Genomic DNA, 55881 nt, shown 5'->3' with positions numbered 1-55881 from the left:
CGCATCGCCGTTTGCGGCGGGAGTCTGATCCGATGCGCCAGCGCCTGCTTCATTAACGCCACCATCGGCCGCCGAACCGGTCTGCCCTGCATCATCACTTTCGGTCGGCGAGGCCGAGCTGCCATCGGTATGTACGGTCGTCTGCTGATTGCGATCGTCTGCCATTGAGGTTGGCACATCGGTGGCAGGCGCGCTTCGGAGTGATCGAGCCAGGGTCGTTCGAACATGGGGCTTGGGCGCAGCTCTCTTCGATGGATCGGTCAACACAAAAATTCGTCCTGTTCGGTCCCGAACCTTGAGGTGACCGTTGTTGTCGTAGGCTACAATCACGCCAACACCACCCGAAATGCGGCTATCGACGACAACCCGCATGCCCCCAACACTTTCGACGTGCAGGCCGGGCCATCCGTACGCCGGCTTAGCCTGTTTGGGCTTGGGCGTGTCCGAGCGGTTGGTGTCGGTACGAGAGTCATTATGGCGGCAGGACGCATAGGCCATGTTACAGGCGTTTGCGGCGACCGGCAGCATGATCGCCAAGATTGCCGCTGCGAAGGTTTTGTGCATCGAATTTCCTCTAATGATTGAGGAAATCAGTAGCGGAAATCGATTTGTAGGCTATAGCTAAATCTTACGATTGCTATCGCTCGTCGCTCCATCCGCACCCAAACTCGAAGGGCGCAACCTACTTCTCCCTACGCTTGCTGATTTCTCCCAGGGTGCCGAGCATCAGTGCGGCAAGGAAGCCATAAACGCCTCGATCTATGATTGCTCCGGAGCTCGCCGCCGTGCCGCCGTATCGGCGCAGCGCTTCCTCGTACGGGCCCAGGAACTCGGTCGCGATGCCGAGGCCGGTGATGATTCTCAGGACGCTGCCAACGAGGACGATCCACGCCGCAATGGTGATTAGCTTGGTGAAGATCATTCGGCGCTCAACTCTTTTTGGCCGATGGCTTTGACGGCTTTTCTTCAAGGTTCTTCGGTAGCGGCGTGCTTGAACAATGCAGGTGCATCTCTCGGGCGAATGCCTTACGCTTTTCCTCCTGGCTGGCATCCGCCGCAGCGGCGAGAGGAAGGCCGAACGGCCCTAACAAGATACCAGATGCCAAGCCGATAGCCATGCGGCCGCCGACCTTGTCGTCGTAGTTAAGCGCTTGCAGGCGGATCTCTTTGCACTCCGCGCTGTTGAATTTCGGATCGGTGACCGTCAGCGTGCCAGCGTATTTTTGCGGCGTAGGCGTGCACGACGACAGGACGGCAAGGCTTGCCGCTATTACAACCAGTTTCTTCATGATGTTCCCCAATTCCTGCTTGTGATCTAGCAGCAACTTGAGGACGTGTTTAGCGGCGCGATAAACAACCCACCGATTTTTTTGGGTGTTCGGCCGGTAACGCAGAAAGCCGGCCGAGTTGGTTGCTCAGCGGGCTTTCTGGTCCCTCAGTTGGTGGGCGTGGCGACACACCGGTGTCTGCGGCGCGCGTTTGCCCAGGGCCGTCCGCCACCTACACAGATATCAGCGCCAATAGCGGCGATAATCGTAGTCCGATGCCGCAGAATTGCGGCCGAGAATGTAGCCGATGCACAGGCCGATTGCGCCGACCGTCAGCGCGAGGCCAGTTGCTGTGTGCGGATGTTCGGCTGCGCCGGCAGCCACTGCGCTCGTCTCGCGGCGGACAGCGTCCACAGCGTCAGATGCCACTTTGCGAACGCCTGTCGGCGGCTCAGTGGGGGTTCCGGTGAAGCCGGTTGTCAGATCGTCCTTAGCCATTGTCTTCCTCCAGGAGTTTGAGTTGGTGGAAGAACTGGGGAAGGGCAGGGATGGTTCCGTAACTGTTTCAACCATGTTGCCTTATCGTGTCTGTGTCGAGAAGGTGAGATGTCCCGACACGAAGACCAAAGGCATGATACCCTAGAAGCCCGTTGCCACCCCCGGCGGCGGGCTTTTTATTCCGAGCGACATCCAGCGTACTGCTGCGCTTCACGATACAGACGCAATCGTGTGAGGGATGCCTCATTCCGCAATGAGAGCAGCCAGCACGGCCAGATCCTTCCGCTTTATCTCGTCGTCGACGTCGTCGTTCTTGTTGGCGTGGAACCAGTCTGCAACGGCCTTGACCCGTGCGCCTTGCGGCTCGGGATATAAGCCGAGGCGGCTTGCCCACTCGCGGACCGTCTCGCGCTCCATGCGGCCGACTAGATACCGGTCGTGGACAGTCTTGGCGGATGCTAGGAGGTCAGTGGTGGCTTTGGGTGTGTGGTTCATCCGCCGGCACCGGGATGCGCGTCGTTCTCAAACATGTCCTTGTATTGGATAGTCTCGTCTTCGTTGGTGTCGATAGAGGCACCGGCCGGCGCGAAAAGACGGACACCAGGCCCGCCGCTTCCGCTGTAAGTACCGTCAATGAAGGTGACGCCAGCAGCTTGAAGGGCGCGCGCTATAGCAGCGAGGTTATTTGCGCCAGGCGTCCGCCGGCCTTTCTCGAAATCGATAATCACGCCACGCGATACGGAAGCGCGAGCTGCGAGCTCGTTTTGGTCTAATTCCAATAGGGCACGAGCGGCTCTGCACTGCGACGGAGAAATCGACATAAAGTCCAACGTTGGATCTAGTGCTGACAGAAAGGCTGATATCTGACATAAAGTCTTACATTGAACTTCCGCACTTGGCAACGAGGAGCCGCCAGGACGGCCTAGTCGAAGTACGCTTCTATTTCGGTGTCAAAGGAAGGAAGAAGGTCCAGCTTCGCGAGAAGCAGGGCACGGCCGCGTTTCTGCGCGAATATGCATGCGCCGAAAAGGGCATCCCCTATAGCGACGCTTCAGTCATCGCGGACTCGGCCAAGCCCGTTGTCGCGCGGTCGTTCCGTTGGCTCTGCCAGCAGTATTTCAAGCGAGCCGATGAGTCGCCGGCGCCATTTGCATCAAGCATGGCGACAAGCCTTTCGAACTCCTCGAGAGAAAGCATGTGACTGCTATTCGAGACACGCGGATCGACAGTCCGGAGGCTGCCAACAACATCGTCACGGCGATCAGCGCTCTCTATGCGTGGGCCATCGAGGTGGGCGAGGCGAAGGTCGATCCGTGCAACGGCATCAAGCGGCTCAAGTCAGGCGAGGGATGGCATTTGCTACCTAATTGCGGACCTTATCATGAAGGACGTCGGACCTGCTGGGCGAACAGGATTATCGGCTGATTTGTTTGGACGGGTGCCTGACGAACCGCGTCGGTGCTGATGAAATACAAGTAGGGCGCTCAACCCGAAGACGGGGAGCGCCCACACGTGTTGCTCGAAAACGCGAAAGCCGCGCGATGCAGCAGGCGTCTCGAAGGGCCTGCTCATTATAGGCTCGCCTCAGGTGGAGAAAGATAAGCTGGCGCATAGCAGCTATGCGCCTTCCATCGCTAAGTACTCATGCGAGGCGATGGAATTTGCATGAGGGACGTCAGGTGATGGGCTGCATCATAAGGGTCGCGAAAGACCTGTCGTGCTGATCCTACGGTCCTGGTGGAGCCACTTCGCACCGCGAAGTCTCTGTAGAGACGCCCGGTGCCTGGTTCTTGCTTCAGCCAAGCATGCGGAACCGGTTCGCCATCTGCCCGGCGGCAAACAACGAGCGCCGGTTCGGGACCTTTCAACGTCTTGACGACGTGGTGCTCCAAGAAGCCCGTCAAGGCTTCGAGGAGGCACGTGATCTCTGCGAAGACATCGACATCAGAGGCGCCATCGTCTGAGTGTGGGATGTGCCGGCCTGTAGAGCGGTAAGTGGTCATGTCCATCTTCGCGAATTGTGGGTCTGCTCCATGTCGCTGCACACAGCATTAGTCAATGCTCGCATAGCCCGCCGAGCGCGGGTTTCAACGACCCAAGACGAATCCGATGTTGGAAGCTCCGGCGGCCTCGCTGTTGTTCAGTGCATTCTGGCATCAATGGAGCTGGTGACTGGAATTGCTGGCTGAGCGATGTCTGGAACCGGGTCTTGTACGCTATCGGACGAGACTGTTGCCTTGTCCTCGATCCGACGCAGTTATGCGCGCATGAGTGAGCAAGACGATCCACCCAAAATCCGTCACCGAAATGCGATAACAAGGGCCGAGCGGCGATCGCGCGAAGAAGAGACGCATCGCGTTGCCATTGCGGCGATAGAGGCCGAAGCAGAGGCCCGTCGCCGTAAGACCGAGCGACTCAAAGCGGCGCGCGAGGCAACGAAGCCTTTCGGCTGAGGTCGTCCGCACCGTTCAGGGGAGGGTTCTCGAATGGCCCCTGGATCCGACATCAACCGGCCCAAACCGTGGCAAAGCGGCCACGCAAGAATCACCGTAGAAAATCCTTCGAAGATCACGTGCCGATTCAAGACGCCCGGCGCGTGAGATCGCCTCACTCATGCGGCGGGTTAGGCCTTGGACTTGTGAGGCGATCTCTGTGCGGCGGAGCAGTGACGAGCCGCCGGACCTGGATTTCGGCGAGGTCATTGCCAGAGAGTGATGGGAGAAGCAATGACCTCTAGGCGGGAAAGTGTCTGATGCTTTGACGCCTGAGGACCAGCATGCACGGAAACGACAGCAATGTCGAACGTTGTGCGAAACACTGCGAACTGAGGCAGGGTCGAGTGCCGGGCGCCGGTGCCCTTCGCTTTACATAAGCGTTCGCTTCTCCCTCCGTCGAGAGCCTAGGCTTTGAACGGCGTGGGCTGATGGAGACGATGGTGGCGAATTTGTTCTCGTCGCGCCGGATAGCGGGATTTTCACTGAGAACGCTGAACGCAATGCTGCTTTCGCCGACGCCGCCCAGCTGCTTTATCTTGAGGCGCAAGACATTCGCTTGAATACCGATAGAGAAATTCCTGGACCGCGTTGACCGAGAGGATAGGCCGGAGCCAGAGAAAATGCTGTGCGCTACTATCGTCGTTGCGATTCCTCAGCAAAATACCGATCGTGTGAAAAACAGTCCGGGAGAGTAGCGGACGGTGGCAGCATTCTGTCGTGCGTTGCGAACTCCTGGAGGGTCACCTGCGCTGTGTTCTGGCTCGTGCCGGCGAGTGAGGAGAGTAGCGCCGGTACGCCAGCCAATCGAACCTCGCAGACGGCGACGTAGTGCGGCCGCCGCGTCCCGACAGGAGACTGCGGGAGGGGGGTGCGGCGGCCATAACCTTTCGATCACGATCGAACTACGTCTCGGCAGCCCAGAAAGTTTTAGCCAATGCCTCCGCCCTGAAGAGACAGGCTTCCCGTTCGACAATGGCCTGCGCATTCTGCAATGGGAAACCTGTCGCCACTATTCGGCCGATGCTGCACCGATGATGCCGACGTCGGCTTCGTGGAACTGCAACGCGTAACCCGAGTTATTCGCAGGAAATGACTTTGGAGGCTGCAATGCAAGTGCGAGACACCCGGATCACGCCGGAGGGGAGGATGCTGACCGTCGAGTTTGTGGGACAGGGTGGCGAGCTTGTATCCATTGCTATGGATAACTCCGATAACAACATTGATGCACAAAATGCGGTGGAGCACGCGAAAGCAATCATGGTTGAGCTCGTGTCGTCGGGAGGCGAGGGTGAAGATCCTGGCGTCAATCGAAATGACGCCCTCAGCGACGGCAACTTCGACGAGGGCGGCTTGGGGTTGCAAACACCATCGAGCGTGCGTCACGGGCAAGATCACGAGACCCTAAAGGGAGAGGTCGACGAAGGTTTCCAAGCCTGGCCAGCAAGCGAGGCGGTGTCTGCCACAGCCACAAGCGTTTCCCAAAGGCCGAAGAAGTAGCCGGCCTTTCAAGCGACTTGGCGATCATTCGCAATTCCTTTCCACTTAGGCGTTATCAGAACGTCTGGTTTTAAAATACGGCACAGTAACAATGACAGTTGAACATCGCCTCGCGACCTATGGCAGCCTTGCACCTGGAAAGCTCAACAATAACCAACTTGACGGACTTGCAGGCTTCTGGCGGTCTGGCAAGATTTTCGGGCGCCTCGTGGACGCTGGCTGGGGCTCGGACTTGGGCTTTCCCGGTCTTGTGCTCGATGACCAGGCCTACGCGATCCCGGTGTCGGTCTTCGAATCCTCCGATCTTCCACATCACTGGCAGCGGCTGGATTCGTTCGAAGGCGAGGGTTATCGTAGGGCGCCGGTCTCCGTCACCATCGATGGCGAACAGGTTGAGGCTCACGTTTACACCTTGGCTAAGATTGCAAGGCTGTGAGATCCAACGTTCCAGCGATCCGGTTTGGGTATAGATCGGTTCGTTCGAGGCTACACCTACCTGCATGCGGCAGGCCGTGTGAGTTGCGCGCCGGCCGGAACAGACGTGCAAAAACCTGCGAACACCGGCATCCGCGTGTCCTCGGCAAATACCCGCTTTACCTACACAACGAAGAAGCCACATCAACTACGGGGGTTGGGCTTCGCACCGGAGTTGAACGCATGCTCTTCAGCGTCGCGTTGAAGCGGCTGGCCTCATGGACAAGCGTTGATGATCACCGCCGTCAATACTGATAGGGCCGAATGCTGGCTTCGTCGTGGTCTTTGCTGAAGAGCGAGAGCCCGCTCGCCTCTTCCGCTTCACCGCGATAAAGCACCGTCGCCGAGACGTGCTGATGAGAAAGTACGTGATCCAGCGCGCGCAACGATAGCCATCGGAACTGGACTTGTCGCTCCGGTCGGCCGGGAAAGGGCGTACGACGCGATGGAGAAGCCGACTTCAAACGGCTGTCGGGTGACGCTTGATCTGCCTCTGAGCCGTGACGCCCTTCGAGGTCAAACTGCATTTCAGCGATGTTTTAAAACCGGTCTGGATTTCGATATACCCCGCCTGCTTGGCTGCCAGCGCGGTTTTCAAACCGATGTTATGCGGCGGATAGGTGAAATGCTTGTCCGTCAAGCTGGCGATAAGCCTTTGCATCCTCATCCCTATATCGGTGGTCATGCCTTCCTCTCGCATTCTGCAGCTTCCGCGTGGCCTAACGTGCGTTTTAAAGCCGAGATTTAGCGATCGCAATCCTCCTGGTGGCGCGCCCAGAAGAATTGGGGCCCATCGAAGAAGCCGGCAAAACGCGCAGCCGCGGGTGAGGATTTGACCTTGCGGAAAGTTGGGGATAGCAGAACAAAACAGGAATTCGAACTGGCATTTTGAACCCAGAAAGGCTAACGAGGCTGACACGGACAAGGGCAGACCATGGCATTCCGATTCGTCCACACCGCCGACATCCATCTCGACTCGCCGCTGAAGTCCCTTGCGCTTCTCAACGGCGAGCTGGCAGATCTCATCGGGCTTGCTACCAGGCAATCGTTCATCCAGACGATCGAGCTGTGCCTCGAAGAGCAGGTCGACGCTCTGATCATCGCTGGCGACCTCTACGACGGTGAGCAGACGTCGATGAAAACGGCGCGGTTCCTTGCCGAACAACTCGGGCGCTTGCATCAGGGCGGTATTCGGACCTACATCATCCGCGGCAACCACGATGCCCTCTCAAAGATCACCGCACAGCTTGTGATGCCGGACACGGTCAAGGTGTTCGGTGAGGTCGCTGAACTGGTCACCATCGAGCGGTCCGCCGGGGATTTCGACGTTGCGATCCACGGAATGAGTTTTGCTAAGCCGCATGCGCCAGAATCTCTCCTCCGACACTTCGCCGCCCCACTGCCCGGCGCGGTCAATATCGGGATCATGCATACCAGCCTTGGTGGCTCAGCAGGACACGATCTTTACGCGCCCTGCAGTGTTGCCGAGCTCAGACAGGCAGGGTTTCAGTACTGGGCGCTCGGCCACATTCACAAACGATCCGCTCTGCAAGACCAAAGCTGCGCTGTCGTGATGCCCGGAATACCGCAGGGGCGTGACATCAATGAGGACGGATCGAAGACGGTGTCACTGGTGACCGTGCGTGATGACCGCTCGATCCTCGTCGAAGAACGAAGAACTGCCGTCGCCCAATTCGAGCGGCTCCAAATCGACGTCTCAATGGCCGCTGACTGGGACGACTTGGTGGCACTGTGCAAACTTCAGCTTGGCGAACTGGCCTCGGCGATACCGAAAGGCCAGATCGTGGCACGGGTGGAGGTGATAGGGACGAGTGAGCTTGCTTGGCGCGCTCGCAGGGACATCGATCTTCTGAGGACGGAGTTCGAAACACATGGGTCGTTGATCGGAAATATCTGGATCGAAAAAGTGAAAGTCTCGTCGTCGCGGCCGCGGCAAAACGGCGGGAATCCGGGAGCGCTGGGCGAGCTTGCGACTATCATTGCGCGAGAGATCCATGGCTCGATCGATTTCAATTCGGAGGTCAAGGCGATTGCCGACGAATTGCGCGGCCAGTTGCCGGCGGAGCTCAGGGACATCATCGGAAAAGATCAGGCGGCGTATGACGGTTTGATGGCGAAGTTTGCAAAAGAGGGGACAGCGCATGTGCTCGCGCTTCTCCAGGGGGCCGAGGGAGAGTGACGTGCGGATCAATCGTCTCGACCTGACGCGCTACGGCAAATTCACGGACGCTGTTGTTGATTTTGGGCAACGTCCGGTCGGATCGCCCGACCTGCATGTCGTTTACGGCCCTAACGAGGCAGGCAAGTCGACCACTTTCAATGCGATCCTCGATCTCGTCTTCGGGATCGGACACAGCACCAAATACGGATTTTTACATCCTTATTCAGCAATGAGATTAGGCGGCAACCTGCTTGTCGCTGGACGGGATCGTGAGTTCGTCCGGGTCAAGCGCCTGCAAAATAGCCTGCTGGACGGCGATGAGCGCACTGTTGCGGAAACCGAGATCATGGCTGATCTCGGTGGGATCGATCGCTCTGCGTTCTCGACGATGTTCTCGCTCGACGAAGAAACCCTCAAGAGCGGCGGCGAGAGCATCCTGGCCAGCAAAGGCGATCTCGGGCAGCTGCTTTTTTCTGCAAGCGCGGGTCTTTCAGATCTCAGTCGACGGCTCGGCGAAATCCGGGGCGAAGCCGATCGGTTTTATAAGCTACGGGCTCGCAACACGGAACTCGGAGAGCTCAGGTCGCGTCTCGCGGACCTTAAGGTGAAGCGTGACGAACTCGATCTGCTGGCAACTGATTTCGCGCGGATGAGGATTGAACTTGCGGCGCATGAGGAACGATACCAGAAGGCGGTTGATCAACAGTCGGCGATTCAACGGCGGTCAAACGAGATTAACCGCATCCTGCGAGCTCTTCCAACGATGGCGCGGCTGTCACTCTACCGGGAAGAACTGCGGGCGACGATTGCCGTACCGGAGCCCCCAGGCTCATGGAAGAATGAACTCTCGGCCATTCGCAAGGAAAGCATCGAACTGCGGGTTAAGATTGACGCCGTTGCGCATTCGATCGCCACCATCGAGAGCGAGATCGAGAGAGTTGCCGATCCATCGGAGGTTCTGGCCTTCGCAGGTAGGGGGGAGGAGCTCCTAAAGACACTGGAGCCACGCTATGTCACGGCGGTGGTCGACATTCCGAAATTGAAAGGGCGGATCGCAGACCTTTCAGTTGACGCGCTGCTTCTCCAGCTTGGGCAGCCGGGAGAGAAGAACCCGGCTCGCCTGATTCTTGACGCGACCACAGTCGGCAGACTGAGGGGCCTCATCAACGCGAGGTCAGGCGTTGATGCGCGGTTGGAAGCCGCCAGCAAAGAGCTCGCCCGAACCAATCGCGCTCTTGCAGAGGAGGGCGGAGCCTACGAGCGCCTAGTTGAATACAGGCAGCCAGAACGCCGCAGAGCGTTCGAGGCTTTAGCCGCGACTGTCAACGCGATCGAGACGCTCGACGACGAAACATCGCTTCGGCTTCTGACGCGGCGCAGACAAGCCGCTGAGGCCAGCGTGCTGGAAAGCATGGCCCAGCTCGTGCCGTGGCGAGGCACGTCGGCTGAGCTGGCTGCGATCCCGGTTCCGTTGACGACCACCGTCGAAAAATGGAAAGCCACATATGCAAACTGCCGCGATTCTGAAAAGTCCGCGGCCTCGGACAGAGATAGATTGCAATCCGAACTCGACCGTGTGGATGCCGAAATCGCGGATATTCGGGGACGTTCCGGAAAAATCGACGAGACGTCGGCGATCGCCAGCCGTGCTGCGCGCGATGAAGCATGGCTATTGCATCGACAGACGTTAACGATCGAGACCGCGCTCGACTTCGAACGCACCATGAGGGCAGACGACCAGGCCGTGTCGGCGCGTCTTCTGCATTTCGCCGATAGCGGAATGCTGGCGCAACTCAGCCTCACGCGCGCCGTTGCCATCGCAGAGCTTCAGTCCGCGGACCAGCGCCTTTCAGACGCGCGCTCTGCGCTGGCAGCGTTGACTTCGGAGATGCTCACCAGTTTCTCGGGCGTGGCGGCGGCCCAGCTCCTCGTGCGTGACCCAAACGAACTTCAAGAATGGCTCCGTCGCCGGACAACGGCTCTGGCGGCCCGCGACGACTTGGGTTCGATCGACCAGGAGATTGCGGATGTCCGAGATCGATCTGTCTCGGCGAAGCTGCGCATAACAGCAGCGCTCAAAGCCGCCGGCATCAAGGCCGTCGATGTTGACGATACCGTCTCACTCATCGCGCTGGCCGAACGTGAGCTCGATCGGTTCAATTCGGCGATGGATCAAGCCGACCGGCTTGAACGCCTCAATGCTGACCGCAACGAGCGGACAAAGCTTCTGGCCGAAGCGCAAAGCGACGATGCCGAGTGGAACGCTAGGTGGGCGGAGCTATGCGCTGGTTGCTGGCTCGAGGATCAACAATCTGTTCCGGATGTCGACGCCGTCAATGTGATCATACCGATCCTTGAAAAGCTGTCGTCGGCGGTCGAAATGAAAGAGAGCCTGGTAGACCGCGTTCAGAAGATGGAGCAGGACGCCATTATCTTCGAGCAGACGGTCTTTGCTCTGTGTTCGGGCCTCGGTATGGACCGGTCGGGATCGCTCGGCGATATGACGCGGGCAATCGGAGAAAAGATCAAAATCGCCGAGCGGGACCGGGATCGGGTCGAGAAGCTTGAAGAAGCACTCGATCAGGCGCGGGAGCAGGAGAAAGAGCTGTTGGTGACCCGACAGGTTCTTTCCGCTCGCACTGACGAGATGACGGCATTCTTCGGCTGCACCACCATTGATGAGGTGGAAGCGCAAATTGATCTTTGCTTGAAGCGGCAGGCAGTCCGCGCGGCCATTGATGACCTTGAGCGCGAACTCCTGGAGATCACCGGCGTCCAGGACATTCTCGAGGTTGAACACCGACTTTCGCTTGCCGACAGGAATGCGCTTGAGGTCGAGCTGGAGGGCATGAAGCCGCTTCTTGCACACCACGAGCAGGCGTGCCGAGATGCGTTTCACGAGCTCTCCACCATCCGCAAGGCATTGGACGCGGTCGGAGGCGACGCAGCGGCCGCTCAGATCGAGGAACGGCGTCGGACCACGCTGCTGGACATTGAAGAGCGGGCAGAGAGATATCTCGAGCTGAGGATCGGTATCGTTGCTGCCGAACAGGCGCTCAGGCTTTACAGGGATCGTCATCGGAGCGGGATGATGTCCAGAGCGTCGGAAGCGTTCCGGACCATCAGCCGCGGCGCCTATTCCGGGGTAGCCGCGCAGCCCGGCAAAGATGGGGAAGTGTTGATGGCTCTATCAGCGAGCGGCGGATCTCTATCGGCAGACGCGCTGTCGCGGGGAGCACGGTTTCAGCTTTACCTGGCATTGCGAGTGGCGGGATACCACGAATTCGTGACCGAGCGGCCCGGCGTCCCGTTCATCGCCGATGACATCATGGAGACGTTCGACGACTTTCGGGCGGAAGAAGCCTTCAGGCTGTTTGCCGGGATGGCGCAACATGGCCAGGTGATCTACCTCACGCATCACAGACACCTAATCGATATTGCGAAAAAGGTGTGTCCATCGGTACGGGTACATGATTTCGACCACTTCCAGCGGCAGGCAACAGTGAGCGGAATAGCGGCGGAATAAGATATAAACGCAGCTATCCCTTTTGCTCGTGCGGTACGATGACCTTTTCGGTCTGTTCCCGATCACGCCTCTGTCTCGGCGGCTGTAAGGCTGGTTTTAATTGGCTCTCTTGAATTGGGGAGATCATGCCATCCGCACGGAGGCTGCATTGCGGACTGGCGAGCCGTCCTGGTTATGAAGAGTACGCTTGGACCCGATTGTCGGCCGGCTCGTTGCAGGCCTGGGATTGACGCCACGTGGGTGACAAGGAAGCGGACATGCGCGATTGGCCGTGTGTTCGTCCCCTGTCGGTTTCGATCCCACAGGCTTCCTGCCGCGGGCTAGCTGTTCGGATTAACAACCTCGGACACAGGCTCCTTCGCGGCCTCACCTGGTTTTGCGATAACGACATAGGTCCCCGCTAATGCGAGCGCTGCTGCGAAAATAATCGCCACGAAGATGTACATATGGTGGCGAGCTTTGCTACCCGAGGACATGTGATCTCTCTCTAAAGACGACGGAGAAAACGCACACACGACGACTTGAGTTCCCGGTGCGCGAAAGATATCAACCGGGGATCCCTGGTCGCATGCCCTCGGAGTTGAAGACGCGACCATCAACTTGAACGGTGGTGGTTCAGATATGGTGGGGGCTCTTCACGCCCAAACATCTTCAGTCTGCTGCTCTAACGGGGCTTTCCGCGGTTCGGGTTCGAGCGGTCTGCCGAAGCAAAAGGATCGCCTCACCATATATCTCCCGGCGGCGCGCTTCGCGCATTGCCACCAATCGAGTCCGGGTCGCAGGCGAACGATGATCGTCCGGTCTCCGCACTGCCAGTTCCTCGTTTTCGACGAGATCGGCCAAGATATTGCGCATCACACCATTGAGTTCACGCAGTTCGCGCATCTCGGACAGCACCGGAGACGTATGGAGCCTCCGGGCGATTGCGGCGTCGATCGACTTTTCCGTCAGCCGCGTTTTCGCGAGCAGATATCGAGCGGCCAGAGTGGCAACGAGCGTGATGACCGCGGCTGAGATGATGACAAGCATGACGTGGCTCCTGACCCCACTTACATCGTGCTCGCACGGGCATTGTTCAATGCCTGATCGGCATAGAACTGGAAGTGGATTGGATGGCGGCTGCTGCCCCAAATTTCGCGGCCGAAGGACTATGTGCCGCCGAGCTACCGCTCGCAGAAGAATCCGATATGGGAAGGGGTTTGCTGCAGTGCTGCGATCAGACGCTAAACTCTCCGCGAGGTGTGCCAAATGGCGTGCATGTCGGGGGAGCTCAGGCTTCAATGCAGTTATCGGAGATTGCCGCGGCGGGCACAATCGCCGATTTTGAAGACATCGGCCATCCTGTCTGCCTCCTCGGCCTCGAGCGTATTAAGCAGCACGCCGTCAAAATCGAGCGGCCAGCCCGTAAAGATGTCGATGATCGACCAGCACTGGTGGTAAACATTCTTGAAGACCCAATATTGTAGGTGCGACATACGCGAAAGGTAGCGCTCGCAACATCGTGGGAGGCGCGCACTGCGATCGGGTCATTGCGATCTTTGGCGGACCGCAGCCTCGTTCTGAGCAAGTTGACCCTTGGGAGAAGTCGGAACATCCTCGCTCGCCCATATCAAAACGGCCAAAGCCGCGACCGACAGATAGCCAAGCTTGTGTGTCAGGACGCTGCGCGCGGCTTGCGAGCGCGTGCAGCAAGTTCTCGTAACTGAGTTCATTCGTCTCGCCCATTGGTGGTTTCCGCGGAGCCTAAGGCCTTGGTTGAGCCGAGCCAATCCCCAGAAATGGGCTACCGAGCTCTGCATTTGCGTGGCGTTGCCAGCAGCCGCCCCGCGTAAGCGACCGGATCGCGACAGGCTGTCGTCAAGCTAGAACCCCGGCAGATCCCTGTATTGCGCAGGCGCCTCCAAGATACAGTGGGCAGCTACAGCGGCCTGGATTGGCGTTCGATGCGGGCAGGGGAAGAGACGTAATGTACGACAATGGCGGCAAACGCTCGAACGCTTTGGTCGACGGCCCGGCGGGATTAGGGCGGGAGTGGCATCAACAGCAAAACGAATGTGGCATGTCCATTGGATTTCAGTGATGTAGCTCATTGGCTCCCTCACGACATGGGAGTGAGCCCCTTGATCGCCCGCAAGGGTTGGTGCAATACCGTCGACGTTGGATAGCTTAGGAGTTTCGGAATGCCCGATGAACCCTTCGAAAAGCTCAAGGACTATATGTACACCCTGATAATCGTTGCAGTTATCTTCTTGGTGATTGCGGCCGCAGGTGGAACACCCATAGGGTTTGGGCCGCGATAAGGCTGAAGGGTCATTGCCAATGCCATAGGCTTCTTGATTATGGCCTTGGCCTCGATGATCGCGTGCGCGTTTGGCCACCAAGTTGTGTGTGAGTCCCTCCTGCAGGCCACTATGACGGATCTATATTGAGCCACCTTGAGGCTATCGCGGGATTGCCGCGACATGGAGAGCACGATAGCGTCGCGGCTATGTAAACCCGGCCGCCATTATCCCGTCGGATATCCGCGTTCGCGACGATATGATGCGCCTGCTTGGGTTAGCTTGCAGCGGGGACGTAGCCCAAGCGAACCCTCCCGCTGAATGAGGCCTGCCTTCTCGGCGAGGATGACCGTTTTGATGCCGACGTTATGCGGGAGGGGGCGAAACGCTACGTCACTCATCGAATTCAACAGCAACATAAGACGAACAGAGGAGTTGATCTGTATTCCCGGCATGCGAGGCTCCAATTCACCTCGCTGAAACGACACCGCTGAAAAGTTGTTCGGGAGGGATTGTTCAAAACCGTACAGAAGCCGATTTGCCCTTATATCGCGAATAGGAGGAAGATCTGCATTCCCATCATTACGAAGTTGGAAAGCTTTGTGCGGCAGTGGACAGGAAAATTGCGATCAAGTAGCAACTGCCACCAACAGCGACGTTTTGGAAAGATGGGCTACACGACAGACCTCACATGGCCATTGTGTATGCCGGGTCCGTTTCTTCGTCTACAGGTTCAGTCAGCACGACCTCCTCTGGAAGCGGTGTCATACCCGTGCGGATCTCTTCCGCATGCCACCACATCGCGTCGCGGGGCATGCGCGCCCGACGAAGAGGCTCCATTTCCGTGAAAATGAATCGGCGCCTGTAAGCGCTGGGGCTTTCGGCAATGTAAAACGGCTTCATGCGCTCTTGTCCAAGGAACCATGGCTTCTTTAGGAAGCGTTCCGGCGCGTCGGTCCAAAGCGGAGCCGGTCCTAGCCTCCACCTACGGCAGAGGTGTTCCCCAATAGCTCTCACCAGCGCGTCAAAACGCTGGTCAACCGTTAAATCGGGTGTATCAACGAGCCGCTCTCGTCTCCGGCGACTTGAGGGATCAATGTAAAAACCGTCAAGAAAACTGGCAAGGTGGTATCGAAACTCGCTACCCGTCTCAAGGTGCGAGTGGACGGCCGCGGCCAGCGATCCAGGTCGGACTCGCTTGCATTGGCGCCATTGTATTCATCTACCAAACCCTTGATCTTCGTGCTCAATTGCTAGGAGACGGGGGGAACGACGATTCCCGGAATGTTAGGATAGCACTGCTCCATGAGTTCAACAATCTTCTCGTAGGTGTTGATCCCGGTGAGTTCCATCAGCGCCACAGCATCTGTCGCGTCTAGCGATCGCACGGCCGAGATCGTCTGCTGAGTCTCGCGCTTAAAATTCCCAAGTGACGGTCATCGTTGCTGGCTATCTCGGCAAAGGTAACTTGCATCGGAGCTTGTCGCCACTAGTTCCGACTTCAATATCATAAAGGCAAATGTTAATGTCAAAAATCGCTGTGATCGGAATGGGAGCTATGGGTAGCGCTGTCGCGGAAGCCCTTATGTCCTCCGGAGCGGAAATCAGTACCACCTTGGAAGGACGCAGTTCAGCGACACGGGATCGGGCTGCGGTTGCTGGCATCCGTGAGGAAGACCTGATGTCGTTGGTCGACGCCGATATCATCTTGTCGATTGTCCCGCCGTCTCAGGCTTTAGCGGTGGCCGACAAGGTCGCGACGGCGGTTCGCTCATCCAAATCTTCTACGACATTCGTTGACTGCAATGCCGTTTCTCCACAAACGATGGAAAAGGTCTCTGAAGTCTTTAAGGACACTGCTGCGACAGTTCTCGACGCCTGCATTATCGGTGGTCCGCCACAGGCAGGCAAACCCGGCCCCCGCTTCTATATCAGCGGAGATGCAAGAGAGACCGTAGCGGTTCTCACCGAATTCGGCTTGGATGCGCGTCTTCTTGAGCGCGATGTCGGTGCCGCATCGGCACTCAAGATGTGCTACGCCGGTATCAACAAAGGCCTGATTGGCCTCGGCACCGCGATGCTGTTGGCAGCCGCTCGGAATGGAGCTGACAAAGCCCTGATGGCGGAGCTATCCGAAAGTCAGCGGCAGCTGGTCGAGAAGCTCGGCCACGGCATTCCTGACATGTATCCCAAAGCGTACCGTTGGGTTGCGGAAATGAACGAAATTGGCGCGTTTCTGGGAGCGGATGAGCCAGCTGTCGAAATATTCGCTGGAATGGCAGGTGTCTTCCAGCAAGTTGCGGACGACCAGGCCGGCAACAACGGTCTAACGGCCGTTTTGAGCGGCATGTTAGCCCAGCGACCGGAAGGAAGCCTCAACCGATACGATGCCTTGAGCAATGGCAACTTTGATGAAGGCAGTAGAGGTCTGGAGCCGGTCCCAAGCGCTCGCGAAAGTCACGACGAAGTCGAATTGGAGGCCGAACTGGAGGAGGGGCTCGAGGATAGCTTCCCTGCCAGTGATCCGGTATCGGCGATCGTGACGAGCATACCGGGGACGACGAAGAGATAGAGGCTGCAGCTTTCGCCGGGCTGCGCCAGCTTGGTGCGTGTCCTGCTTCTAAGAACGCGGTTGGAACAAAGTAGTGGTCGGTAGATTTAACCTGCGCGGCTGCTGCGGGGGTCGCGTCCATGAAGTGGAGGGAATTTCGGAATGCATCTGGTGCGGACAAATGTTGCCAGGACGACAGAGGCGACTGTCACGGTGGAGTTTCATGGGGAGGGCAACGAGCTTGTGGCTGTCCGCATGTCAGCCGACAGCGTTTCCAGCGATGACGACGCTATAGCGTTCGCTGCGCAGATGTTGGAAGACTTGCGTATTGCTGCGACCACGCCCGGACCAGCAACGACCCGCGAGGGAGCAAGCATCGCTGAAATGCTTGCTGCCGAGGAAGCGATGAAGTCCAGCTGATTGCAGCGATGGAAGATCGCTCATCAGCATTTCACAATTTGTCCAGGAACCATGCTGCTGCAAGTGAGGGCCGCACCTCCGACAAAGCGGGGGCCTCAAAGTCTGCCTGCATGTGTTCTGAAGATATCTGCCTGTCTGCTACACGCTGTGGGTTCCCTGGCATGGGCTTACGAAGACGGGGGTCAGGACGGAGATCTGGCACTAGAATCTAGGGAAGCGCGGCTATGAGAGCCGGCCCGCTGGGGTAGCACTACCAGCGGACCACCATGTCCTGCCGAAGGCGTTATGCCTTATCGACGACCTTCTTTACTGCGTCCTTAGCCTGGCCTTTCGCCTGCTGAGCATCGCCCTTGGCTTCTTGCGCCATGCCCTTTGCCTTCATATCACGGTTATCGGTTGCATCGCCCACGCTTTGGCGGGCTTTGCCAGCCAGTTCATTGGCTTTACCGGAAACCTTGTCAGCTGTGCTTCCCATCGGAAAACTCCTCTCAAGAGACTTGATTGCCTCGAAGGGGTGAACCTCTGTCCGAAAAGTTCGTTCCGCCGCGACCGCCTGATTGCGCCTTGAGCGATATCGCTATCGGCGTCACGATTGGCAGGCCTGGCTTGACCTTTCGCAACCGGAGGCCGAGCTTATCAGACCGCTGCCGGCGGGCAGCCTCGCTGTAGAGCTGGTTCGTCAATGCCGTGACATGTTGGGGGCCACACACCTAGAGGCGCGGGCGCACAGCAAGCGTGTGCCCTCCCCAGATCCTCGAAGGACATTGCGCCACTTTACTGGGAATTGCCAAAGCGTCGAACCGCGCGATCAGGCATTGGCAAAGGAAAAAATCATCGCCAAAACTCTTTCAAGCCACCGGTCGCGCCAACGACCGGATCGTTGCCTGGTATTGAAAGCGACGAAATGATCGCAAGCAGCTCGGCGCTCGGTGCCTGCGTCTGGATATCTGCCTGCTGGCGCGGAGGGTAAGCTCCGACGATCTCGAAGTCGCTTGATGCCTCTATTTTCTTGTGGCCCGTTCCTGCTGGTAGGAGAAGGCAATCTCCCGTCGCGAGTTCGATGATTTCGCCACCAGGTCCGCCGAGTTGAAGCTTGGCTGTACCGCGCCCCACGCCCAACGCCTCATGCGCTCCCGAGTGGTAATGATGATAATCGAACACGCCATCGCGCCAGATACCGGTCCAGCCGTTCTCCTCGAATGCCTCCTCGAAATCCGACGAGGTGGCATGGAAAATTGCCTGGCGGTAGATCAGGACTGGCAACCGAGTGTTGTTTGGGACCCAGTCACTTGGTCTAAAAGATTTGTGCTCGATGTTCATAGGAGTTGGCCCGTTGAGGATAGGGCGGCGGCAACGGCCGTAGCCCGCATTCGACCAACCACCGAAAGCAGAAACAGTTCCGAAATTAAGTGCCCTTTCTGCGCTGCTCGGGAACAACTTCCTATCACGGAGCTTTTGATCTCTCCTTCATGAAAAAGGTTAGATGATCAATGGCTTCCGCCGACCAGTTTAATATGCAGAACCCGCTCACGCAGTATCCTCAGCCGAAATTTCCTGAGCAACCACAGCCAGTACCCGGCTTGGCGAGCAAGATGCAGCCTGTGCCCGATCACGGTGAAACATCCTATAAGGGTACCGGTCGACTGAACGGTCGCAAAGCACTCGTGACTGGTGGCGACTCCGGGATCGGCCGGGCAGCCGCGATTGCCTTCGCCCGTGAGGGAGCCGACGTCGTCATAAACTATCTGCCTGAAGAACAGAGCGACGCGGAGGAGGTGATCAAGCTCATTGAGGCGGAAGGCCGAAAGGCAGTCGCGATCCCTGGCGATCTCAAACGCGAAGCGTTCTGCAAAAAGCTTGTTGAGACAGCGAATGACGAGCTGGGCGGTCTCGATCTCCTGGTCAATGTGGCTGGTCGCCAGAAAGCCATCGCCGACATTTCGCAGCTGACAACCGAACAATTCGATGAAACCTTCAAGACGAATGTCTACGCCCTGTTCTGGATATGCAAGGCGGCTGTCCCGCTCATGCCTGAAGGCTCATCGATCATCAATACCGCTTCCATTCAAGCTTACCAGCCGTCTGCGACACTTCTCGACTACGCGCCGACGAAGTCGGCAATCGTCGCGTTCAGCAAGGCACTGTCCAAGCAGGTTCTGCCAAAGGGGATCCGCGTGAACATCGTGGCACCTGGTCCATTCTGGACGCCGCTGCAGACATCCGGAGGCCAAACGCAGGACGTCATCACGGCGTTCGGCAGCGAGGTCCCGATGAAACGTCCCGGTCAGCCAGCCGAATGTGCGCCAATCTACGTTTTCCTGGCCTCCCAGGAATCGAGCTACATCACGGGCGAGAGCTTTGGCGTGACCGGCGGCAATACGCTACCCTGATGCTGGGAACCCTCGTTCCAGTCAGGATTGACGGCTATCTCCCACTGGAGCACTACGCTGCAGTGGGAGATGGTCGCTCAGTTGCCCTTGTCGGCGCTGACGGCGCCATTGACTGGTGGTGCGCCCCCGACATGGACTGCCCGCCGCTGTTCAACCGTCTGCATGATCCAGCGGGCGGTCAATTCACCATCACGCCGACCGCAGAGTTTCACATCGAGCGGCAATACCGGCAAGACAGCAATGTTCTGGAAACGATCTTCATCACCGACACCGGGTCTGCCCGGTTGACCGAGTCCCTGAACAGCGGTGTCGCTGGACGGCTGCCGTGGTGCGAACTGGCTCGTCGAATTGAAGGTTTGAGGGGTTCTGTCGAATTCAAAATTACGCTGGAGCCGACATGCGCTGAGCGGCAGGTAAGGCGCGCCGATCATCCGAACGCAGCAATACGGTATATCGGGGATTTGACAACAACCTTCTGTCACGATGATAAGGTTGGTATCATCGTCGATGAGGATCAGCGAACACTTGCCTGCCACACGACGTCAGCCGGTTCATCGACATGTGTTGCTTTTCTCGTGGCCGATCAAGCTCCTCTTGCCATACCAAACCTCAAGGATATCGACCGTCGGATTGACCTCAGCGATGACGAGTGGCGAAGGTGGTCCAGCGAGTTGGCCTATGACGGCCCATTCAAAGGCGACCTTGTGCGCTGTGCGCTATCCCTGAAATTTCTCGTCTATTCCAAGACTGGGGCTATCGCTGCAGCCGCGACGTCTGGACTTCCTGAGCGGTTTGGCGGCGTCAAAAACTATGATTACCGATATGCGTGGGTGCGGGATGCTGCCTATACGATCAAGGCTTTGCTGCGTGCGGGATCACTTGAGGAGCCCATCGGTGCTTTTGGCTGGTTGGTCCGTACCATATCTGACGATGGGCCGGTACCGAAGGTCGTCTACACATTGACAGGCGAGGCAGTGCCTGACGAGCGAACGGTCGCCGTCCCCGGGTACAAGGCGTCATCGCCTGTCAGGGTGGGCAATAGGGCCAGAACACAGACACAGCTCAGCTGTTACGGCGATGTCCTGGAAACCGCAGCCCTGTTTGCAAAATGTGGCCATGTCCTTGATCCGCAGGCAGCCGGGCTTATGGCAGGCTTGGCGGATCAATGCCTGACACGGTGGCGCGAGCAGGACTGCGGTATTTGGGAGCTTGAGGACCAGCAACACTACACCTTTTCCAAAATTGGCTGCTGGCTGGCGCTGAAGAACGCGGCCTGGCTTGCCAGGGAAGGACATATCAGGGGCGACGCTGATCGCTGGCTTGGCGTGAGCGATCAAATACGCAAATGGATCGACGAGAACTGCTGGTCCAGCGAGAAGCAGGCATACACATTTTTTGCCGGGACCGATCGGCTCGACGCGGCGCTCTTGCTGACAACCCGCTTCGGTTTCGAGCACGACGACCGCCTCAAGAGTACGCGGGCCGCAATCGAACGAGAGCTGGCTGTCGGTCCGCTGGTTTACCGCTACAGCGGCGCTGCGAAGGAGGAGGGGACTTTTGTTGCCTGCTCATGCTGGCTTGTCGAAGCATATGCCTTCTTAGGTGAGGTCGATCATGCCGAGCAATTGCTCAAGCGCTTGCTCGAAAGGCTTGGAAATAATTTCGGCATTCTGAACGAAGAGATCGATCCGGCGACCGGCTCGGGGCTTGGAAACCTGCCTCAGGGCCTCAGCCACCTTGCACTGCTACATGCCATCTATTCCATTGAGGAAAATCGATGACCAATGGCAAGCCGGCTTTGCGGCGGAAAACTGTTGACTGCGGATCTGCTAGCATCAATGCTTCGATGACAGCCCGGGTTGTGGGCGACGCATCGAGCTTGCCACCGTTGATTTCCTCAACAGCCTGGTAAAAGCCACCAACCCATTTACCCGACAGGATAGCAAAGATCCGAAAAACACCTCGGATCTTCTGGGTCCTACCGCATCCGCAGGGGTCGCGTAACGTTCCTTGCCCTCAGCATGCACACCTTTCCACCGTGAAAATTGTTCCATTGGTGGCTTAAGCCAAAGGGCCTATGTGATTTCGCGCGCCTTCAATTGGATATTGACGGCGCACCAGGCGGCACTTGGGCAGCCTGGCAAGCGGAAGGTAACGGACCGGGTAGCTCATGGCATAGTCAGCAGAGCAGCGAGCAAACACCGGCTATCCCGCCTTGTTTAGCCGACGAGTTACATCATCGCGGCGGCAGGTATTCCTAAACGGTACACTATTTATGCCGCCTTAAGCCTGTCGTCGTCCGAGTGTGGAAGGGAAGGTTCCGGTTTTGAACGACTCATCAACTAGCTGCTTATTGGTTTGGCCGCATTGCGGTAGGAGCCCGCTGAACCCCCGCTTTCGAGCGCGGCGGGCTCCGCAACTGAAGCGCTTGTTCGGCGCAGATTACTGCCTGGGTCTGCCGGTGTCGCTCATCGCGACATATTCCCCAGGTAAAGGCTCGCGCCTTTCTTTCCGCACTTGCAGCGCATGGCTTTCGCGAGCGCTCCCATGGTGACATCCTTCCCGAACCTTCGCTGGATCTCCCAGCGGCTCACCGGCTTGCGGCGTTTGCATGCCAAGCACTGAGCAAAAATGGTGTTGTACTCTGCCAGCTCGCCGATCGTCCTATCATCATCGGCCTTCGGCTCTTCCTTCAGCAGGACTGTGCCGGCTCCAGCATACGAGAGCTTGCAGGTCTCATTGATCGGCGCGTTCGGTCCGCGCGTGCAGCCGAACCGCGAAGCCAGATGGTAACGAAGGCTCGGCATGCTCTGATCACCGGATTCGGCCAGAAGATCGTCTGCCGATGCCGCGCCGGCCCTTTCGCATTTGATGCAAAGGAACTCGACGGTCCGGCCGGCATATTCAGACAGCCAGTAGGCGCCATTACGAGGCACCGAGCCGCTCCAGGCGCCAGCCGCCGGCAGGGGGCTTTCCACCTCTCATCGCAACACGGTAGTCAGCTTCGATGATCGCTTCCTCTTTGGCTGCGGTAACGCTTTCGGCCCAGCGAGTGATCCGGAATTTGCCGACCCGGAATATGTACCGCTTCAGGTTTTTGCGTTTGCCAGCCGTGTAGCCCGCCTGGAAGATGGTCCAGGCTGCGTGGACGTCCGTGCGTTCCCTGAATTCGGGTGTCTGGGCGTTCCACCATTCGTCGAAAGCCTTGCGAAACTGCGTCTTAGGTTGCGGTTTGTCGAGCACGTCAATCCCCGTGCTCGCAGGCAGGCCCAGACAAGCGAGCAAAGCCCTTGCCCGTTGCGGCCCCCGCAAGGGTCGATTGAATGCGCAGATGCCAACAGTTATCGAGCAGCGCCTGGATAGCTGCTATTGCGTCGCCGTCAAGCCAAGCGTGAGCCGCGGCGGACTCGTCGGAAGCGGACGGCCTTGGCGGATTTTTTATAACATGAGACATCAAATAGGTTCCTGGTTGGCCTGATGCGCTCTGATCCGAACGTAGGCGCCGCCGATAGCGTCATCGATGTCGCCTTGCCACGGAAACCAAGCTGCCTTCGAGAACCGGTCCGGGTTATAAAGCCGGTGGCCGCCGCAAGCCTGCTTAGCCGCTTCGTCGATCGCCACTTCTATTTCGCCATACGGCCCAGCGTCGGGCATCGCATAGGCGCAAGCCACGGCAAAACGCAGACTGCTGATCGCACGCGTGCCAACCATCCGAATGAGGTCGGGGTGGACATCGGCTGCGCTCACCTCGCCAGCGGGTGTCATATACATATCGACACCGTTATCCTGTGCAGCGGCATGGTCTATCGATCGCGCAAACATGCTCGTTCTCCGTGGTTCGAATTGTGAGGTAGGCGGCCGCATCGCCAAGATTGTTCCTATTATGTTCCGATGGCGTCGAGAGTCAATATCGATCTCGTGCTCGACCTAAACAAAGCTTTGGCTGGCGATCTTGTGAGCCGAGACAACGGTTAAACTTTTGTCGAGGGTAGCAGGTGCGCTGCGCGAGCTTGACCTGGCGGTGTGGCACTTCGGGCAGGGAAGCCACGCAGATCGTCAGTTGGGATCGGGAAGGGTCACAGATTATCTGGGAGGATCGAAAGGCGATGTGGCAGTTCAGCAAGCGGGTGAACTCGATAGCAGGAGTGCGGCGCATCCCTGCCTCCTCACGCATATTGGCAGGGTGGCTGCCAGAACTCCGTGTCAAAGAGGATGAAAGACAGCGGGCCGAACAAAGTTCAACGGTTCGCGATGATGATCAAGCTACCTGCCTCGTCTCGATGAAGTAGTAAGTCCGGCTGTCGATGCCGACATGGCGTTCCCCGCTGAGGCACGCGAGGCCAGCCCTGCCGGTCTCCGCGGCAAGCATGCGGCATCGCGGTCGATCACACACCCTGAATTTGCACTTCCTCCTGCTCCAATCGCGGTTGTCACATCTAACCGCGGGTGTCGCTGGCCGTCGTCAGCGTAGGCTGCCGCATAGAGAGGAAGCTCTGGGTCACTTGCGCTTATCGTTTTGTGACGGGGATCTTCGCGGGCCGCGATCCAACTGAAAAGTAGACAACAAAAAGGCGCGCCGACTTGGCGCGCCTCTAAACGCTTCGAGCCTTCAAAATCAGGCGCGATCGACGATGTTCTTCACAGCATCCTTCGCCTGACCCTTCGCCTGCTGCGCATCGCCGTTGGCTTCCTGCGCAAGACCCTTGGCCTGCATTTCCCTGTCGTTGATGGCTTTTCCAACAGCCTGCTTGGCCTGGCCTGCCAGTTCGTTTGCCTTGCCAGAAATCTTGTCGCTGGTGCTACCCATTTGAAATTCTCCTCAGAGACATAAGCGTCTCGGCCAAGAAACGGCGCATGCGGTGTTTGGTTCCACGCTGCCAGAAACGCCACCAAACCCGCAAGCGCGCCGCAAGTTGCATTGGATCGGCTGATTGCTTGAGCCTTGAGGCGCCAGCGGTTGCCGGCAGTCGTTCGGAGCGTCACTGCGGCTGCGCTCCAGCAGGCGAAATGCAGCTATTTCGCTGCATTTCGACAGGCCGACCCCCAATCAGCTCTCAATGCATGGCTGCCAGCGATGTTGCCGTCTCACGATAGCCGTGCAGCGGTCGCCCGAGCATCGTTATCAGCCGCTCCACGTCACCTTGTTCAGGGATCATGCCGTGGCTCACGTAGCGTTCGGCCATAAGCCGCATTTCATAGGCGGTCCATTTCGGCATGAATGTTGCCATGGTCTGCTCGAAGCCGCTCGGGTCGTCGCCGCCGTAGACGATAGGCCGGCCGAGAACGTCGGACCAGATATCGGCAACACTTTGGCCGGTGAGCGTGTCCGGTCCGACCAGATTGATCGTCACCAGTGGAAGTTTGCCGGTGGCCATGTCGCGACGGATGAGTTCGATGGCTGCCACCTCGGCGATATCGCGCGCGTCGACCATCGCAACGCCCTTTGACCCGATCGGCATTGGATAGACGCTGTGGTTGATGACAACGTCCTTGATCATGATCTCATTGTCGATGAAGTAGCTCGGGCGCAGGATCGTCGCGCTGAAACCCATCTCTTTCAACATTTGCTCGGCGCCGGCCTTCACCGCGAAGTGCGGGACATTGACGGCGCGATGCGCGTCGAAGACCGACAAATAGACGACGCGTTCGACACCGGCTTCTCTGGCGATGTTCAGTGTGATGATCGCCTGGGTGAATTCGTCGCCTGTGACCGCGTTCAGGAGGAACAACGTTCGCACGCCCTTAAAAGCGTTGCGAAGAGCGTCGAGGTCGAGAATCTCGCCTTCTGCGACTTCGACCTCCATTGGAAAGTCGGCCTTTGACGCGTCACGGGTGAGAATCCTGACGGTGGCTTTGCGAGCCACGAGCTGATTGACGACATGCCGACCGACACGACCCGTTGCACCGATTACGAGGATTGTCATGGAAGTTCTCCTTGCGTTGTTGACAACCCGAATATGAATGGATCACTGATGACCCACTAGACGGGAATTTTGGACCAAATGTCTCGCAGGTGGAACAGCTGATGGATCTTCTCGGGCTTGCCGATTTCGTTCTTGTTGCCAGGCATGGCGGTTTTGGTCGCGCAGCGCGCGCGACCGGACGCCCCAAAGCAACGCTCTCGCGACGCGTCAGCGACCTCGAAGCCAGCCTCGGACTGCGCCTTGTTGAACGCGGTGCAAGGACGCTGAAGCTCACGGAGGAGGGGAGGGCACTGCACCACCGTGCCGGGGCACTTCTCATGGAATTGGACGAGACGGCGTCGGCAATTGCAGCTGGGGGCGAGCGACCGCGCGGGAGGCTGCGGATCAGCGCTCCGTTGCTGTTTTCCCAGATGGCGATGGGAAAGCTGGCATCGAGTTTTGCGCTGCAATATCCCGATGTGCGGCTCGACGTCACGACTGAAGACCGGGCAGTGGACATGGTTGAGGAGGGCTATGATCTGGTCATTCGGGTAAACCCGGACGCGGACAACGCCCTCGTCGGCAGGGCCTTCCTTCGCGACCGGCTTGTCATCGTCGCGCCGTTGTCGCTGCAAGCGCCACCGGAAGGCACCAACGTGCCTGTGGTCGTGCGCGGCCCGCCGGGGCCGCCTGATACTTGGCACGTGAACCGCAACGGTTCGGCATTTACGATAGGTGCGGAGCCGATCCTTGGACTGACGTCTTTGTTGAATGTGCGCGATGCTGTGCGAATGGGCGTGGGTGCTGCCCGCCTGCCGATTTCGCTGGTAAGTGGCGATATTGCCGCTGGGAGGCTCTCGTTATGGGGCGATGTGCAAGGATCGGATATCAGGCTTTGGGCTCTTTATCCTTCGAGACGACTGCTTAGCGCGCGCGTCTCAGCGTTCCTCGATCACCTGAGGGAAGCGTTTCCGGACGGATCACCGGAAGCGCTTTCGGCTTACATCGACTGCTGATCGACAAGGGTAAAGAGCGTTTCAGGAGCTCGGCGACCACCATATTGGCGAAAACGATGCGCGGCTCGTCTCGGTCGCAGAAGCCAGCCGGCTATCGCTATTGCGCCGAGCGGCTTTAACATTGGTCCGCGCCGGCGTATCCGACGAGGAAGAAGCGCGCCGATTTCCGGTTCGGGGAGATGGGCATGACGTAAACCCGTTCGGGATCGATCCGGACAGGCGGTACCACCAGTGCCCGAGCCGGCGGCTAGCGCTGCCGGCTCGGAGCTTTGCCCTATACAGCTTGGTCTGCTTCCATGGCCGCAGCCATGAGCTGATCGCGCTCGCGAAGTCCTTTGTTGAAAAGTCGGGCGACGGCAACCGTTAGCTTTGCAACGGCACCCGGGTCATTTGCGATGCCCTTTGCACGGACGACCTCCCTGACCACCCCGGCGCATAGACGTGCATCGTCTCTTGAAATCGGTTCTATCATGACAACCGCTCGCTAGTACCCGCCCCTGGGAAGGGGCGGGCTGGCCTTTGGAGACTAGAAATCCATGCCGCCACCGGCGGGCAGAGCAGGCGCGGCTTCCTTTCTGGGCTTTTCAGCGATCATCGCTTCTGTTGTTACCAGAAGTCCTGCAACCGAAGCCGCATCCTGGAGTGCGGTGCGAACAACCTTGGCGGGGTCGATGACACCTTGCGCGTAAAGGTCGCCATATTCGCCGGTTTGAGCGTTCCAACCGAACGACGGCTCGTTCTTTTCACGCAGCTTGCCAACCACGATCGAGCCTTCGGCACCGGCGTTTTCGGCTATCTGCCGTACGGGGGCCTCGATCGCCCGGCGAACGATGTCAATCCCGACCCGCTGATCGTCGTTGGCCGTGGGCAGACCCTCAAGCGCCTTTGCCGCGCGCAGCAGCGCAACGCCGCCGCCGGGCAGAATGCCTTCCTCGACCGCCGCGCGCGTTGCATGTAAGGCATCGTCCACTCGGTCCTTCTTTTCCTTCACCTCGACCTCCGTCGAGCCTCCGACACGGATGACAGCGACGCCACCCGCGAGTTTTGCCAGGCGCTCCTGCAGCTTTTCGCGGTCGTAATCGGATGTCGTCTCCTCGATCTGCGCGCGGATCTGGGCGACGCGGCCATCGATCTCGGACTTCGAGCCGACGCCATCGATGATGGTCGTGTTTTCCTTCTCGATCGCCACCTTCTTGGCTCGGCCGAGCATGTCGAGCGTGACGTTTTCAAGCTTGATGCCGAGGTCTTCGGAAATGACAGTGCCGCCTGTGAGGATGGCAATGTCTTCAAGCATCGCCTTGCGGCGATCGCCAAAGCCTGGCGCCTTGACGGCAGCAATTTTGAGCCCGCCACGCAGCTTGTTGACGACGAGTGTCGCAAGTGCCTCGCCTTCGACGTCTTCGGCAATGATCAGCAACGGTTTGCCGGACTGAACGACCGCTTCCAGGACTGGCAGGAGAGCCTGTAGATTCGAGAGCTTCTTCTCATGGATGAGGATATAGGGATCCTCCAGCTCGACGCGCATCTTGTCCTGATTGGTGACGAAATACGGGCTGAGGTAACCGCGATCGAACTGCATGCCTTCGACCACTTCGAGCTCGGTCTCGGCGGTCTTGGCCTCCTCGACGGTAATGACGCCCTCATTGCCGACTTTCTCCATCGCCTCGGCGAGGTACTGGCCGATCTCGGCGTCGCCGTTCGCAGAAATGGTGCCGACCTGAGCGATTTCGGAATTGCTGGTGATTTTGCGGGCGTTGACCTTCAGCTCCTTGACCACGGCGTCGACGGCAAGATCGATGCCGCGCTTGAGATCCATCGGGTTCAAACCCGACGCCACAGCCTTGGCGCCTTCCTTGACGATTGCCTGCGCAAGCACTGTTGCTGTGGTCGTGCCGTCGCCGGCCAGATCATTGGTCTTCGACGCCACCTCGCGCAACATCTGTGCGCCCATGTTCTCGAACTTGTCTTCGAGCTCGATTTCCTTGGCCACCGAAACGCCGTCCTTGGTAATGCGCGGGGCGCCGTAGGACTTGTCGATAACCACATTGCGACCTTTAGGGCCGAGCGTCACCTTGACGGCGTTGGCAAGAATATCGACCCCACGCAACATGCGCTCACGGGCATCGGTATTGAATTTGACTTCTTTCGCAGCCATGTCTTCACTCCTTCAATAGGCAGCTTTTTGACTGATATCGTTCGCCTGACAGCCAGCGGTCAGGCGGCTTTCTTCTGTTCGACCTCGGCCTCGATAACGCCAAGAACGTCGCTTTCCTTCATGATCAGCAGGTCTTCGCCGTTGATCTTGATCTCGGTACCCGACCATTTGCCAAACAGGATGCGATCACCCGCCTTGACGTCGAGCGCCTGAACCTCGCCCGCGTCATTGCGCGCGCCGCCGCCGACGGCAACAACCTCGCCCTCTTGGGGTTTTTCCTTGGCGGTATCGGGTATGATGATGCCGCCTTTGGTTTTTTCCTGGCTCTCGATGCGGCGCACGAGAATGCGATCATGAAGCGGTCGGAACGACATGTTTTCCTCCATTGAGCAAAAATAATGACGTTGAACCCGGACCGGACCGGATGACAGTCAGGGCGGGTGCGAACCTCAACCCGAGCGTTCGCGCGAAAAATTTATTTTCGAGATTTTTTGATTTCAAGTAGGTGGCGACAAAAAATTAGCACTCACCCCACGTGGCTGCTAACAAAATGAAATCTAACGATAAAATATGGATTATGGGTGAGGTGCGTTGATCGCGGCGCCGTTTTGCGCCACCATGATCACGCAGAAAAATGGAGCTTCGCTATGCAGTTTTCATCGGATCTGGACCGCCAGCTCAATGGTTACGGGCTAACCACCGCACACATCCTCTATCGTATCCCCGACTTTGTGTCCGTCCTGCAGACCTACGTCTGGCAAGACTATGATCAGGCTCCCGACTTTCCGGTGATGCGCAGGTTCCTTCATTTCTGGGAGGCATCGCTCGATGGAGCGCTGCATTCGGTCCGTTACAGCCATCAGAGGCTGGTCGGGCCAAACGAATGGCGGCGCGTTGATGGCGAGTTCAAGCTAAACTGACCCTGAAAGAGCTTTGCTGCTCATTCTAGCTCGTGTGCGACCCAACTGCAGGGCCCGCTAGCGATCGGTCGTTGCTTGGCTTTGGTCGTCCTGAAATCCTGTATGGAATGCGCGTCCCTGCTGGCAAACCTCGGTTCTTGTGGGCAGTTCAGAGACCATCGGCACCGCGGTGAATGCTCAGTGACGCCTCAAAGCCTGCCATCTTGACGCGCCCTGGCTTCCCTCGCACATCGAGCAGCGTGAAGAGCGGCTCGTACGCCAGGGCAACGATCAGGTCGATGTTTTGCCAATGCGGCGCAAGGCTCGCTCGACGCTACCATCCTTTAAAACAATCCGCACAAGGCCGCTTCAGTGCCGCAACGCTCTCTGACATTGGTCGTGACGGACACATCCGCGGCGCAGGGACGCACGCACAGAAACTATAAATTGCCGATGGTGGGCATTCCGGGAAAGAGCCAATCTCATGCGGAACCTTAAATCGCAAATTTTCTTTTTTGCCGGTCTTGAAACCGCAAATCTTGAAACCAAATCGTTTTGCGCCAGCTGCTGGAACGGAGCTGGCCTTGCTAGGGGCGCCACTTAGAGCGCTCCCGTACCCATGTTGCTTCAAGGAGGATATGGCTATGGCAACATCTTACGACTACGCACCGTTGTTCCGATCGACCGTCGGCTTTGACCGGCTTTTCGATCTTCTTGAAAACGCCCAGCGCGCCCGCTCGACGAGCGATTGGCCACCTTATGATATCGTCAAGACCGGCGATGACAGCTACCGTATCTCGATTGCGGTTGCCGCCTTTGCAGACGGCGATCTCGATATCACCTTCCAGTCAAATCTCCTGACGGTGACTGGCAAGAAGCAGGAAGGCTCTGGCGAAGCCTACCTTCATCGCGGGATCTCCGGCCGATCCTTTGAGCATCGTTTCGAGCTTGCTGACCATGTCAGGGTGGACGGCGCCGATTTGAGCAATGGTCTATTGTCGATTGATCTTGTTCGAGAAATCCCGGAGGCGCTGAAACCGCGCAAGATTGCAATCGAGAGTTCACCTGCTTCGAACACACGCGGCCGCCCTCAGATCGAAGGGCAGAAGGCGGCGTGATCAAGCCCGCTTGGAAAGCAGGCGCCACCGCGGTGGCGCCTCTCAACGCAAAGGGTTTGGAAGGAGACGAACAATGAAACCCGATATGTTTAGACAGCCGATCACGATCTTGGTCGGCTTGGGCTTTCCCGCCGAAATACGCGGCGCGATGGATGCTTACCGCTACCTTGCTGAGTGGCCCGCCTCGTTCAGAGATACGGCTCACTCCGTTGCTCTGAAGGCGTGTCAAGCGGTCCTTCGCGGTGAGATCGAGGCCGAGACCGCCCGTGGTCTGTTCACGGCATTTGCGGAGAAACATGATCTGATGGCGCCCGAAGCCTCGGCGATTGCAGCATTGCGCAGGCGCGGCGATCGCGATCCGCATGTTCAGTGAGGTGTTGCCGTGATGAACACAGTCTTGCAGCAGGCAGTCGACAATGTCGTGTCGATGGGACCGGCAGTATTGATGCAGGGCATGCAACTCGCCCGTCCGATGGATGTCGTAAGATCCCACTCGCTTTCGCTCGATGACAGGCGCACCATCCTTGCGGCCTGGGCCTCAGATCTCTACGCGGTGGTTTCGAAACCGGCTCTCCGGCACTTGCCCGGAACGCCTGAACCAGTATCGATCGACGAGATCCAGTCAGCGCTCAAGGAACTTGACCGCCAGGACGGATCATGAGGTGCAGTCAGCCGCGAAACGCGTCAAGCCGCTGACAGAGGGTTCATTCCCTCATTGCGACGCCCAGATCGCCACGTGTCGCGAAAGGCGTGCCACGGTGAGAGCGTCAAAGGTATACGAAAACAGCTGGCGCGGCATTGCGCCAGCCGGGTGTCTCCGAGATGGTCGGAACATGTTGTGTTTGCTGCCGGCAGGGGACGGTATCTTCTGCGATCGCGTTGCGCCGAACCTGCGGGACACATCCCGGGGGGCGCATTGTCATGATCCAGCCGCGCCAGTCTCAGGCGCCGCGATACGGCGATGGCCTTTCAAGCCCGCTTGCGTCTGAAGATCAGATGACGATTGGGCCACCACTGGATCGGGCGAATAAGCCCTGGGTAAGTCTTCCGCATGAAGGTCATGCTTGATCATCATCGCCGTACCGTCACACCTTGAACCGTCGAGCATCACTTGGCCAGGCCAAGCCAGCGGAATTGCGGACGCTCAAACGAACTGTCCCCCGGCCACGGCCCGCTCGCATGGCTGCCACGCATGCAATCTGAAGATGCAATGCAGTTAAATCGAGAACTAAACGTTGACGCGATGCGTTCCTTGCTCTATCTATTGGTTCATCGATCTTTTGCTTGCCGAGCTTTGTTCACCGCGCGATTTGCAACGCGCCCTAAGCGAACTTTTCTTTCAAAAATAGTCGGTTTTCACCTGCGCGGCATCGGCTTCGCAGTTCTTCACTCTATGCTTTGAAAGGGTTTATCATGACCACTGGCACCGTAAAATGGTTCAACACCACCAAAGGCTTCGGCTTCATCCAGCCTGACAATGGCGACGCTGACGCGTTCGTCCATATCTCGGCAGTCGAGCGCGCGGGAATGCGCGAGCTGGTCGAAGGCCAGAAGATCGGCTTCGAGCTGGAGCGCGACAGGAAGTCGGGCAAGATGTCGGCCGTCAATCTTCAGGCCGCGTGAATTGAAACATGCTTCCCTTTGACCACGGATGTACTGGCACTGCCGGAAGCTGTTTCGTTGAGGCCGGGCGTCACGCCTGGCCTTTTTATTTTCGGCGGAGCGCCGGATGATCGAGGTTCTAATGACAGAAACATACAGTAAGTCCCGCCAGCGCGCTGAAAATGCCTTTAGTGCCGTGCAGACGCAGGCCCAGTTCTTCGCCAAGAACCATGCGGCAGAGGAACTGGAAGCCGTCGCTCAGGCAAGGGACGCAAAGACGCAGAGGCTGAGAGAGGCCCGTCTTGCCAAAGAGTCTGAAGAGCGCATGGCGGCTACCGCGGTTAACACCGCAGGTGTGAAGTCGCGCTGATTTTCTACGAAGAGACATGAGACCAGAATGAAGAACGCCAAGAATACAGACATCGTCGATCGCCGGGCTGCATCCGCCGCCGCGAAGACAGATCTTCTCAATGCCTATCGCGCAGCCCAGGCTGCGGCAGCACCTTCCAAGCTCGAAAGGCAGGCCGAACGAATGGCTGTCGCGACTGCGCGCGAAGAGCGGCGCGTCGAACGGGAGCGCCTCAAGCTTGAGGAACAGGAGCGGACCAGGAACGAGATGGCAGCGCATCAGGCCGCACTCGAGGCTGCAGCTGTTGCCGAAAACCAGGCGAAAGAAGCCGCCGAAAACGCGCGCATCGCGCGGGTGATCGAAGACGAGGCCGCACGAAAGGCTGAGCGCGACCGGCGTTACGCCAACCGCAAGGCAAGGCAGGCCTAGTTTTCGGACCCGCCCGGACCATCAGCGCGCGGCGTCATGCTTGGCCCATCAACCGAAAGGCAACCTATGGCACCGGACACGAACGAACTTCAGGCAATCAACACCGCCTGGCAGATAGCTATTCAGGAGATCTTGCGGATGGTCATCCGCGATATGTACCGAGCCGGCGGCGAGTCCCACTTCAAGGAACAAATCGCGCGCATCGAAGAAGCCGCGGTCGACAGCATTCATACCGATCTCAGGCTGAGAGGAACGAATGAGTGGACGGAAGTTCTCGTCAAAGAACGGGCAAGCAATTTCGTGACCACACTGCTCACCTCATTTACTTACGACCGTGCCTGAACGTGGAGCAGAACCAGGCGATTTTTTTGTGCGGGCGCGATGCGTTGATTGAACTTTTTTATGGCTCGCGAGGTTGATCTGTCAGGCGACTGCCTAAATCACGGTAGCGCAATTCATAAAAGGTCATCGGTCGTCCATGGAAGAGCACAGCGCAGAACGCCTTGCAGCCATTGTAGAATCGTCGTTCGACGCCATCATCAGCAAGGATCTTTCAGGCATTATCGTAAGCTGGAACAAGGCTGCCGAAGGCATGTTCGGTTATACGGAAAGTGAGGCCATTGGAAAGCCGATTTATCTCATAATCCCCGATGACAGGCGCGATGAGGAAGCCGATATTCTGCGTCGGCTGAAGCTGGGGGAGCGGATAGAGCCCTTTCAAACGACGCGACGCTCCCGAGACGGACGGATCGTGCCGATTTCCATTACAATCTCGCCGATCAAAAGCCGCGACGGTATACTTGTCGGTGCATCGAGTATCGCGCGGGACATTTCAGAAACGCGCGAGACCGACCGGCGGCTTCGCCTGCTCATGCGGGAAATCAATCATCGCGTCAAAAATCAGTATGCCGTCGTTCTTGCTGTCATAAGGCAGACGGCGACACGCTCGCGGTCGATCGAAGATTTCGAGAAACGGGTTCGAGAGCGCATTATGGCGCTATCGCATTCTCATGACCTGCTCTCCCATGTTGACTGGGCTGGTGTCAGCCTTGCTGATCTCGTGACGCATCAGCTCAAGTCCTTTGAGGATCTGCAACCAGTCCAGGTGGCCGGGCCCGAGATAGTGCTGGACGCCAATGCCGTTCTCAATCTCGGCATGGCCTTTCACGAACTGATCATGAATGCGATGCGTTTCGGGGTAACGGATGCCGGAAGCATATCTGTGAGATGGTGCCTGATCGGTTCTGAAGGTGGGGATGTTCTCGAACTCGTTTGGTCCGAGCCGGCAGCGGCCTATGCTGATCTGCTCGCGCAAGAAGAGGGCTTCGGAGCTCTCGTTCTCGCCAAGCTGGTGCCCTCGGCTCTGTCTGGTCAGGCGGAATGGAGTTTCACCGACGGGCTGATTGTTTGGAAGCTTAAGGCGCCGCTGGCACGAATCCAGATTGGGCTGGGTTCGCCGGCACATCTGTAATGATCGTTGGCGCGATCGAGCGATGGTTCGTGCGGGACAGCTGGTGGTCTCGCAGACAGTCAACATAGTCGTCACGAGCCGATAGCGACGAAATCCGGATCCATCTTCAAAAAGGACGCGAACGGGGCTGCCGGGCTACACCGTGAGGTGAGCTTCTCTCATCCTCAGCGTTACCACGACACCCCCCTCTATCCAGTTGTAGTCGATCGAACCAGCAAGTTGACCGGAAATGGTTCGCTGCAGGAGCTTGCTGCCATATCCCTCTGCCGACACCGGTGTCGAGGTTCGATTAGCTCCGCTTTCCGTCCAGACGATTTCGACCTCGTCATCGTTGACGCGGCCGGATATGTCCAGCAAGCCGGCATCATTCGACAGCGCGCCGTATTTTAGGGAATTTGTTGCCAGCTCATGAACGACAAGGGCAAGGCTTGTCGCGGCCTTTTCCCCGATGCCCATGCGCGGGACAGCCACACGGATGCGTCCCGCAAAGGCACCGACATCGTCATAGGGCGCCAAGATTACGCTGAACAGATCCCCCAGCAGAGCCGCGTTGCCCTGCCCATTCGGCAGAGGCCGAACGAGCTCGTGGGCTCGGCCAAGCGCAGTCAGGCGTTGTGTCAGCTGCTTTGCCATCTCCTCCTTGGTCTCGGCGGACCGCGACGTAATGTTCGTCAGACCGGCTGCTAGGGCCAGCAAGTTCTTCACGCGATGGCTCATCTCGCCCGCGAGAAGCTCATGACCCTCCTCGGCCTGCTTGCGACCTGTCACGTCCAGAAAGATGCCAGTCATTTTCTTCGTGGCGGCATCGCCGTCGTTCCCCTGGCCCCTAGCGGAAATCCATCGGACATCGGATGCATCGGTCAGAATGCGGAAATCAATTTCAAAGGCACCGTCGATGGCACGGGTCGCTACGAAGGCAGCTCTGACCCGATCGCGGTCGGCGGGATGGACCTTGGCGGAAAGGTGTTCGAAGGTAAGTTGCTCTGTTGCAGCGATGTCCCAGAGCTCGTAGGCCTTGGCATCCATAACGAACGTGTCATCATCCACCATCCAGCTCCAGAGTGCGACGCCGGCCGACTTGATCGCCAGCCTGAGTTCATTCGCGCTCCATTCCGGCTGCGACCCTTCACCCATCTTAGATCTCTTCCTGCAAAAAAACGTGGCCTTCAGAACTAGCGGGCTGGACAAGCGTTATCAATGGCCTAAGTCGGTCCTGCAATAGTCTGCCGGGAAATGTGATGAATACACAAGCTCTTGACCGATACTCGGACATATTCGTCGGTGACGGCGAAATGGCGCGAATGATGCGCCAGCATGATTGGGCGAGTAGCTCGCTTGGACCGCCCGACCAATGGCCGGAAGCGCTGAAGGTCGCCTTGCGGTTATTGCTGACGTCGAAGTTCGAGATGTGGCTCGGCTGGGGACCTGAGATCGCATTCTTCTATAATGATGCCTACCGGCCAACGCTTGGAAACAAGCATCCCAATTCGCTTGCCGTCCCCACTAAAATTCTCTGGGCGGAGATCTGGGACGATATCAAAGGGCGCCTGGAGACCGTTTATGAGACCGGGCAGTCGACCTGGGACCGCGCTTTGTTGCTTCTGCTCGAACGCAGCGGTTATTCTGAAGAAACCTATCACACGTTCTCCTACAGCCCGTTAATTGGCGACAGCGGCAAGGTTGAGGGTGTGTTTTGCGCGGTGGCCGAGGAGACCGAGAGGGTCATCGGCGAAAGGCGTATCTCGACGATGCGAGCGCTGGCTTCGGGACTTGCAGCTGCCGACACTCAGCGAGAGGTCGTCGAAGCGTCCTTCTCCGCTCTCGCAGGAAATCTTCAGGATCTTCCGTTTAGTGCGCTTTACTTGTTCGATGAGCATGGCAACGCCAGACGGCAATGGATAAGTGGCGGGTCGGATGACAATCCTTTATTGCCCTGCATCGTCACGGGCAGTTCCGGGCTTTGGAATTTAAAACGCGCTTGGACAGATCAAGTGGTGGATCTGGTTGACCTGGCAGAAGCCGATAGTGTTCCATCCGGACCATGGCCAAGGGCGCCCGAGAAGGCGGCTATCGTCCCCCTGATCGGACAGGGCGGGGACAATCCCAAGGGCGTACTCATCAGCGGCCTCAACTATCACCGCGCGATCAGCGACGAGTATGTCGACTTCCTGAAGCTCATCGCGGGGCAGATTGCGTCTCGCCTGGCAAGCGCCGAAGCCTTCGAAACCGAGCGCCGGCGAGCGGAAGCTCTCAGCGAGGCAGCTCAGATGAGGGAGCAGGCGGCAATCGCTCTTGAGCTGCTTAATCGCCAGCTGTCGTCGGAAGTCGAGCTTCGCACCGCCGAGAGAGACCGGATGCGAGAGCTGTTCCAGCAGGCGCCAAGCTTCATGTGCATTTTAAGCGGAGCGGATCACGTCTTCGAACTTGTCAATGATGCTTACCTGCAATTGGTTGGCCCCCGGCAGCTTCTCGGCTTGAGTGTCAAAGACGCGCTTCCAGAGGTTGCTGGACAGGGCTTCATTGAGCTGCTGGATAGCGTGTTCCAGTCGGGCAAGCCCTATATCGGTCGGAACCTGCAGGTATTTTTGCAGCGAGAGGGCGACAAGGAGCCGGACGAACGTTTCATCAACCTGATCTATCAGCCGATTGTTGGGACGGATGGCCAGGTCACAGGGATATTTGTTGATGGCTTCGACGTAACGCACCAGAAGAGGGCGGAGGATCAGCTCCAGAGCCTCAACCATACTCTTGAACAGCGGGTTGAGCAGCGTACGCACGAACTTCGAACCGCACTGCTACAGCTTGAAAAAGAAACCGTGGAACGCGAAACTGCGCAGATGGCCTTGCGGCAGGCGCAAAAGATGGAGGCTCTTGGAAATCTCACGGGCGGTGTTGCGCACGACTTCAACAATCTCTTGCAGGTTGTAAGCGGAAACCTTCAGCTCCTCTCCAAGGATGTCGACGGAAACGCGAGGGCGCAGCAGCGTCTGGAAAACGCCTTGTCCGGCGTTGCCCGAGGCGCGAAATTGGCATCCCAACTCCTGGCATTCGGTCGCCGCCAGCCGCTTGAACCGAAGGTCATCAACTGCCGCAAGTTAATCCAGAACATGGACGACATGCTGCGGCGCGCGCTGGGCGAGGAGGTCGAGCTCGAGACCATCGTTTCTGGTGGCTTGTGGAACACCTTAATTGATCCGGGTCAGCTTGAGAACGCGATTCTCAATCTGGCAATCAATGCCAGGGATGCCATGGATGGGCGCGGACGCCTGACAATCGAAACAGCGAACGCGGTGCTTGATGACGATTACGCCCGTGCGCAGGAAGACGTCCGGCCCGGCCAATATGTACTGGTGGCGGTAACAGATACAGGATCGGGGATCGCCGATGATATCATCGACCATGTGCTTGAACCGTTCTTCAGCACAAAGTCAGAAGGCAAGGGAAGCGGCCTTGGATTATCCATGGTTTACGGCTTCCTGAAGCAATCTGGTGGCCATCTCAAGATTTACACCGAAGTCGGTCATGGTACGACGATCAAGCTCTATATGCCGCGAACGATGCAGGTCGAGGACGGCGTGGCGAACCTGAGTGCCATGCCGGTTGAGGGAGGCACCGAGACCATTCTTGTGGTCGAAGACGACGAGGCTGTGCGGGAGACTTCCGTCGCTCTTCTAACCGATCTCGGTTATCGCGTTCTCAAGGCGCATGACGCCCAGTCGGCGTTTGCCATCGTCAATAGCGGGATGCTGATCGATTTGCTGTTCACCGACGTCGTAATGCCGGGGCCAATGCGCAGCACAGAACTCGCCCGCAGGGCAAAGGCAATGTTGCCTGGTCTGGCAGTGCTTTACACCTCAGGATACACGGAAAATTCCATCGTCCACGGTGGCCGGCTGGATGCCGGCGTCGAACTTCTGTCAAAGCCCTACACCCGCGAGGCTCTTGCTCGGAAAATACGACATGTCCTTAGTAATGCCCGCCAGCACCTGATCGCTGTCGAGCGGATCGAACGGCTGGAGCAAACGCCTGTACACGGCGAACCGGATCAAGAGGCGGGAGCGACGAGGGTCCTTGTGGTCGAAGATGAGCCGCTGATCCTGATGGCGACCGTCGACATGATTAGCGAGCTCGGCCATACCGTTCATGAAGCCGGCTCGGCTGAAGATGCGCTCGCCGTTTTAGAAGAGGAACAGATCGATATTTTGGTGACTGATGTCGGGCTTCCCGGGATGGCAGGGACGGATCTGGCCAAACGTGTCCGAGAGCGATGGCCAACAGTGCGGATTGTCTTTGCGAGCGGCGACGACAGCGCCAGGGCGGCCTCCGGCATCGAGGATGCATTTCAGCTGGCGAAGCCATTCACGATCGATGGCTTGGCCCTCGTCCTGTCGAAATGTTTGGCCCTCCCGTGATGTCTCGACGACGGATGGTGGCGTCGTGAGGATCGGCGTCGGCGCGCGTGCATGGCCAAATGCATCGCGTATCGGCGCGCAAGATCGTCATGATGAGCGTCTGACAAGTGGACAGGACACCACCGGCAATCACCGCTGGTAACCGTCAGCCCAGCGGATCCCGTGCGAGCATGCTCTGGCGACGAGTTGACGCCGCTTTCCCTGTGCTGGGTCAGAGACCGCGGCGGGCGAGATTTGTCCTGGAAAGGGCGCCGACATCTTTGAGAGCGCAGGTCATGTCTCGATCGCCGTCCGCGGCTTCGACGAGCGGCTCACTGCAAGCGTAGCTTATCCGACAGTCAAACCTCGAGACGTCTTGGTCTGGAGGAAAGATTGCCTGAGCGATCGCAGGGCGGTGGTCGTCCATCCCAAGCATCATTCAATCGGTGCGACCCACCCCGGACCTTGGTCTGACCGGCGACCGCATTTGGAACAAACAGTCGCCGATCGAATTATCTGTTGGCAGAAACAAGCCTAAGGCACTGGAATTTCAAGGGAATGCTGTGCTGGGTTATCGCTCAAGAGGAGGATTGGATATGGAAGATCGCGGGCCGACAGTTATTAACACAGGCGGTGGCAACGGTGGCTGGGCGGTTGCTGTTGTCCTTGCAGTTGTCGCCATCGGCGCTCTGCTGCTGTTCACCGGAGTAATCGATATTCACGGCGGAAAGGGTGGCGGCGGCACGAGCGTTACTGTCAATGCTCCTGCAGTCGAGGCGCCTGCCGCGGAGAAGCCCGCAGCCTCGCCGGAAAAGCCGGCCGCGCCTGCCGCTCAGTAACGCTGACGATCGACCGGTCCGGCGTCCTCTGGACCGGTCAAAACCTCGTGCGCGAGAATGATGGGACGGCTGACAATCACGGGACGTCGAAGTTTCTGGGACGCTCCATGCCCGTCACCGTAGGGAGCACATATGCAGCAGCGATCGCCGCCATAAGCACTGCGATGGCCGTGCACACCAACGATAGCTTCGTCTTCAGCCTCATAACAGCATTACAAACGAAGACGCCGCCGCCGGGTTCCTTCGTAAGACATCTTTGATTGGTTGCGACGCATAGCAGCCGCTCGCATGACAGATCAATTTCCGATCATGAGACGAAGGGACGTCAGGTCAGGCGTACCAACCGTCAAGTCAATAATTCTGTGTGGCTGGTCGATCCGCGCACTTTCCTTAACCGTATAGCGCATATCGAGAAGGCCTCCGTCGATGAGACCATCGAGCACCGCGAGACATCGGCGACCTTACATGCAGTGAGAGGGCAATCCGTGTTTTCCATGCGTTCGCTTCCCGAAGGATATGCTTCGATTGTCATAGGCGCTTCGGGAGGAATTGGTTCTGCAATTGCCGAAGCGATCCGTCAGGATCCGAGGGCTGGCGAAATCGTCAGGTTGTCTCGATCGGATGATGGGCTGGAAGTCGAGAAGGAGTGGACGGTAAAAGCGCATGCCGCCACCCTCGGCGCACGGACATTCCACCTGATAATCTGCGCCACAGGAGCTCTCACCATCGATGGCCACGGTCCGGAAAAGGCCATCCGGCAGATCGATCATGACGTTATGGCAAAGCAGTTCTCGACCAACGCCATCGGGCCAGCCATTGTGCTCAAACACTTTATGCCGCTGCTGCCGCGAAAGGAACGCTCTCTCTTTGTCGTGCTCTCTGCGAGGGTCGGATCGATCGGCGACAACAGACTGGGCGGATGGATCTCGTATCGAAGCGCAAAGGCAGCCCTCAATCAGATAGTCAAAACGACGTCTATCGAACTGTCGCGGACGAAGCCACATGCCATCCTCGTCGCTATCCACCCCGGTACTGTCGCCACGACACTGACGGAGCCATTTTCGGGCGGCCACGCGCGACAAGCGCCGGATCGAGCCTCAAGGCTGATACTTCAGACCGCAGACGGTCTCACGTCTGCACAAAATGGTGGGTTCTTCGCCTATGACGGCAGCGCGATTGCCTGGTAGATGCTTTTGCGGCGATGCGATCCGGGAGGGTGATCTCACCGTAATAGCGGGGTAACTGAAACGGAGGGTTAGGATGGCCCAAGCCGAGGAACCGAAGGCACGTTTTCTGATCGTCGACGATGATAAGGTCTTCGCGCAGAGGCTTGCACTTGCTCTGTCCAACCGAGGCTTCCGTGCCGCGACCGCTACGTGTCTCGATGCTGCTTACGCCGCCTTGTCCGCCCGTGATTTCGACGTCCTGATCACCGATTTGCGGATCGGTGATGAAAGCGGCCTCGACTTGGTCACGGCGATGCAAAGAGAATTCCCCTTCTCGAAAATCCTGGTCCTGACCGGTTATGGAAGTGTTCCGGCTGCCGTGACTGCCGTCAAGCTGGGCGCGACTGAATTTTTGAGCAAGCCGGCGGATGCCGATGAGATCCTCGAAGTTCTGGGTTTCACCAGACCGACTGCAGAGCGCACTGACGTCCCGCTGACCTCGCCGCAACTGATGCGCTGGGAACACATCAACAGTGTCTTCGAGGCGACGGGAAAAAACGTCTCGATGACCGCCAGGCAATTGAACATGCATCGCCGTACGCTGCAGCGCCTGCTGGCGAGAGGGCGGCCGCAGAACTGATCTAAGGACGATCTCGAACGTAACAGCAAAGTCCGCCGAGCCGCCAACGGCGGATACGCGCGTTTGCGCGATGCGTCGCTCGTGCTGCGACGCGGGACCGGCCGCTCCGCCCTCCTGCGGCCGGTCCCCCTTGCTGCCGCGAATGCAGGGGCCGTGTGGCGGAATCGATCCCTGGCAGTTTGCTTTTGATGGCACCCGCGCGCTCCCGGCTGGCTTTGCGATGCCGGCACATGCGGTTAAGCTTCGCTGCCTAAGGGACCTTCTTCAGTTTGCGAGAATATTTGGTGAGCTTGGTCAGGACGTTGCGTTGTTTTCGGTAGGGTGCTAGGTCGACGTCGCTGACGAGCCTCGCTCCGCCTTCCCGCTTCTCAAGCGTGATCTTACGGCTATGGAAGGCCTCCAGTTCGGCGCGGTGGGCAACGCTTACGATTGTTGCGTCCGGCAGCTCGTCGATCAGCATTTCCATGATCTTGTCCTGTGTCTTTTCGTCAAGCGCCGAGGTTGCCTCATCAAGCACGATAATGTCGGGGTCGTTGAGCAGCAGGCGCGCGAAGGCTAGTCGCTGCTTTTCGCCGCCGGACAAGGTGTGGTCCCACGGAGCATCTTCTTCGATTTTCTCGATCAAATGACCCAGTCCGACTTTCTCTAGAGCGGTTTGCAATTCGTCTTCCGTATGGCTGTCCGCGGGCTGCGGGTAGGATACGGCACGTCGGAGCGTGCCCGAGGGGATGTAAGGCCGCTGCGGCAACATGAATAGCTGCTTGCCGGGATGGAAATTGACGCTGCCTCCGCCCCACGGCCACAGGCCTGCGATCGCTCGCACCAGGGTGCTTTTTCCTGATCCCGACTCTCCGGCGACCAGCACGCGTTCACCCGGTCCGACTTCGACCTGCGTCTCTTTGACGACAGCGGTCCCGTCTCCGAGCGCGACCGAGACGTCGTTCAAGCTGAGCATGGTCTCGCCTTCTGTCTCGCCGCGCTTGATCCGATCCAGGGATTGGCTCTTTTCAGCGTTTTCCAACCCGTCCAGCGACATCATCAACGACGCCACGCGCCGGGCACTGGCGTTCCAGTCGGCAAGCCGCGGGTAGTTGTCGACCAGCCACCCAAACGCACTTTGGACGATGGTGAAGGCCGACGCTGCCTGCATGACCTGCCCAAGCGTCATGCTGCCATCGAGAAATTTGGGTGCACACAGCAGCACCGGGACCACCGGCGCGATCAGCATGGAGCCGTGCGAAACAAGCGTTGTGCGCATATGCTGATGGGCGAGCAGCCGCCACTGTTGGCGCACATTGGCGAATGTTTTGTCGAGATCGTTGCGCTCTTCTTCCTCGCCACCCAAAAGGGCTATACTCTCACCATTCTCGCGTACACGGGTCAGGGTATACCTAAATTCCGCTTCGACCTGATTTTTTGCTTCGGAGACACGAACGAACCGCCTTCCTATAAATGTGATCGAACCGGAAGTTACGAGCGCGTAGATAACCGCTGTCACGACGAGAAAGCCCGGAATCGTGATGGTCATCCCCGCAATAGGCAGGCGCAGGGCGCCGCCTATCGTCCATAGCACGACGATAAAGGTGGACGCCGAGACGAACGCAGCGATCACGCCGGCGACAAAGTCGACGGGGGATTCGGTAGCGATGCGCATATCTTCCGATAGCCGCGCTTCCGGGTTCTGGTGATCGCCGCCGATAAGATTGAGCTGGTAATAGCGCCCGTTTGCCAACCAGCGAGCAATCAGCGCTTTCGTAAGCCAGGATCGCCAGCGTCGCTGTATGAGCATGCGCACGTAAACCTGGATGGTGACGACTGCGACGCACCCCAGAACGAGCGGCGGAAACACCGCCCCAAGAAAGTAGACTGTCGACGCATTGCGCTGCTCAATGGCGTCGAAGAGGCCACGGTTCCAGACATTGATCCCATACTGGAAGGCAACGTTGATGGCTATGAGGAGGAGGAGACCAATCGATGAGGCCCAGGCCAGCCGGTCTCCGTTGCGACCCCAGTACTCGCGGCCACTGATCCAGAAACGCCGAAGCAGATACGCCTTGCGCGCGTCTTCCATCTGCTCGGGGGTCAAACGGGTTTCAGCCTCATGCGCTTCTTTGGCCGGCGTTTTATCCAATGTCGATCCCTCCCGTTTGGTCGATGCTCAGGCTCGGGTGCGGTCCGAGCCAGCTCCCTAGCGAAATGCACCGTCTGTCGTCGCTGCGACGTCCCGCAGCATATCAAAAGTGCGAAATGCCTGCATAAAGATGTGGTTGTATTAGGCTCGGCCGGTCACGCACACGCCACAGGGTCTTTGAGCCTAGGCCGATCCAACGGCCGCTAGCGGCTATAAGCGGTCTGGCAATCCTGTGTTGCGATATCCCAATGCGGCCGTGTTTGGTGGGGAACCCGCGGCTTAAATGCCAATAAGGGCGCGCCTTCGAACCTATTGCGAGCCCTTTTCATTATTCCTTTACCATTTTCCCGCAACTCTAATAGCGTCACGGGGTTGAGATATCGTGGCGCTATTCGGGGCACGCCTGATTTTCGCGTAGCGTGCCCCACTTCCTAAAACATCACTTTTTCAGCTTCGAATAGTCGAACTTCGGAGCCTTGGACAGATCGTCCTTGTTGGTGTCCACGTAAGCCTTCCAAGTGCCGTTATCGTCTGCCAGGGCCAGCGATGCCGGATCGATGACGATGTAGCTTTCACCAATGCCGAGAAAACCACCGACGCTCGCCACCACGCCAATTACCGATTTGCCGTCACCAATGACGATATCGGAAATTTCGCCGACGTCCTCGTTCGCCTTGTTGTAGATCTCCACGCCGATCAGTTTGGACGTTACAATGTCGGCATCTTTGATCTCGACATATTTCAGCGGCGTGGTCGCCGCCTTGCCCATGGTGATGCCAGGGCCAGCCATCATCGCATCCGCGCCCGGGGCAACGGTCTGCTGCGCGAAGGCGGCGCCTGCGGAGAGGATCGAGAGGGCGGCGGCGATAGGGATAAGCTTCATGAACACTCCTATGAAAACTGCGCTCAGGTCGACGCCTGGCGCCCATAAACGGTGTTCCGTCGGAAAGAGTTCCACGGCGCGGGAACGATTGATCGCGTCGACGCATTTATGCGCTGCCGGACTGAAAATCTCGTGCGCTGGCAGATTTTACGCAAGGAGATAAGATGCTTGAAAGAGTGTTTGCCACGTTCACGATCTGCCTGATTGCGTCAGGCGCCTCAGCCCAGTCCGTGACAGATCCTGCTGTCGATGCGTGCAGGTCAACTGGTCTGCTGGCGTTGCGCGAGCGCGCTCCCGATATCACCGATCTTGTTCTCGACATGGAAAGCATCGCCGTCAGTAAAGCTGACACCCGTGTCGAGGACGTTCCGGTCAAGACAGTGGTCCTCGGTGAGGCGTATATCGCCCGAAAAGATAAGACGGGCGCGCCGGACCGGTTTGTGTGCCTGCTTGGTGAAAAAGGCAAGGTTCTTTTGACGTTCTTTACGGCCCAATAAGGGTTACCTTCAGATCAACGGCATCGCCAGCTTTCTAAAGCGCAGCCAGCGAAGCAATCAGCGCCGGGATCATCACGACCGCCCCCGCCTTTAGAAACGTATACGCGCTTACGGTGATGCCTTCGCGTCGGAGAGCAGACAACCATAGTATGGTTGCCAGTGATCCGGTGACCGAGAGATTGGGGCCGAGGTCGACGCCGACGAGAACTGCCCCCGCCAGCCGGTCGGAAAGATGGGCTGCATTGACAACGCCGCCAGCGAACAATCCGACCGGCAAATTGTTTGCGACGTTTGACAGGAAGGCCAAGCCGATGCCTGTGATCGCTACTGCCTGCCACTCAGAATAGGCACTGATCGCCGTCAACTCGCTTGCTAGGGAAGCGGTCATCCCGGTCTGATTGATAGCCTCTACCACGACAAAAAGTCCAGCCACCAGGAGAATAACACTCCAGTCGATCGCGCGGACGATGCCAAATGGATTTTGCCGGGCAACAGTAAGAACGATGAGCGTGGTGACCGTGGCGGCGATAAAGGTGGGCAACCCCAAGTCCAGATGTGCAGCCGATGCTCCGACGAGAACAAAGGCGGTTGCAACGAGGCCGATGCCCGCAAGCCTCGCCGGAAATGATAATGCAGGTGTTGGAATATCGGCGGCCAAGGTCTCCGACAACAACGCCTTGCGCTGCGTGACGTAGAGCGCGACGAACGTTATCATGATTGCCGCAATCGACGGAACGAAAAACGTCGCCAGCCAGCGGCCCAGTGAGGGCATTTCGCCGCCAGCGAAGATAACGAGGTTTGCGGGGTTGGAAATTGGCAGGATAAAACTCGCAGCATTTGCGATGAAGGCGCAGATGAACACATAAGGCAACGGGTCGTTGACCTTGGCGGCCCGGCAAGCGGCGTATACGGCGGGTGTCAAGACAACGGCGGTCGCATCGTTAGACAGAAGAGCTGTTACGACCACTCCGACGGCGTAGATAAGCGCAAACAGCCTTTTCGGCGATCCCTTGGCACGGGATGTGGCAATTGCCGCGACCCAGTCGAAAAGTCCTTCTCTGCGAGCAAGTTCGGACAGCAGCATCATGCCGATCAGGAACAGGTAAACATCGGTTCCCTTTGCCACGCCCGCCCAGATTTCCGCCGGATTGAGGATACCAAGGACAAGGATCAATCCTGCGCCCAGGACGGCCCAGACGGCTTCAGGTAGCCGGAAAGGGCGAATGACGACGCCAGCCGCAGTTCCTGCAGCAATTGTAAGGGTAAGAGCTGACTGGTTCATATGCATTCCGGAGTGTATGTCAGTGCGCGATCTGCGCGGGTTTTTCCTTGACCTCGGCCCAGTTCGACCGGCGTAAATGGTCGAGCAAGAGGTAGATCACGGGCGTCGTGTACAGTGTCAGCAACTGGCTGACCAGCAGGCCGCCAACGATTGCGTAGCCGAGCGGCTGACGCAGTTCCGATCCCACTCCGTGCCCGATAGCAAGGGGCAGGCCTCCAAGCAAGGCTGCCATCGTCGTCATCAGTATCGGCCGAAAGCGCATTTGCGCCGCCTGGACAATCGCCTCCTCGCTCCCACAGCCCTCCCGCTCGGCCTGAACGGCAAAGTCCACAAGCATAATCCCGTTTTTCTTGACGATGCCAATCAGCAGTATGACGCCTATCATCGCAATAAGTCCGAAATCAAAACCCGCCACCTTCAACGCGAGCAGCGCGCCAAGACCAGCCGATGGCAGTGTCGAGAGAATGGTCAGCGGATGAACAAGGCTCTCGTAAAGAACCCCAAGGATGATATAGACAACAACGAGTGAAGCGACGATCAATAACGGTACGGTTGCAAGCGAGGCTTTGAAAGCTTTCGCGCTGCCCGCAAAGCTCGTTTCCAGAGAGGCAGGCGGATGCATGCCGGCGACTGCGGCTTCAATCGCCTTTGTTGCATCACCCAGAGCAATATCAGGCGCGAGATTGAAAGAGATCGTCACCGCAGGCGACTGACCCTGATGGGCAATCGAGACAGGCGAGACGCCGTCCGTTGACCACTTGGCAACGACCGACAGGGGCACGAGGTTGCCGTTGCTCGCACGTACCGACAGCCGGTCCAGAGTTGCTATGTCGTGCTGCAGGTTTGGCAAGACTTCGAGGATGACCCGGAACGTATCGGTTTGCGTTGAATAGGATGCGACCTGACGCTGACCGAAGGCATCATAGAGGGTATCGTCGACCGCCGATGGTAATACGCCGTAAAGCGTTGCTGCTGCCCGGTCGATCTTGATGGACAGGTTGGGCGCCTCGGCCTGCTGGTCACTGCCGACATCACGCAGTTCTGGAAGGCTTTGCAGCTGACTGGTGACCCTTTTGGCCCAGTTGCCGAGCTCAGCGATATCGGCGTCCTGCAACGTGAACTGATACTGCGTCTTCGCTGGACGTGCGCCGATATTGATGTCTTGGGCCGACGACATGAACAGCTTTATCCCCTGCTGAGCATTGAGCGCCTCGCCCAGCCTGTCGATCACTTGTTTGGCACTGGCGTCTCTTTCATTCAGAGCTTTAAGGGTGATGTTGACATGCCCCTGATTAAGGGCATTTCCGCCATTGCCCCCGCCAATGTCCATGAAAACCGAGTAGACCGCCGGATCCTTCAGGATGATGGCGCTTACGCGCTCCTGCAGCTTGGCCATTTCCGTGAATGAGATATCGGGCGAGGCCTGAGACAATCCACCGATAAACCCGGTGTCCTGTTCGGGGAAAAAGCCTTTGGGAATTGTGATGAACAGGTAAGCCGTCGCACCAAGGGTGGCCAAGAACAGCGCCAGCGTCAGGAAGGGATGGCGGATGAAGGGACGGAGCGATCTGACGTAGCCGGCGGTCAAGGTCTCGAACAGCGCCTCGCCGGTGCGATGAAACCATCCTTCCTGCGCCGGGTTGACCGGGCGAATGAATTTCGATGCCAGCATCGGGGTCAGCGTCAGCGAGACGAGCGCCGATATGGTGATTGCGATCGTCAGGGTCAGCGCGAACTCTCGAAACAGTCGTCCGACGATACCGCCCATCAGCAGGATCGGGATCAGCACGGCAACCAGGGACAGGCTGATCGAGACAATCGTAAAGCCGATCTCTCGAGAGCCCCGCCTGGCCGCTACCTCCGGTTCGACGCCTTTCTCGATATGACGCGTGATGTTTTCCAGCATGACGATGGCATCATCGACAACGAAGCCGACTGCCACGACGAGAGCCATCAGGGAAAGATTGTCCAAGCTGAAGCCAAGGGCCCACATGGGTGCGAGCGAGCCCGCAAGCGCGATTGGCAGGGTCAGGGCGGGTATGATGGTCGCCCTGAGGCTCCTCAGGAAGAGAAAAATGACGGCGACGACGAGACCGATGGTCAGCATCAAGGTGAACTGGACGTCGTCCACGGATGCACGGATCGTTGTCGTTCGATCAGTCACCAACTCCAGCCGGATCGACTTTGGAAGCGAGGCTTGCAACGCTGGCAGCTGCTCCTTTACCGCATCCACCACGGCGATGACGTTGGCCCCTGGTTGTCGAAAGACGTCGAGCGCAATGCCACGCGTGCCGTTCGTCCAATGCGCCATCTTGTTATCTTCTGCGCCATCAATGGCCAGGCCAATGTCGCGGATACGTACGGGGCCGCCATTTCTGTAAGCTATGACCGCATCATTCCATTCAGCGCTGCTCCCGATCTGATCGTTCGTGTAGATCGGGAAGGTTCGGGTTGGATCGTCGATATTGCCTTTGGGTGCACTAAGGCTGAGATTGCCGATCGCGCTTCGAACGTCTTCCAGCGTCACGTCAGCCTGCGCCAACCTCCCAGGATCGACTGAAATCCGAATTGCAGGCTTTTGCTTGCCGCCAATGTTGACGAAGGCGACGCCGTCGACCTGGCCGATTTTCGATGCGACGTTGCGCTCGATATATTCGTCGAGTTCAGGAAGAGGAAGCACGTCCGACGTTGCTGAGAGCTGCATGACAGGTGCATCGGCCGGGTTTGCCTTATGAACCCTCGGCAGCGACGTCATGTCTTTGGGCAGCTGTCCTGCGGCTTCACTGATGGCCGTCTGCACATCGCTTGCCGCTGTCTGGATATTCTGGTCGAGCCCAAACTGCACGGTTATGGAGCTGGTGCCGAGAGAGCTGTTAGAGGTCATTTCGCTAATGCCGGACACGCGCGATAGGGCGTCCTCTATCGGCTGCGCAACGCTGGCGGCCATCGTTTCAGGCGAAGCGCCGGGAAGATTGGCTTCAATTTGGATCGTCGGGAAGTCGATTTGTGGTAGTGCCGATACCGGCATGAACGGGTAGCATATTGCCCCGAGAAGAAAGATACCGCTCATGATCAGACCGGTTGCAACCGGATGAGCGATGAAGAAGTCGAAAAAGCCCCCCGACCTCGAAGTGTCGCTGTTCTCCTCGATTGTCATGGTTTGGTCGCTCCGGATAGCTGGCCGGTAGGCGAACCGCTCCATGGGGTGACGACAACCTTTGCGCCGTCACCGATACGCGATTGGCCGTCCATAACAACCTCCTCGCCGTCGCCGATACCTTCGCTGACGAGCGCCATGGCGTCGGTGACAAATGCCGTCTTGACGCTACGACGGGCCACCTTGCCATCCGCTTCAACGACATAGGCATAAAGGCCGTCCTGTCCACGGGCGAGGGCCTTGTCAGGCACGACGATCCCTGTGCGCCTTTCGACTGTCAGTCGCGTTGCGACAGGAAGCCCTGGCCAAAGAATGCTTTTGGCATTGTCGAACGTGGCCTTGAGATGAATCGAACCATTGGACGCATCGACAGAATTGTCGAGTGTCGTCAGCTTGCCCTCCGCCAGGGTTTTGCTGCCGTCGGTACTTGTCAATCTGACGGCCGCGATGCCACGCTCGAGCGCCGCTCGAATCTCACCGAACCGGTCGCCGGGAGCGACAAAGGATACGCCGATCGGGTCCATCTGCGTGATTGTGACGACGCCGCCGGTGGAGGCGGCGGTGACGACCGAGCCGACGTCGACCTGTCGAAAGCCGGCTCGCCCGGCAAAGGGCGCGGTTATGGTGGCGAAGCCGAGCTGGGTCTGCGCATTTTTGATGAGCGCATCATCGTATTGAACGGCTGCTAATGACTGTTGGCTCGATGCCGTCTTTTGCTCCAGGGTTGACGCGGAGGCTACGCCCTTATCAGCAAGTGCAGCATAGCGCTGGGCGTCGGTTCGCGCGCTATTGAATTGTGCTTCGTCCTGAGCCTTCTTGGCCCGCGCAGAGGCAAGCGATGACAAAAGTTCGCGGTCGTCGAACTTAACGAGAGTGCTACCCTTTTCCACCATTTGCCCCTCATCGAACAGGATTGCGACGACCTGGCCGTCGATGCGCGGCCTGATCGTCACTGACTGGAGAGGTGAAACCGTGCCGATACCATTGATCACACGGTCAAGGATGGCCGTTCGCGCTGCGATCGCCGTGACCGGGATCGCAGGCTGTTCGTCCGCCATCAAGGGACAGGTCATCTGGACAAGAATGCTGAAGGTAATCAGCGCGCAGCCGAGCTTGCCCGGTGCGGCAAGCGGTTGAGCCAAGGATTTGATCATGCCCGCCACTCCGTGAAAGCCGCCGATTAACGCACGCCGACGAGTTTGGTTTCATCGGCGCGCGTCAGGTCATAGTCCGCCCTTCAACGGCGCAACTCACGCAGCGCTTCGCCGATTGGCCCGCCATGAGGCGGGGGACCAGGCGGGGGACGAAGTGCGTCGGTTCTCCCATTCTGATGGACGACGTAGCTAGCGTGCAGGAAGCCATGTTCGAAGCGGCCCTGGACGCTGACAGGCTCGCTGATGGCGACAATGCTTCCGCTCTCACCGGCAGGCCCCGTCTCGATGAGCGCGCGGCCTGTCTCGTCCTGAACGATGAACTTGTTGCCGTAAATTTCTGCTACCGTCCCTTTGACCGTGACGGTGCTCCAATCATCTTTCAAGCTGGAGATCGATGTCGGTGTCAAAGGTGCGAGATCGACGTTTGGGCGGGTGAATTTCATTGCTGCCGCTCCGCCAACCGCTCCTATGGCGAGCACGGCAAAGGCTGCGATGCCAAACGCGGCTACGTGTGCTGCTCCTCTCCGTCCGCGTTGTGGTCGTTCCAGATGCGCCGCTTCGTGGGTCGCTGGGTCATTCGACATGTTCGGTCTCCAGGTTGTTTTGACGTGCCGACTATAGTCCTGACCGCCCGACAGAGCCTGAACGCCCATGTTCAGTTTGAGTTAAGCGAAAACGCCCTATTTCGGATGGAGCATAGGATGATGTGGATTAAACATGCGCATTCTTTTGGTGGAAGACGACGTCGATCTTTCGGCCCGCATTGCAGCCAGTTTGCGTGCGGAGAATTTTGTGGTTGATATCGCCCGAAACGGTGAGGACGGTGAGCATGCCGGTTTGACGGAAATCTATGACGTTGTGGTGCTCGACCTCGGTCTGCCAAAGAGTGACGGGGTCACGGTTCTTAAATCGTGGCGAAGCCAGGGACGTAACTTTCCGGTCATGGTCCTGACGGCGCGTGAAGGATGGCCAGACAAGGTTGCGGCATTCAAGGCAGGGGCCGACGACTTCTTGACGAAACCCTTCCGCTTCGAAGAGCTTGTTCTTCGCTTGCGGGCTCTGGTCCGGCGCGCGGCAGGACACGCAGCTTCGATCGTGCAATGTGGCGACATATCCTACGATGCACAGCTCGGGACGTTCGAGCAGTCGGGACTTCCTCTCAAGCTGACAGCCTTTGAATGGCGCGTGCTTTCCTGTCTTATGCTGCGCAAGGAAACCATCATCGACAAGCGCGAGCTGCTCGAGAGGGTCTATGAAGGCGACGCCGATGTCGATTCCAATTCGATCGAAGTCATTGTTGCACGGCTGCGGCGCAAGATCGGGGCGGACCGGATCGAGACGGAGCGGGGGCGCGGCTACAGGCTGACGAAAGGGATTTGATTCGGGACGCTATGCGAAACCAGTCGACACTGGCGGGCCGGCTTATATGGTTCTCGGTCGCCTACGCCTCGCTGGCGGTGATTGTCACGTCGCTTGTACTTTGGTTCGTCATTGCCGGCGTTGTCAGAGAGCAGGTCGATCAACGCCTGGACCTTCAGATCGAGACCATACGCAATGCAATCGTTATCGGCGCTGATGGCGGTGTCGGCTTGCGAGGATCTGTGGATGCCCCTCCTTTCGACCGGCAAGGTTCCGGTTGGTACTGGCAGGTCGAGGCAAAGGGCCAAAGGCTGTCGTCGCGTTCTCTTGGCAGCGAAACGATCGAAAGCCCACCGTCGCCGTTTGACTGGCGTCGGTTGCTGACAGGCACCTCACAAGCAGCCGACGGAGGTGACGGCCGCGGCGGGGATCTGCACTTCCGGGTCGCGAGGACTTTTGTCGGCGGAACCGGTATGGAGATTGTCGCCTCTGCCCCCTCATCTGCGTTGAGCGTGCCCTCGAAGAGGGCATTGGTCTTTCTGGTTCCCGCCATGCTGATACTGGGTGCCTGCTTGATCATCGGAAGTGTTCTTCAGGTGCGCTTTGGACTTTCTCCGCTTCGCAGGCTTTCCGGTCAAATCGCTGAGATCGCGACGGCGCAGCGATCCGCCCTGCCGCCAGCACAAGCTGCCGAGCTTTTTCCAATAGTGGAGGAAATCAACCATCTGGTCGAAGCCAACAGACTTCGTCTGGCCCAGACCAGGCTTCAGTTTGCCAACCTGGCCCATGGGCTGAAAACACCAGTGGCAGGCCTTGGTCTTGCTCTCAATGATGATAACGATCCAAGCGGAGCGTCGAGGGCGCTCGTGGCGCGCATTGACCGGAACATCCGACATCACCTCGGTAGGACACGGTCCAGCTTTGCCGATGCAGGTCATTACTTTTCGATCGAGCTGGCTCCAAGGATCGACGATATTCTGGAAATGATGTCGAGGATCTACGCGGACCGCAAGATCGTCATCAGGAATAGCGTTTCGAGTGGAACCTTTCTGAACTGTTCTCCGGAGGATGCAGACGAGATACTGGCAGGCATCATCGATAACGCCTTCAAATGGGCCGCTTCGGAGGTTCAAATCTCAACCACAATCGAGCAGGACAATGTCGCCGTCGTCATCGCGGATGACGGCCCGGGCATCGAGGAAGCCTTTATCGGTGACGTCCTTTCTCCCGGACGCCGGCTGGATGAGACGAAGCCAGGCGATGGGTTCGGGCTTACTATCGCGGCAGAGCTGGCTGAAATGTACGGCGGTTCGGTCGAACTGGCCGTGCGACAAAGCCATGGCCTGGTGGTGACGATCAGGCTTCCGGTCGCCATGCGCTGATCAGCCAGACGCTCTGTGCCGCAGGAATACTGTCGTTGACTCGCGCCTGGACGATGACGCGAATATTTCTGTTATTTCTTGATTTCAGGTAACTGTCAGATTTCGCCCCTATGTGCCTCTGGTTTTGTTCAATCCAGGAGACCTGAACGCATGCTGCAAAACAAGAGCATTTTTGCTACGCTTTTAACGCTGTGTCTCGCGACGCCAGCGCTTGCCGCAACAACGGTGACGGTGACAGAAGGCGGAGAGGGCGGCGGACCAATGACCCTGACCGTCGACCAGCCGACCGTGAAGGCAGGCGACGTGCTGTTCAAGGTCCACAATGATGCGATGACCGAGGAACATGAAATGGTTCTGGTCAAGCTCAAGAGTGCCGACCAGCAGGTCTCCGTCGTCAAGGGCAAGCATCGCGTGGATGAGAAGCAACTCAAGAGCCTAGGCGAAGTGTCCGACCTCAAGCCTGGGGCCGACGGCACACTGAAGGCCAAGCTCGCTCCAGGTTCCTATCTCTTGCTCTGCAACATCAAGGGGCATTACGAAGCGGGCATGCATGCCACGCTGACTGCAGTCAAATAAGCCGCCGTCGGGCGGCGTGGCGCCGCCAGACATTTTATTCGGGGCATGATGCGTCACTCTGCGGCATCCTTGCGCATAACACTTGCGGAGAGAAGAAGGCTTCTCGCCAACTTGTCACGCAATCGTAAGCCGTTTGGGTCTTTGAGCATCTGGTCTAGAAGCAGTGGATCTCGTCGCAAGACGGATCGGCTGCTTCTTCCTGTGGGCCATCAGGTTCGATTGTCGCTGGTGCTGCAAATCCGATGTCGGCAAGAATTTGTGCTTTCGTCGCAATGGAGAACGCCTCGATGGCATTGATGAGATCTTCTCGTCCGCCTCGACGATAGATTTCGGTCGCTTTTGCAAAAATCATGACGTCTCCCTCGCTGCGCCCGCTCAGGCGTGCGCGCGATCCTTCGGAAGTAGGAGGAGCAAGGTGTTAGTCAACTCATCCGAAAGCGGTAGAGCGCGGCCAGCAGACGTGCATCAGCCGATCTCAACGTCCGGCTTTCGCAGGAGGCCGGGCACTGCCCGGCAGCCTCGATGATATTAGGTCTTCAATCGTCCTTTTGCGTCGCAACTTGCTCGGTCATTGCGGCGCGGTGCAAGCGGCGGTCTTTGCCGCGTGAAACCCTCGTCACCTCGCTACTTATATCTCGACTTTCTTCTGCCGCCATGCAACTAAAGATCGTCTGCCTTAGTGCCCAGGGGATTGATGTGTCAGTCAGCTATGACGAAATTCTGGCCGCAGCAAATGCAGCACTGGAGCCAACGGCTGCGGCATATACAGCGGTGCACGACAATGCTGGCAGCGCGAAGGTCAAGGCAGCGGTCGCACGTGCCTGGAAGACAGTTCACGAAGCAGCAGAGCTTGTCTTAGAGGCGGATCAACATGCGCTGAAGCGCTCGACATTTCGCGGCAACGACTTGAAAGAGTTGATCGGCATTGGAGTGGCCTTGGTGGAAGGGTCGATGAAGAAGACCATGGAACAACCGCGCCAGGTCGCCAATCTTTTGCGTGAGATCGAGACGGTGCTCCGAAACGTGTTCCGCTCGCTGAAAATCGTCGACGCGAGAGTTGAGGCTATCACAAAATTAACGAGCCCAGAACCCATTCGTGCCTCGTCGTCGGAGCGCTGACCGTGCCTTGACAGGCCGGGGTGGCATGTGGCGTGCAGTTCGGCTGTCGCGGGACCGTCGACCTCTCAATATCTTTAGAAACTCGCGGCGACTACGCTCATCGATCACGACCTTCCTCACGCCTTGGTTGTACGCTTTAGGTGTCAGCTGCTCCAGCGGTGTCTTCAACGCGTCCCACTGACCACACTATTGGCGCTTGGCCCCAAGCTGACGATATCAAGGAGCTCAGACATGCTGAAGAAGACCACTCCGAGCAGGACAAAAATTGCCAAGCTGAGCAGCGCCGTTCGTTTTTTCATAGCGCAGAGCTAACGCAGTAGCGACACGCAACAATCGGACTTAGGTCCGACGTCTTTCTAAGATTTCCAAGTTCTGCAGTCTTGTCGGCCGGGGTTGACGTCGCTGAGGCCTCGGCGCGAGCTCTTGCGGGGATATAGAACACCGCAAAGAAGCCTCGACAATTGCGCGGAGCTCGTCCATCGAGGCGGGCGCCGCTCGCCCAACAGGCGCGTCCTTTCGCGACGGACACCGGCAAACCGTGCGCACGAAGCTCACGACACCGTCCCGCATGGTGTGTACCACAATTTTGTTGACGATCGGCCGATGCAGTTGCAACTCCCGGCGGAGGCGTATCGCGGTCGATGATTGCTTGAGCCGAGGCGCCAATCCTGACGATGGGCAATTCACCGACTGTTGCGCTCGATCAGGCGATTGAGCTTGCCGTTGCCCCAGGAGTGATAAGATGCTCGAACCGGATTTCGGGGCTGCGGGGCAAGGCGGCGG

The 55881-nt window shown here is 58.2% G+C and carries 56 protein-coding genes and 2 pseudogenes (2 of these 58 only partly in view); 31 read left to right on the top strand and 27 right to left on the bottom strand.

The features are described 5' to 3' along the window. The 6 genes from ACODR6_RS23060 to ACODR6_RS23035 all read right to left on the bottom strand — a co-directional run. Positions 1-564: the 5' portion of a hypothetical protein gene (locus tag ACODR6_RS23060; protein ID WP_203431278.1), read on the bottom strand. It extends 39 nt beyond the left edge of the window; only the first 564 of its 603 coding nucleotides appear in the window; it begins with the start codon at positions 562-564; its stop codon lies beyond the left edge, outside the window. Positions 565-682: 118 nt separating this feature from the next. Beyond that, positions 683-922 carry a hypothetical protein gene (locus tag ACODR6_RS23055; protein ID WP_199629764.1) on the bottom strand — a complete coding sequence of 80 codons (240 nt, stop codon included), beginning with the start codon at positions 920-922 and terminating at the stop codon, positions 683-685. A gap of 7 nt (positions 923-929) precedes the next feature. Next, complete coding sequence (locus ACODR6_RS23050) at positions 930-1289, bottom strand: hypothetical protein (protein WP_203431277.1); 360 nt, start codon at positions 1287-1289, stop codon at positions 930-932. 222 nt (positions 1290-1511) lie between these two features. Continuing rightward, entirely contained in the window at positions 1512-1766 is a 255-nt protein-coding gene (locus ACODR6_RS23045; RefSeq protein ID WP_203431276.1) for a hypothetical protein, read from the bottom strand. A 243-nt stretch (positions 1767-2009) separates the two neighbouring features. Then, the gene (locus ACODR6_RS23040; protein ID WP_203431275.1) at positions 2010-2261 is read right to left on the bottom strand and encodes a hypothetical protein; all 252 of its coding nucleotides are present in this window, start codon (positions 2259-2261) and stop codon (positions 2010-2012) included. Next, on the bottom strand, positions 2258-2587 hold the full coding sequence (locus tag ACODR6_RS23035) for a helix-turn-helix transcriptional regulator (protein WP_203431637.1): 330 nt from the start codon (positions 2585-2587) through the stop codon (positions 2258-2260). Before ACODR6_RS23035 ends, ACODR6_RS23040 begins: the two co-directional genes overlap by 4 nt. A 376-nt stretch (positions 2588-2963) precedes the next feature. On the opposite strand from ACODR6_RS23035, the gene ACODR6_RS23030 reads away from it, so the two are divergent. The 3 genes from ACODR6_RS23030 to ACODR6_RS23020 all read left to right on the top strand — a co-directional run bounded on the left by ACODR6_RS23030 (position 2964) and on the right by ACODR6_RS23020 (position 6194). Further along, positions 2964-3191 (top strand): hypothetical protein, encoded by a 228-nt coding sequence (locus ACODR6_RS23030; protein ID WP_199629760.1) that lies wholly within the window; start codon positions 2964-2966, stop codon positions 3189-3191. A gap of 2216 nt (positions 3192-5407) precedes the next feature. Further along, positions 5408-5758, top strand: a complete 351-nt coding sequence (locus tag ACODR6_RS23025) for a hypothetical protein (RefSeq protein WP_199629759.1) — start codon at positions 5408-5410, stop codon at positions 5756-5758. A 91-nt stretch (positions 5759-5849) separates the two neighbouring features. Further along, complete coding sequence (locus ACODR6_RS23020) at positions 5850-6194, top strand: gamma-glutamylcyclotransferase family protein (protein WP_199629758.1); 345 nt, start codon at positions 5850-5852, stop codon at positions 6192-6194. A 498-nt stretch (positions 6195-6692) separates the two neighbouring features. Here the strand turns inward: ACODR6_RS23020 and ACODR6_RS23015 are convergent, their stop codons facing one another. Then, positions 6693-6917: a hypothetical protein gene (locus ACODR6_RS23015; RefSeq protein WP_199629757.1), complete on the bottom strand. Its 225-nt coding sequence runs from the start codon at positions 6915-6917 to the stop codon at positions 6693-6695. Between the two features lie 249 nt (positions 6918-7166). Here ACODR6_RS23015 and ACODR6_RS23010 point away from each other — a divergent pair, with 249 nt between their 5' ends. Next, positions 7167-8432, top strand: a complete 1266-nt coding sequence (locus tag ACODR6_RS23010) for a metallophosphoesterase family protein (protein ID WP_148194569.1) — start codon at positions 7167-7169, stop codon at positions 8430-8432. A 1-nt stretch (position 8433) separates the two neighbouring features. Then, positions 8434-11940: an AAA family ATPase gene (locus tag ACODR6_RS23005; RefSeq protein WP_203431274.1), complete on the top strand. Its 3507-nt coding sequence runs from the start codon at positions 8434-8436 to the stop codon at positions 11938-11940. Positions 11941-12591: 651 nt separating this feature from the next. On the opposite strand, the gene ACODR6_RS23000 is transcribed toward ACODR6_RS23005, so the two are convergent. Then, positions 12592-12969 (bottom strand): hypothetical protein, encoded by a 378-nt coding sequence (locus ACODR6_RS23000; RefSeq protein WP_112719030.1) that lies wholly within the window; start codon positions 12967-12969, stop codon positions 12592-12594. 83 nt (positions 12970-13052) lie between these two features. Between ACODR6_RS23000 and ACODR6_RS22995 the strand changes: the two genes are divergently transcribed. Further along, positions 13053-13406 carry a hypothetical protein gene (locus tag ACODR6_RS22995; protein WP_203431273.1) on the top strand — a complete coding sequence of 118 codons (354 nt, stop codon included), beginning with the start codon at positions 13053-13055 and terminating at the stop codon, positions 13404-13406. Between the two features lie 1500 nt (positions 13407-14906). Here ACODR6_RS22995 and ACODR6_RS22990 read toward each other — a convergent pair. Beyond that, on the bottom strand, positions 14907-15122 hold the full coding sequence (locus tag ACODR6_RS22990; RefSeq protein ID WP_148194572.1) for a hypothetical protein: 216 nt from the start codon (positions 15120-15122) through the stop codon (positions 14907-14909). A gap of 616 nt (positions 15123-15738) precedes the next feature. On the opposite strand from ACODR6_RS22990, the pseudogene ACODR6_RS22985 reads away from it, so the two are divergent. The 3 genes and pseudogenes from ACODR6_RS22985 to ACODR6_RS22975 form a co-directional block, all read left to right on the top strand. Next, positions 15739-16155, top strand: a pseudogene (locus ACODR6_RS22985) (NAD(P)-binding domain-containing protein); the annotation flags it as partial. Positions 16156-16248: 93 nt separating this feature from the next. Beyond that, a complete protein-coding gene (locus ACODR6_RS22980) occupies positions 16249-16791 on the top strand; it encodes a DUF1932 domain-containing protein (protein WP_449099020.1) in 543 nt (180 codons plus the stop codon). Between the two features lie 141 nt (positions 16792-16932). Next, a complete protein-coding gene (locus ACODR6_RS22975; protein ID WP_203431271.1) occupies positions 16933-17190 on the top strand; it encodes a hypothetical protein in 258 nt (85 codons plus the stop codon). Between the two features lie 283 nt (positions 17191-17473). Here ACODR6_RS22975 and ACODR6_RS22970 read toward each other — a convergent pair whose 3' ends face one another. Together ACODR6_RS22970 and ACODR6_RS22965 are read right to left on the bottom strand one after the other, a co-directional pair. Beyond that, entirely contained in the window at positions 17474-17665 is a 192-nt protein-coding gene (locus ACODR6_RS22970; protein WP_199629750.1) for a CsbD family protein, read from the bottom strand. Positions 17666-18021: 356 nt separating this feature from the next. Further along, positions 18022-18510 (bottom strand): cupin, encoded by a 489-nt coding sequence (locus tag ACODR6_RS22965; protein WP_199629749.1) that lies wholly within the window; start codon positions 18508-18510, stop codon positions 18022-18024. Positions 18511-18680: 170 nt separating this feature from the next. Here ACODR6_RS22965 and ACODR6_RS22960 point away from each other — a divergent pair, with 170 nt between their 5' ends. Together ACODR6_RS22960 and ACODR6_RS22955 are read left to right on the top strand one after the other, a co-directional pair. After that, positions 18681-19580: an SDR family oxidoreductase gene (locus tag ACODR6_RS22960; RefSeq protein WP_199629748.1), complete on the top strand. Its 900-nt coding sequence runs from the start codon at positions 18681-18683 to the stop codon at positions 19578-19580. Continuing rightward, the gene (locus ACODR6_RS22955; RefSeq protein ID WP_449099017.1) at positions 19580-21361 is read left to right on the top strand and encodes a glycoside hydrolase family 15 protein; all 1782 of its coding nucleotides are present in this window, start codon (positions 19580-19582) and stop codon (positions 21359-21361) included. Before ACODR6_RS22960 ends, ACODR6_RS22955 begins: the two co-directional genes overlap by 1 nt. 687 nt (positions 21362-22048) lie before the next feature. Here the strand turns inward: ACODR6_RS22955 and ACODR6_RS22950 are convergent. The 5 genes from ACODR6_RS22950 to ACODR6_RS22930 form a co-directional block, all read right to left on the bottom strand. Then, positions 22049-22516 (bottom strand): hypothetical protein, encoded by a 468-nt coding sequence (locus tag ACODR6_RS22950; RefSeq protein WP_203431269.1) that lies wholly within the window; start codon positions 22514-22516, stop codon positions 22049-22051. Then, positions 22506-22823, bottom strand: coding sequence for a hypothetical protein (locus ACODR6_RS22945; RefSeq protein ID WP_199629745.1), 318 nt, complete (start codon positions 22821-22823; stop codon positions 22506-22508). Before ACODR6_RS22945 ends, ACODR6_RS22950 begins: the two co-directional genes overlap by 11 nt. Before the next feature lie 210 nt (positions 22824-23033). After that, positions 23034-23402 (bottom strand): hypothetical protein, encoded by a 369-nt coding sequence (locus ACODR6_RS22940; protein WP_203431268.1) that lies wholly within the window; start codon positions 23400-23402, stop codon positions 23034-23036. 793 nt (positions 23403-24195) lie between these two features. Next, a complete protein-coding gene (locus ACODR6_RS22935) occupies positions 24196-24387 on the bottom strand; it encodes a CsbD family protein (protein ID WP_199629743.1) in 192 nt (63 codons plus the stop codon). A 247-nt stretch (positions 24388-24634) separates the two neighbouring features. Continuing rightward, positions 24635-25504 carry an SDR family oxidoreductase gene (locus ACODR6_RS22930; RefSeq protein WP_203431267.1) on the bottom strand — a complete coding sequence of 290 codons (870 nt, stop codon included), beginning with the start codon at positions 25502-25504 and terminating at the stop codon, positions 24635-24637. Between the two features lie 101 nt (positions 25505-25605). Here ACODR6_RS22930 and ACODR6_RS22925 point away from each other — a divergent pair, with 101 nt between their 5' ends. Then, positions 25606-26499, top strand: coding sequence for a LysR family transcriptional regulator (locus tag ACODR6_RS22925; RefSeq protein WP_203431266.1), 894 nt, complete (start codon positions 25606-25608; stop codon positions 26497-26499). 526 nt (positions 26500-27025) lie between these two features. On the opposite strand, the gene groL is transcribed toward ACODR6_RS22925, so the two are convergent. After that, positions 27026-28654: a chaperonin GroEL gene (gene groL, locus ACODR6_RS22920; RefSeq protein ID WP_112719010.1), complete on the bottom strand. Its 1629-nt coding sequence runs from the start codon at positions 28652-28654 to the stop codon at positions 27026-27028. 59 nt (positions 28655-28713) lie between these two features. Next, a complete protein-coding gene (groES, locus tag ACODR6_RS22915) occupies positions 28714-29028 on the bottom strand; it encodes a co-chaperone GroES (RefSeq protein ID WP_203431265.1) in 315 nt (104 codons plus the stop codon). A gap of 273 nt (positions 29029-29301) precedes the next feature. Between groES and ACODR6_RS22910 the strand changes: the two genes are divergently transcribed. The 10 genes and pseudogenes from ACODR6_RS22910 to ACODR6_RS22865 all read left to right on the top strand — a co-directional run bounded on the left by ACODR6_RS22910 (position 29302) and on the right by ACODR6_RS22865 (position 34522). After that, positions 29302-29574: an usg protein gene (locus ACODR6_RS22910; RefSeq protein WP_199629739.1), complete on the top strand. Its 273-nt coding sequence runs from the start codon at positions 29302-29304 to the stop codon at positions 29572-29574. A 136-nt stretch (positions 29575-29710) separates the two neighbouring features. After that, positions 29711-29895 (top strand): annotated as a pseudogene (locus ACODR6_RS22905) (hypothetical protein); the annotation flags it as partial. A 302-nt stretch (positions 29896-30197) separates the two neighbouring features. Further along, positions 30198-30671, top strand: coding sequence for an Hsp20 family protein (locus tag ACODR6_RS22900; RefSeq protein WP_203431636.1), 474 nt, complete (start codon positions 30198-30200; stop codon positions 30669-30671). Positions 30672-30744: 73 nt separating this feature from the next. Further along, positions 30745-31044 (top strand): DUF982 domain-containing protein, encoded by a 300-nt coding sequence (locus ACODR6_RS22895; RefSeq protein ID WP_148194588.1) that lies wholly within the window; start codon positions 30745-30747, stop codon positions 31042-31044. A gap of 12 nt (positions 31045-31056) precedes the next feature. Beyond that, complete coding sequence (locus ACODR6_RS22890) at positions 31057-31332, top strand: hypothetical protein (RefSeq protein WP_210341253.1); 276 nt, start codon at positions 31057-31059, stop codon at positions 31330-31332. 752 nt (positions 31333-32084) lie between these two features. Beyond that, on the top strand, positions 32085-32294 hold the full coding sequence (locus tag ACODR6_RS22885; protein WP_162708743.1) for a cold-shock protein: 210 nt from the start codon (positions 32085-32087) through the stop codon (positions 32292-32294). 121 nt (positions 32295-32415) lie between these two features. Beyond that, positions 32416-32643 (top strand): hypothetical protein, encoded by a 228-nt coding sequence (locus ACODR6_RS22880; RefSeq protein WP_203431635.1) that lies wholly within the window; start codon positions 32416-32418, stop codon positions 32641-32643. 27 nt (positions 32644-32670) lie between these two features. After that, the gene (locus ACODR6_RS22875) at positions 32671-33051 is read left to right on the top strand and encodes a DUF6481 family protein (RefSeq protein WP_112719003.1); all 381 of its coding nucleotides are present in this window, start codon (positions 32671-32673) and stop codon (positions 33049-33051) included. A 66-nt stretch (positions 33052-33117) separates the two neighbouring features. Then, complete coding sequence (locus ACODR6_RS22870) at positions 33118-33393, top strand: hypothetical protein (protein WP_112719002.1); 276 nt, start codon at positions 33118-33120, stop codon at positions 33391-33393. Positions 33394-33529: 136 nt separating this feature from the next. Continuing rightward, positions 33530-34522: a sensor histidine kinase gene (locus ACODR6_RS22865; RefSeq protein WP_203431264.1), complete on the top strand. Its 993-nt coding sequence runs from the start codon at positions 33530-33532 to the stop codon at positions 34520-34522. A gap of 135 nt (positions 34523-34657) precedes the next feature. On the opposite strand, the gene ACODR6_RS22860 is transcribed toward ACODR6_RS22865, so the two are convergent. Beyond that, positions 34658-35656: a sensor histidine kinase gene (locus ACODR6_RS22860; RefSeq protein ID WP_203431263.1), complete on the bottom strand. Its 999-nt coding sequence runs from the start codon at positions 35654-35656 to the stop codon at positions 34658-34660. 158 nt (positions 35657-35814) lie between these two features. Here ACODR6_RS22860 and ACODR6_RS22855 point away from each other — a divergent pair, with 158 nt between their 5' ends. From ACODR6_RS22855 to ACODR6_RS22840, 4 genes are all read left to right on the top strand, one after another. Then, positions 35815-38934, top strand: coding sequence for a response regulator (locus ACODR6_RS22855; RefSeq protein ID WP_203431634.1), 3120 nt, complete (start codon positions 35815-35817; stop codon positions 38932-38934). 425 nt (positions 38935-39359) lie between these two features. Beyond that, on the top strand, positions 39360-39752 hold the full coding sequence (locus tag ACODR6_RS22850; RefSeq protein ID WP_246777682.1) for a hypothetical protein: 393 nt from the start codon (positions 39360-39362) through the stop codon (positions 39750-39752). A 260-nt stretch (positions 39753-40012) separates the two neighbouring features. Beyond that, the gene (locus ACODR6_RS22845) at positions 40013-40939 is read left to right on the top strand and encodes an SDR family NAD(P)-dependent oxidoreductase (protein ID WP_489024629.1); all 927 of its coding nucleotides are present in this window, start codon (positions 40013-40015) and stop codon (positions 40937-40939) included. A 73-nt stretch (positions 40940-41012) separates the two neighbouring features. Continuing rightward, the gene (locus ACODR6_RS22840; protein WP_203431262.1) at positions 41013-41558 is read left to right on the top strand and encodes a response regulator transcription factor; all 546 of its coding nucleotides are present in this window, start codon (positions 41013-41015) and stop codon (positions 41556-41558) included. A gap of 250 nt (positions 41559-41808) precedes the next feature. Here ACODR6_RS22840 and ACODR6_RS22835 read toward each other — a convergent pair whose 3' ends face one another. Together ACODR6_RS22835 and ACODR6_RS22830 are read right to left on the bottom strand one after the other, a co-directional pair. Beyond that, entirely contained in the window at positions 41809-43629 is a 1821-nt protein-coding gene (locus ACODR6_RS22835) for an ABC transporter ATP-binding protein/permease (protein ID WP_246777767.1), read from the bottom strand. Positions 43630-44128: 499 nt separating this feature from the next. Beyond that, positions 44129-44572, bottom strand: coding sequence for a PRC-barrel domain-containing protein (locus ACODR6_RS22830; RefSeq protein WP_199629738.1), 444 nt, complete (start codon positions 44570-44572; stop codon positions 44129-44131). 164 nt (positions 44573-44736) lie between these two features. Here ACODR6_RS22830 and ACODR6_RS22825 point away from each other — a divergent pair, with 164 nt between their 5' ends. Beyond that, positions 44737-45069 (top strand): hypothetical protein, encoded by a 333-nt coding sequence (locus tag ACODR6_RS22825; protein ID WP_203431260.1) that lies wholly within the window; start codon positions 44737-44739, stop codon positions 45067-45069. Between the two features lie 34 nt (positions 45070-45103). On the opposite strand, the gene ACODR6_RS22820 is transcribed toward ACODR6_RS22825, so the two are convergent. The 4 genes from ACODR6_RS22820 to ACODR6_RS22805 form a co-directional block, all read right to left on the bottom strand. Continuing rightward, on the bottom strand, positions 45104-46351 hold the full coding sequence (locus ACODR6_RS22820) for an arsenic transporter (protein WP_203431259.1): 1248 nt from the start codon (positions 46349-46351) through the stop codon (positions 45104-45106). 19 nt (positions 46352-46370) lie between these two features. Then, on the bottom strand, positions 46371-49508 hold the full coding sequence (locus ACODR6_RS22815; protein ID WP_203431258.1) for an efflux RND transporter permease subunit: 3138 nt from the start codon (positions 49506-49508) through the stop codon (positions 46371-46373). Continuing rightward, positions 49505-50662, bottom strand: coding sequence for an efflux RND transporter periplasmic adaptor subunit (locus ACODR6_RS22810; protein ID WP_203431257.1), 1158 nt, complete (start codon positions 50660-50662; stop codon positions 49505-49507). The genes ACODR6_RS22815 and ACODR6_RS22810 overlap by 4 nt, the downstream gene beginning before the upstream one ends. Before the next feature lie 83 nt (positions 50663-50745). Continuing rightward, positions 50746-51246: a hypothetical protein gene (locus ACODR6_RS22805; RefSeq protein WP_449099013.1), complete on the bottom strand. Its 501-nt coding sequence runs from the start codon at positions 51244-51246 to the stop codon at positions 50746-50748. Between the two features lie 133 nt (positions 51247-51379). Between ACODR6_RS22805 and ACODR6_RS22800 the strand changes: the two genes are divergently transcribed. From ACODR6_RS22800 to ACODR6_RS22790, 3 genes are all read left to right on the top strand, one after another. Beyond that, positions 51380-52042 (top strand): response regulator transcription factor, encoded by a 663-nt coding sequence (locus ACODR6_RS22800; protein WP_203431255.1) that lies wholly within the window; start codon positions 51380-51382, stop codon positions 52040-52042. 11 nt (positions 52043-52053) lie between these two features. Beyond that, the gene (locus ACODR6_RS22795; RefSeq protein WP_203431254.1) at positions 52054-53403 is read left to right on the top strand and encodes a sensor histidine kinase; all 1350 of its coding nucleotides are present in this window, start codon (positions 52054-52056) and stop codon (positions 53401-53403) included. 150 nt (positions 53404-53553) lie between these two features. After that, complete coding sequence (locus tag ACODR6_RS22790; RefSeq protein WP_112718991.1) at positions 53554-53979, top strand: sulfocyanin-like copper-binding protein; 426 nt, start codon at positions 53554-53556, stop codon at positions 53977-53979. 154 nt (positions 53980-54133) lie between these two features. Here the strand turns inward: ACODR6_RS22790 and ACODR6_RS22785 are convergent, their stop codons facing one another. Further along, positions 54134-54331 carry a hypothetical protein gene (locus ACODR6_RS22785; RefSeq protein ID WP_112718990.1) on the bottom strand — a complete coding sequence of 66 codons (198 nt, stop codon included), beginning with the start codon at positions 54329-54331 and terminating at the stop codon, positions 54134-54136. 344 nt (positions 54332-54675) lie between these two features. Between ACODR6_RS22785 and ACODR6_RS22780 the strand changes: the two genes are divergently transcribed. Next, a complete protein-coding gene (locus tag ACODR6_RS22780; protein ID WP_130279573.1) occupies positions 54676-55098 on the top strand; it encodes a hypothetical protein in 423 nt (140 codons plus the stop codon). 683 nt (positions 55099-55781) lie between these two features. Here the strand turns inward: ACODR6_RS22780 and ACODR6_RS22775 are convergent. Continuing rightward, positions 55782-55881 carry the end of a hypothetical protein gene (locus ACODR6_RS22775; protein ID WP_130279572.1) on the bottom strand. It continues 191 nt past the right edge of the window, so the window shows 100 of its 291 coding nt (coding positions 192-291); its start codon lies off the right edge, out of view — the gene reads right to left on this strand; the stop codon is at positions 55782-55784.

Source organism: Rhizobium sp. FG96 (genome assembly GCF_057808655.1).
Note: the sequence above shows the minus strand (reverse complement) of the source record. Positions and strands in the feature narration are given on the sequence as shown.

What these genes read in the sequence shown, in the direction of transcription:
- ACODR6_RS23055 (WP_199629764.1), bottom strand. Translation starts at nt 922, where the DNA reads ATGATCTTCACCAAGCTAATCACCATTGCGGCGTGGATCGTCCTCGTT.
- ACODR6_RS23050 (WP_203431277.1), bottom strand. Translation starts at nt 1,289, where the DNA reads ATGAAGAAACTGGTTGTAATAGCGGCAAGCCTTGCCGTCCTGTCGTCG.
- ACODR6_RS23045 (WP_203431276.1), bottom strand. Translation starts at nt 1,766, where the DNA reads ATGGCTAAGGACGATCTGACAACCGGCTTCACCGGAACCCCCACTGAG.
- ACODR6_RS23040 (WP_203431275.1), bottom strand. Translation starts at nt 2,261, where the DNA reads ATGAACCACACACCCAAAGCCACCACTGACCTCCTAGCATCCGCCAAG.
- ACODR6_RS23035 (WP_203431637.1), bottom strand. Translation starts at nt 2,587, where the DNA reads ATGTCGATTTCTCCGTCGCAGTGCAGAGCCGCTCGTGCCCTATTGGAA.
- ACODR6_RS23025 (WP_199629759.1), top strand. Translation starts at nt 5,408, where the DNA reads ATGCTGACCGTCGAGTTTGTGGGACAGGGTGGCGAGCTTGTATCCATT.
- ACODR6_RS23020 (WP_199629758.1), top strand. Translation starts at nt 5,850, where the DNA reads ATGACAGTTGAACATCGCCTCGCGACCTATGGCAGCCTTGCACCTGGA.
- ACODR6_RS23015 (WP_199629757.1), bottom strand. Translation starts at nt 6,917, where the DNA reads ATGACCACCGATATAGGGATGAGGATGCAAAGGCTTATCGCCAGCTTG.
- ACODR6_RS23010 (WP_148194569.1), top strand. Translation starts at nt 7,167, where the DNA reads ATGGCATTCCGATTCGTCCACACCGCCGACATCCATCTCGACTCGCCG.
- ACODR6_RS23000 (WP_112719030.1), bottom strand. Translation starts at nt 12,969, where the DNA reads ATGCTTGTCATCATCTCAGCCGCGGTCATCACGCTCGTTGCCACTCTG.
- ACODR6_RS22995 (WP_203431273.1), top strand. Translation starts at nt 13,053, where the DNA reads ATGGCGGCTGCTGCCCCAAATTTCGCGGCCGAAGGACTATGTGCCGCC.
- ACODR6_RS22990 (WP_148194572.1), bottom strand. Translation starts at nt 15,122, where the DNA reads ATGAAGCCGTTTTACATTGCCGAAAGCCCCAGCGCTTACAGGCGCCGA.
- ACODR6_RS22980 (WP_449099020.1), top strand. Translation starts at nt 16,249, where the DNA reads ATGTGCTACGCCGGTATCAACAAAGGCCTGATTGGCCTCGGCACCGCG.
- ACODR6_RS22975 (WP_203431271.1), top strand. Translation starts at nt 16,933, where the DNA reads ATGCATCTGGTGCGGACAAATGTTGCCAGGACGACAGAGGCGACTGTC.
- ACODR6_RS22970 (WP_199629750.1), bottom strand. Translation starts at nt 17,665, where the DNA reads ATGGGAAGCACAGCTGACAAGGTTTCCGGTAAAGCCAATGAACTGGCT.
- ACODR6_RS22965 (WP_199629749.1), bottom strand. Translation starts at nt 18,510, where the DNA reads ATGAACATCGAGCACAAATCTTTTAGACCAAGTGACTGGGTCCCAAAC.
- ACODR6_RS22960 (WP_199629748.1), top strand. Translation starts at nt 18,681, where the DNA reads ATGGCTTCCGCCGACCAGTTTAATATGCAGAACCCGCTCACGCAGTAT.
- ACODR6_RS22955 (WP_449099017.1), top strand. Translation starts at nt 19,580, where the DNA reads ATGCTGGGAACCCTCGTTCCAGTCAGGATTGACGGCTATCTCCCACTG.
- ACODR6_RS22940 (WP_203431268.1), bottom strand. Translation starts at nt 23,402, where the DNA reads ATGTTTGCGCGATCGATAGACCATGCCGCTGCACAGGATAACGGTGTC.
- ACODR6_RS22935 (WP_199629743.1), bottom strand. Translation starts at nt 24,387, where the DNA reads ATGGGTAGCACCAGCGACAAGATTTCTGGCAAGGCAAACGAACTGGCA.
- ACODR6_RS22930 (WP_203431267.1), bottom strand. Translation starts at nt 25,504, where the DNA reads ATGACAATCCTCGTAATCGGTGCAACGGGTCGTGTCGGTCGGCATGTC.
- ACODR6_RS22925 (WP_203431266.1), top strand. Translation starts at nt 25,606, where the DNA reads ATGGATCTTCTCGGGCTTGCCGATTTCGTTCTTGTTGCCAGGCATGGC.
- groL (WP_112719010.1), bottom strand. Translation starts at nt 28,654, where the DNA reads ATGGCTGCGAAAGAAGTCAAATTCAATACCGATGCCCGTGAGCGCATG.
- groES (WP_203431265.1), bottom strand. Translation starts at nt 29,028, where the DNA reads ATGTCGTTCCGACCGCTTCATGATCGCATTCTCGTGCGCCGCATCGAG.
- ACODR6_RS22910 (WP_199629739.1), top strand. Translation starts at nt 29,302, where the DNA reads ATGCAGTTTTCATCGGATCTGGACCGCCAGCTCAATGGTTACGGGCTA.
- ACODR6_RS22900 (WP_203431636.1), top strand. Translation starts at nt 30,198, where the DNA reads ATGGCAACATCTTACGACTACGCACCGTTGTTCCGATCGACCGTCGGC.
- ACODR6_RS22895 (WP_148194588.1), top strand. Translation starts at nt 30,745, where the DNA reads ATGAAACCCGATATGTTTAGACAGCCGATCACGATCTTGGTCGGCTTG.
- ACODR6_RS22890 (WP_210341253.1), top strand. Translation starts at nt 31,057, where the DNA reads ATGAACACAGTCTTGCAGCAGGCAGTCGACAATGTCGTGTCGATGGGA.
- ACODR6_RS22885 (WP_162708743.1), top strand. Translation starts at nt 32,085, where the DNA reads ATGACCACTGGCACCGTAAAATGGTTCAACACCACCAAAGGCTTCGGC.
- ACODR6_RS22880 (WP_203431635.1), top strand. Translation starts at nt 32,416, where the DNA reads ATGACAGAAACATACAGTAAGTCCCGCCAGCGCGCTGAAAATGCCTTT.
- ACODR6_RS22875 (WP_112719003.1), top strand. Translation starts at nt 32,671, where the DNA reads ATGAAGAACGCCAAGAATACAGACATCGTCGATCGCCGGGCTGCATCC.
- ACODR6_RS22870 (WP_112719002.1), top strand. Translation starts at nt 33,118, where the DNA reads ATGGCACCGGACACGAACGAACTTCAGGCAATCAACACCGCCTGGCAG.
- ACODR6_RS22865 (WP_203431264.1), top strand. Translation starts at nt 33,530, where the DNA reads ATGGAAGAGCACAGCGCAGAACGCCTTGCAGCCATTGTAGAATCGTCG.
- ACODR6_RS22860 (WP_203431263.1), bottom strand. Translation starts at nt 35,656, where the DNA reads ATGGGTGAAGGGTCGCAGCCGGAATGGAGCGCGAATGAACTCAGGCTG.
- ACODR6_RS22855 (WP_203431634.1), top strand. Translation starts at nt 35,815, where the DNA reads ATGGCGCGAATGATGCGCCAGCATGATTGGGCGAGTAGCTCGCTTGGA.
- ACODR6_RS22840 (WP_203431262.1), top strand. Translation starts at nt 41,013, where the DNA reads ATGGCCCAAGCCGAGGAACCGAAGGCACGTTTTCTGATCGTCGACGAT.
- ACODR6_RS22835 (WP_246777767.1), bottom strand. Translation starts at nt 43,629, where the DNA reads ATGGAAGACGCGCGCAAGGCGTATCTGCTTCGGCGTTTCTGGATCAGT.
- ACODR6_RS22830 (WP_199629738.1), bottom strand. Translation starts at nt 44,572, where the DNA reads ATGAAGCTTATCCCTATCGCCGCCGCCCTCTCGATCCTCTCCGCAGGC.
- ACODR6_RS22825 (WP_203431260.1), top strand. Translation starts at nt 44,737, where the DNA reads ATGCTTGAAAGAGTGTTTGCCACGTTCACGATCTGCCTGATTGCGTCA.
- ACODR6_RS22820 (WP_203431259.1), bottom strand. Translation starts at nt 46,351, where the DNA reads ATGAACCAGTCAGCTCTTACCCTTACAATTGCTGCAGGAACTGCGGCT.
- ACODR6_RS22815 (WP_203431258.1), bottom strand. Translation starts at nt 49,508, where the DNA reads ATGACAATCGAGGAGAACAGCGACACTTCGAGGTCGGGGGGCTTTTTC.
- ACODR6_RS22810 (WP_203431257.1), bottom strand. Translation starts at nt 50,662, where the DNA reads ATGATCAAATCCTTGGCTCAACCGCTTGCCGCACCGGGCAAGCTCGGC.
- ACODR6_RS22805 (WP_449099013.1), bottom strand. Translation starts at nt 51,246, where the DNA reads ATGTCGAATGACCCAGCGACCCACGAAGCGGCGCATCTGGAACGACCA.
- ACODR6_RS22800 (WP_203431255.1), top strand. Translation starts at nt 51,380, where the DNA reads ATGCGCATTCTTTTGGTGGAAGACGACGTCGATCTTTCGGCCCGCATT.
- ACODR6_RS22795 (WP_203431254.1), top strand. Translation starts at nt 52,054, where the DNA reads ATGCGAAACCAGTCGACACTGGCGGGCCGGCTTATATGGTTCTCGGTC.
- ACODR6_RS22790 (WP_112718991.1), top strand. Translation starts at nt 53,554, where the DNA reads ATGCTGCAAAACAAGAGCATTTTTGCTACGCTTTTAACGCTGTGTCTC.
- ACODR6_RS22785 (WP_112718990.1), bottom strand. Translation starts at nt 54,331, where the DNA reads ATGATTTTTGCAAAAGCGACCGAAATCTATCGTCGAGGCGGACGAGAA.